36 protein-coding genes are annotated in these 41467 nt (G+C 49.3%); 12 read left to right on the top strand and 24 right to left on the bottom strand.

Annotation, left to right across the window (positions count from 1 at the left end; translation table 11 throughout):
- Window positions 1-227 precede the first annotated feature (227 nt).
- Window positions 228-3359, bottom strand: a complete 3132-nt coding sequence (locus ACO0LF_RS28925) for a PAS domain S-box protein (protein WP_423020446.1) — start codon at window positions 3357-3359, stop codon at window positions 228-230.
- 657 nt (window positions 3360-4016) lie between these two features.
- Here ACO0LF_RS28925 and ACO0LF_RS28920 point away from each other — a divergent pair.
- From ACO0LF_RS28920 to ACO0LF_RS28905, 4 genes are all read left to right on the top strand, one after another.
- Window positions 4017-4292, top strand: coding sequence for a metal/formaldehyde-sensitive transcriptional repressor (locus ACO0LF_RS28920; RefSeq protein ID WP_423020444.1), 276 nt, complete (start codon window positions 4017-4019; stop codon window positions 4290-4292).
- Between the two features lie 7 nt (window positions 4293-4299).
- Entirely contained in the window at window positions 4300-5580 is a 1281-nt protein-coding gene (dmeF, locus tag ACO0LF_RS28915; RefSeq protein ID WP_423020462.1) for a CDF family Co(II)/Ni(II) efflux transporter DmeF, read from the top strand.
- A complete protein-coding gene (locus tag ACO0LF_RS28910) occupies window positions 5577-5750 on the top strand; it encodes a DUF1289 domain-containing protein (protein WP_423020442.1) in 174 nt (57 codons plus the stop codon). Before dmeF ends, ACO0LF_RS28910 begins: the two co-directional genes overlap by 4 nt.
- A gap of 160 nt (window positions 5751-5910) precedes the next feature.
- A complete protein-coding gene (locus tag ACO0LF_RS28905) occupies window positions 5911-7161 on the top strand; it encodes a hypothetical protein (RefSeq protein ID WP_423020440.1) in 1251 nt (416 codons plus the stop codon).
- Between the two features lie 38 nt (window positions 7162-7199).
- Here ACO0LF_RS28905 and ACO0LF_RS28900 read toward each other — a convergent pair whose 3' ends face one another.
- From ACO0LF_RS28900 to ACO0LF_RS28815, 18 genes are all read right to left on the bottom strand, one after another.
- Window positions 7200-10322 (bottom strand): efflux RND transporter permease subunit, encoded by a 3123-nt coding sequence (locus ACO0LF_RS28900; RefSeq protein WP_423020438.1) that lies wholly within the window; start codon window positions 10320-10322, stop codon window positions 7200-7202.
- Entirely contained in the window at window positions 10319-11899 is a 1581-nt protein-coding gene (locus ACO0LF_RS28895; protein ID WP_423020436.1) for an efflux RND transporter periplasmic adaptor subunit, read from the bottom strand. Before ACO0LF_RS28895 ends, ACO0LF_RS28900 begins: the two co-directional genes overlap by 4 nt.
- A complete protein-coding gene (locus ACO0LF_RS28890; protein WP_423020434.1) occupies window positions 11896-13242 on the bottom strand; it encodes a TolC family protein in 1347 nt (448 codons plus the stop codon). Before ACO0LF_RS28890 ends, ACO0LF_RS28895 begins: the two co-directional genes overlap by 4 nt.
- 73 nt (window positions 13243-13315) lie before the next feature.
- Window positions 13316-13747 (bottom strand): hypothetical protein, encoded by a 432-nt coding sequence (locus tag ACO0LF_RS28885; RefSeq protein WP_423020460.1) that lies wholly within the window; start codon window positions 13745-13747, stop codon window positions 13316-13318.
- A 99-nt stretch (window positions 13748-13846) separates the two neighbouring features.
- The gene (locus tag ACO0LF_RS28880) at window positions 13847-16105 is read right to left on the bottom strand and encodes a heavy metal translocating P-type ATPase (RefSeq protein WP_423020458.1); all 2259 of its coding nucleotides are present in this window, start codon (window positions 16103-16105) and stop codon (window positions 13847-13849) included.
- Window positions 16106-16217: 112 nt separating this feature from the next.
- On the bottom strand, window positions 16218-16868 hold the full coding sequence (locus ACO0LF_RS28875) for a methyltransferase family protein (RefSeq protein WP_423020432.1): 651 nt from the start codon (window positions 16866-16868) through the stop codon (window positions 16218-16220).
- Entirely contained in the window at window positions 16855-17142 is a 288-nt protein-coding gene (locus ACO0LF_RS28870) for a DUF2933 domain-containing protein (protein ID WP_423020430.1), read from the bottom strand. The genes ACO0LF_RS28875 and ACO0LF_RS28870 overlap by 14 nt, the downstream gene beginning before the upstream one ends.
- A gap of 252 nt (window positions 17143-17394) precedes the next feature.
- Window positions 17395-17982 (bottom strand): flagellar basal body rod protein FlgB, encoded by a 588-nt coding sequence (locus ACO0LF_RS28865; RefSeq protein WP_423020428.1) that lies wholly within the window; start codon window positions 17980-17982, stop codon window positions 17395-17397.
- A gap of 89 nt (window positions 17983-18071) precedes the next feature.
- Window positions 18072-18500, bottom strand: coding sequence for a nuclear transport factor 2 family protein (locus ACO0LF_RS28860; RefSeq protein ID WP_423020426.1), 429 nt, complete (start codon window positions 18498-18500; stop codon window positions 18072-18074).
- An 83-nt stretch (window positions 18501-18583) separates the two neighbouring features.
- Complete coding sequence (locus tag ACO0LF_RS28855) at window positions 18584-18934, bottom strand: copper-binding protein (RefSeq protein ID WP_423020424.1); 351 nt, start codon at window positions 18932-18934, stop codon at window positions 18584-18586.
- A gap of 69 nt (window positions 18935-19003) precedes the next feature.
- The gene (locus ACO0LF_RS28850) at window positions 19004-19537 is read right to left on the bottom strand and encodes a cupredoxin domain-containing protein (RefSeq protein ID WP_423020422.1); all 534 of its coding nucleotides are present in this window, start codon (window positions 19535-19537) and stop codon (window positions 19004-19006) included.
- 25 nt (window positions 19538-19562) lie between these two features.
- Complete coding sequence (locus tag ACO0LF_RS28845; protein WP_423020420.1) at window positions 19563-20975, bottom strand: multicopper oxidase family protein; 1413 nt, start codon at window positions 20973-20975, stop codon at window positions 19563-19565.
- A 34-nt stretch (window positions 20976-21009) separates the two neighbouring features.
- Window positions 21010-22443, bottom strand: a complete 1434-nt coding sequence (locus ACO0LF_RS28840) for a TolC family protein (protein ID WP_423020418.1) — start codon at window positions 22441-22443, stop codon at window positions 21010-21012.
- Window positions 22444-22454: 11 nt separating this feature from the next.
- The gene (locus ACO0LF_RS28835) at window positions 22455-22823 is read right to left on the bottom strand and encodes a hypothetical protein (protein WP_423020416.1); all 369 of its coding nucleotides are present in this window, start codon (window positions 22821-22823) and stop codon (window positions 22455-22457) included.
- Between the two features lie 156 nt (window positions 22824-22979).
- Window positions 22980-23378: a hypothetical protein gene (locus ACO0LF_RS28830; protein WP_423020414.1), complete on the bottom strand. Its 399-nt coding sequence runs from the start codon at window positions 23376-23378 to the stop codon at window positions 22980-22982.
- A gap of 77 nt (window positions 23379-23455) precedes the next feature.
- The gene (locus ACO0LF_RS28825; protein WP_423020412.1) at window positions 23456-23911 is read right to left on the bottom strand and encodes a DUF305 domain-containing protein; all 456 of its coding nucleotides are present in this window, start codon (window positions 23909-23911) and stop codon (window positions 23456-23458) included.
- Window positions 23912-24672: 761 nt separating this feature from the next.
- Window positions 24673-25596, bottom strand: a complete 924-nt coding sequence (locus ACO0LF_RS28820) for a sterol desaturase family protein (protein ID WP_423020410.1) — start codon at window positions 25594-25596, stop codon at window positions 24673-24675.
- Window positions 25597-25601: 5 nt separating this feature from the next.
- Complete coding sequence (locus tag ACO0LF_RS28815; RefSeq protein WP_423020409.1) at window positions 25602-26087, bottom strand: DUF2141 domain-containing protein; 486 nt, start codon at window positions 26085-26087, stop codon at window positions 25602-25604.
- Between the two features lie 123 nt (window positions 26088-26210).
- Here ACO0LF_RS28815 and ACO0LF_RS28810 point away from each other — a divergent pair, with 123 nt between their 5' ends.
- The 6 genes from ACO0LF_RS28810 (at window position 26211) to ACO0LF_RS28785 (ending at window position 33985) form a co-directional block, all read left to right on the top strand.
- A complete protein-coding gene (locus tag ACO0LF_RS28810) occupies window positions 26211-26774 on the top strand; it encodes a TetR/AcrR family transcriptional regulator (RefSeq protein ID WP_423020407.1) in 564 nt (187 codons plus the stop codon).
- 234 nt (window positions 26775-27008) lie between these two features.
- The gene (locus ACO0LF_RS28805; RefSeq protein WP_423020405.1) at window positions 27009-27404 is read left to right on the top strand and encodes a hypothetical protein; all 396 of its coding nucleotides are present in this window, start codon (window positions 27009-27011) and stop codon (window positions 27402-27404) included.
- A 100-nt stretch (window positions 27405-27504) separates the two neighbouring features.
- The gene (locus tag ACO0LF_RS28800) at window positions 27505-28785 is read left to right on the top strand and encodes a TolC family protein (protein WP_423020403.1); all 1281 of its coding nucleotides are present in this window, start codon (window positions 27505-27507) and stop codon (window positions 28783-28785) included.
- A complete protein-coding gene (locus ACO0LF_RS28795; protein ID WP_423020401.1) occupies window positions 28782-29975 on the top strand; it encodes an efflux RND transporter periplasmic adaptor subunit in 1194 nt (397 codons plus the stop codon). Before ACO0LF_RS28800 ends, ACO0LF_RS28795 begins: the two co-directional genes overlap by 4 nt.
- Window positions 29976-29977: 2 nt before the next feature.
- On the top strand, window positions 29978-33214 hold the full coding sequence (locus ACO0LF_RS28790) for a CusA/CzcA family heavy metal efflux RND transporter (RefSeq protein ID WP_423020456.1): 3237 nt from the start codon (window positions 29978-29980) through the stop codon (window positions 33212-33214).
- 69 nt (window positions 33215-33283) lie between these two features.
- A complete protein-coding gene (locus ACO0LF_RS28785) occupies window positions 33284-33985 on the top strand; it encodes a HupE/UreJ family protein (protein WP_423020399.1) in 702 nt (233 codons plus the stop codon).
- A 464-nt stretch (window positions 33986-34449) separates the two neighbouring features.
- On the opposite strand, the gene ACO0LF_RS28780 is transcribed toward ACO0LF_RS28785, so the two are convergent.
- From ACO0LF_RS28780 to ACO0LF_RS28760, 5 genes are all read right to left on the bottom strand, one after another.
- Window positions 34450-34899 (bottom strand): hypothetical protein, encoded by a 450-nt coding sequence (locus tag ACO0LF_RS28780; RefSeq protein WP_423020397.1) that lies wholly within the window; start codon window positions 34897-34899, stop codon window positions 34450-34452.
- Window positions 34900-34909: 10 nt separating this feature from the next.
- Window positions 34910-35089 carry a hypothetical protein gene (locus tag ACO0LF_RS28775; RefSeq protein WP_423020395.1) on the bottom strand — a complete coding sequence of 60 codons (180 nt, stop codon included), beginning with the start codon at window positions 35087-35089 and terminating at the stop codon, window positions 34910-34912.
- Between the two features lie 295 nt (window positions 35090-35384).
- Window positions 35385-35726 carry a hypothetical protein gene (locus ACO0LF_RS28770; protein WP_423020393.1) on the bottom strand — a complete coding sequence of 114 codons (342 nt, stop codon included), beginning with the start codon at window positions 35724-35726 and terminating at the stop codon, window positions 35385-35387.
- Between the two features lie 116 nt (window positions 35727-35842).
- Complete coding sequence (locus ACO0LF_RS28765; RefSeq protein ID WP_423020391.1) at window positions 35843-36877, bottom strand: tyrosine-type recombinase/integrase; 1035 nt, start codon at window positions 36875-36877, stop codon at window positions 35843-35845.
- A gap of 293 nt (window positions 36878-37170) precedes the next feature.
- A complete protein-coding gene (locus ACO0LF_RS28760) occupies window positions 37171-38406 on the bottom strand; it encodes a replication initiation protein (protein ID WP_423020454.1) in 1236 nt (411 codons plus the stop codon).
- A gap of 789 nt (window positions 38407-39195) precedes the next feature.
- Here ACO0LF_RS28760 and ACO0LF_RS28755 point away from each other — a divergent pair.
- Together ACO0LF_RS28755 and ACO0LF_RS28750 are read left to right on the top strand one after the other, a co-directional pair.
- Window positions 39196-40323, top strand: a complete 1128-nt coding sequence (locus ACO0LF_RS28755; RefSeq protein WP_423020389.1) for a ParA family protein — start codon at window positions 39196-39198, stop codon at window positions 40321-40323.
- A 14-nt stretch (window positions 40324-40337) separates the two neighbouring features.
- Entirely contained in the window at window positions 40338-41276 is a 939-nt protein-coding gene (locus ACO0LF_RS28750; protein WP_423020387.1) for a ParB/RepB/Spo0J family partition protein, read from the top strand.
- Window positions 41277-41467: the final 191 nt, after the last annotated feature.

The following is a 41467-nucleotide window of genomic DNA, read 5'->3' as shown; positions in this document are numbered from 1 at the left end:
CTTTTATAACCGTCAGCGACGTCACTCGCGTCTTGGCAATATATCGCCTGCTTTGTTTGCTGAAAATTTTAATCGGCAGTCACTGGCAGCTTAGAACATGAGTGTCCGCTATTGACAGTACACCTCAGGATTCATGGCCACTTTTATGAGAATACGCAACCGGTTCGCGCAGATGTGAGGAGTGTCGGTGCATCAACATAAGTTACGCTGACGACTGATTGCACATTTTAAACAGAATTCAGACTGCTTAAATCGTCAGGCCAAACGGCGAATTGATTCCGACCACGTTTTTTTGCGAGATATAGCGCCTGATCCGCATGCTCAAGTAATTGAGGTGCATCGGAAGCATTATTAGCAAAGGCAATTCCGATTGATGTCGAGATTTTTAGCAATCCTTTTTTTGAAGGAATTGAACGCACGACAGCCTTCAGCATTTTTTCGGCAACCGTGCTTGCTTCACTAGTATCGTTCAAACCTTCTAGTACGACGACAAACTCGTCCCCAGCCAAACGAGCCACCACATCTACCTTGCGAACGGAGTCCCTTAGTGCCTCACCAAATTGGAGTAACACAGCGTCGCCTGCCGCATGGCCAAGCTGATCGTTGATTGCTTTAAAGTGGTCGATATCAAGAAACATGAGCGCTAGCAGTTTTCCGTTGCGTGCGACCCTGGCGAGCGCTTCATCCAGCCGTTCTTCGAACTGCCGACGGTTCGGCAGACCGGTCAAAGAATCAACGCGCGCGAGTTGAAATAGTTGATTTTCGATCTTCTTTTGTGCCGTAACATCGGATGTAAGTGTATATACGCCCATTACTGTACCGTCAGTCGTTTCATGCGGAACATAAACGGTTTGTAGTTGGCGTTCAACTCCGTTGAATTCGCTTGCGATAACAAAGCGAACAGTTTCACCGGCAAATGCACGGTCAAGATATTCAAGCCGATCCAGATAGCGTTTTTCTCCTATGACCTCTTTCAATAGCTTTCCAACCATTGAAAGAGGGTCAACGTCAAGCCACTGCTTAAAGGTCGCATTGCCAAATTGAAGACGGCGGTTCTTGTCCATGTAAGATATCAAGACTGGCAGGTTGTCAGTAATCAGGCGCAGGCGTTGTTCGCTTTCTGCTTGCAGCATTTCCGCCTTCTTTCGCTGAGTGATGTCGAATGTCATCACATAGAAGCCATCATTTTCGCCGTCCTGATTGAAAGACGGTAAATAGTCTGCTTGATAGTAAAATTCCCCGCGGTCAATACCGGTAGCAATCCCTTCAAAGCTACCAGTCTCGCCTTTCAATGCCTGTTGAACAAAGGGGCCAATGCGAGCATAGACATCTTCTCCCCTAACCTCGCGCATGGTTTTTCCTAACATTACTGCTGGCGGCGTGCCAAAAGTGCGGGTAACGAACTCGTTGACAAAAACATAGCGTTCTTGACGATCAATTTGGGCGATCATGGATGGCAGATTATCCGTGATTGACTTCAGGCGTTGCTCGCTAATTGCTTGTCCGATTTCGGCATTTTTTCTTGCTGTTATATCTAGCACCAAAATGAAGAAACCATTTACCACGCCATTGTCCCCAATGTCAGGAATATAGTCCCCCATGAAGTGGAAGGATTTCCCGTTGATCTCCACAGCACGTTCAAAATGGGCAGAGCTCCCTTGTTTAACAGTCGTTATGTACGGTGCGACCTCCGCATAGGACATCTCGCCAAGGACATCTCGCATTGACTTGCCGATTACGGCTATTGGATCTACGCCGAGAAATTTCTGGTAACTGGCATTCGCGAATTGATAACGCTCATTAATATCTACATAGCCAATTAAGATTGGAAGATTGTCAGTAATTGTTCGCAAAAACTTTTCATTTTCAATCAACTTCCGCTCAGCAAACTTACGCGCCGTGATATCTCGAATAAAAGCTGAAGCAATGTAATTAATGCCGTCAAACGATGCTGCTATTGACAGTTCAGTGGCGATTCGATGACCGTCACGATGCAAAGCCATTAACTCGATACGCTTATTGATGGCCGGTCCGGTACCACTTACGACAAACCGCTTCATCCCGTCAACGTGTGCCTGGCGTGACTCTTCTGGGATGAGAATATGTTCTAGATGTTGACCCATGACTTCGTCACGCGTCCATCCAAAGGTTTCTTCCGCCTGCCGGTTCCATTCCGTGATTGCACCGTCAGCGTTGATTGCAACGAATGCGTCTCCGGCATGCGTTAAAATATCGCGCAAATGCTGTTCGCTTTTATGAAGTTGGACAGAAAAGGTATAAGTCGCCTGCCGGGACGCATTGTAAGCCTTCGCTATATCGCCCAGTTCATCATTTTTAAATTTGGCAAGCGGTATTTCTTGCAAGGGTGTTATCGCATCAGTGCTCATGCTTTGATGTAAAGAAGCAAGAGGACGTAGTTGTCGCAGCATCGCCGTCGCGGTAATCAATCCTGCCGCAAGCGCCAAAATGAGTCCGTACAAGACAGCACGACGTTGTAAATCATTAATGGATTCAAATGCTTCAGCAGTAGGATAAATGGCTCCGAGTATCCAGTCGGTTGATTGAATCCGTTTGTAAACATATAGACCAGGGACACCATAACTGCTTGTTGCTTCCATACTACCTTCGAATCCAGAGAGAGCTTTCTGCACGGGTGCGTTGTTATGTCCAGCACCATTCGCCAGGGTAAATATACGTGTTTTATCGGGATGATCAATGACCGTTCCGTCACTATTAATAATAAATAAATAACCAGTGCGTCCAAATTTCACATCAGAAAATTCGCCCAAGAAATTATCTTCATGGAGATTAATCGCTGCTGAGATGACGTATGCGAGTTGCCCGTCTGGACCGATAACCGGCTGGGTCAGCGATACCTGCGCAATGCCGCTGTACCGATTCCGAAACGGCTTTGATATCACGCCTGTACGGGTGGCTAAAGTCTGCCGAAAGTAATCGCGATCACTTACGTTGACCTTTCCTATAGCGGCAGATCCATTTAAATTAGCAACAAGATTCCCTGAAAGATCTAGAATCGAGACGTTATCGAACGCTGATTTCAAGGACGGCAACGAGGTCAGAAAGCCCTGCAACGAGGATGAGCTCACATATGACGATTTCGGTATTGATTCCGCAAGTATCCGCAATGTAATTCGGCGGCTGGAAAATTTCTCATCTATGCCTTGAGCAATGCTTTCGACACGCGCCCATTGCTCAGCTTGCAACTTAGATTGGAGAATACTTTTGATCAATAAAATAGACACCAAGCTAATAAATATGGTGGCGATGAGTACACTGGCTACACTGATTGCTGTGATACGAAACGAAATACCGAAGCGCAAACGTTTAATGTTGGTCATTACCATTAGGGTTATTTTTTGCAGTTAGGTTATCGAGCGATGCCTTTTGCGGCAAATGTAACATGATGTCATTGGAACAGGACAAAAGTTTCGCAAAACTACCTTTGGAAGACATTATTTTTATTCCAAAAATCTACTTTATTGAATTTCTTTTGCTTTCAAGGAGCGAATGTATGCTCGCTTCTATTCCATATAAGATGTAAATTATCCTGAAAAAAGCGCTGACCAGTTTGCGAGCGCCAACGAACATATCGCACATTTAGGCAAGGCCCAAGGCACTATGATCGTCTAGCAGCAGTCTACATATAGTGTGTAGGGTAGGCGCGACTTCCTTGGTCGAATTACATAGCGCCGGACAGTGTTGCGAGAGATGCCCACTCGCCTGGCGATCTCTGCAAGAAAATCTGGTCACGACGAGCCGCCATCGAATAATACATAGTAATGCCATAGCAATCACTCCTGCCCTGCTTGCCTATCAAGATTAGGATTTGTTGCTAAAGGTAGTGCGCAATCGATGCAAATTATACAATAAAGTTAGTGAAACTCCAGAACTGATCTCCGTTAAGTTATCAGGTAGAAACTCTCATCCATAGTTTTGATATTCGTTGGCTAATTCATTTTATGGTATAGTCCCCCTCCCTATATTTGGAGATCGTCATGGGACACACCATCCGCGATAAGCAAAAACTATTAAACCGGGTACGTCGTATTCGTGGACAAGTAGATGCCATAGAACGTGCTTTAACAGAAGAAAGTGACTGTATCCAGGTGCTACAACAAATTACCAGTTGTCGAGGTGCGATGACAGGCTTGCTGGCTGTTGTGCTCGAAGATCATATTCGCACCCATCTAGTCGATGCTGATGCGCATAGCGGTGAACATAGTGATGCCAAAGAGCAGTTGATCGATGTTGTCCGTAGTTATTTTAAGTGAGTTAGTGATGAATGAGCTATATGAAAAACCCTTCGCGGTCGATCACGATCACGTCTTCCTGGGCGAAGGTCATGCAAAGAATGAACGCAAAACCTGGGTGGTAATTGCCCTTTGCAGTGCGATGATGATCGCCGAGATTATCGGCGGAAGTTTGTTTGGCTCCCTGGCGCTGGTAGCCGATGGATTGCATATGTCCACGCATGCTGGCGCTATGCTGATTGCGGCACTTGCTTACACCTACGCACGCAAACACGCTAATGACCGGCGTTTTGTGTTTGGCACAGGCAAACTGGGTGACTTGGCAGGCTTCACCAGTGCCATCGTCCTGGCGATGATCGCCTTACTGATTGGTTATGAGGCCATTGCTCGTCTTATGGCACCAGAGCCCATCCACTTTGCCGAGGCGATTCCCATTGCTGTAGTCGGCCTACTCGTCAATATTGTCAGTGCGTGGCTGCTGAGTGGTGACGATCATCATGGGCACAGCCATGGTCATAGCCACGGACACGACACACATATGGAGCACGACCACGATGAAGAGGTGCGGCATATAGAAACACCTGATGGCCGATTCGCGCTGTCTATTTATGAAGATGGCATTCCTCCTGTGTTTCGCATTCATACAGAAAAGGATGGGGCAACCTTAACGCCTCAGGACTTTACCGTAACGACGATTCGACCTGACGGCACACGCCAGGAATTCATCTTTTTGCGCAAAGCTGACTTCTTGCAGTCAACTACGGATATTCCTGAACCACATTCCTTTAAGGTAGAGGTCTCGCTGCACAACGACATCCACGTTACCGAGTTTGCCGAACATGCGCACGGGCATGACGACCATGACGTAGATCACCGTGATCACAACATGCGGGCAGCCTATGTCCACGTAATTGCAGATGCTGCGGTCTCTGTACTAGCGATCATTGGCCTGTTGCTGGCAAAGTCATTTGGTTGGCTATGGATGGATCCATTAGCCGGTATTGTCGGGGCGTTTGTCATTGCCAACTGGTCTTACGGTCTGATTCGTGACACGGGGAAGATATTGATGGATGTCAGTACTGACGATAAGATGGAGAATAAGGTTCGAGCGGTCGTGGATGCGGCTGGCGATAGATTACTCGATTTGCATGTTTGGCGACTTGGCCCTGGCCATTTTGGTGCTGTGCTATCCGTGGATGCTTCTGAAATACAACGTGGGCCAGCGTATTACCATTCAGAACTACGACGCCTCAAAGGTTTATCGCACATTACTGTCGAAGTTCATTCGCCAATTGCAGCTAAAGTATGAGTGTCAAGTCACCCTGTATTGAAATATGCAAATTTGAGGGCAAAACCGGTTTTTGCGTCGCCTGTTTGCGTACACGTGAGGAATGCCGTGAATGGAAAAAGATGAAAGACAACCGCCGACATCAGATTTTGAATGACAGACCGAGACGTGAGAGCAAACTCTCAGGCTAAGATCGTAAGTTAAATGTAGGCAACATTCACTAAGCGTCAGGAAAGAATCGACTATATGCTGACTTGTCGAAATTGCCTGTCCCGCCGTTACCCTATACACTTTCGCAACGCTCGGCCGATCTGATATTAGATTGGCTTAATACTCTTTTTGGGATTTCTTGTGACTGCAAACCTGATCGCTCGCTATAAAACCGACCCCGAATCGGTTTACAACACCTGGTTCATTGGCGGCGTACAAAGGATGAAGGCGTTCCGGGCAATACGCCGGGGTGTGAAAGATACTGTTGACGCCATTGCAGCCGGTAGCTTTGGCAATGATTTTAAGGGATCTCCTTTAGAAATCGTCCTGGCCGCCATTACCGAGCAAAAACAGGTATTTGAAGGAGCAGCCCATCCTTTTTACTGGAAACCCAAGCTGCGCATCCCGGATATTTACGAAAATACGCAGAATCAACAGAAGTTTGGCGCTTTTTTGAATGCATGTCTGAATGCTACGCGGGAAGATCAGGTCTTGGATGAGATGAGTCGCCTGGCAGATGCCAATATTAAAGGATTAGGTCCGTCGGTAGCGACCATTGTTTATTTTTTACATCCGACACTGGTGCCGCCGTTCAATACAGCCATCGTGAATGGGTTTAATGCATTGTTCAACGCCAAACAGAAATTAGGTTCCTGGCCAAGTTACTTATCGATGCGTGAAGCAATAGTGCAAGCCAATACAACACACCGGAGCTTGCTATCCAAAGACTTGGGTGCTTTTGCCGGATTGCTGTTCGAACTTGGTAGCGGTAGATTGATAATTCAAAACAATGCTGACGACGTTATGAAAGATCTAAAGAAAAAAGCGGAGAAAGCTGCGGCACGCCGCCATAGCCAGGTTGTAGAGGAACACAAGGAAGAATCCGAGCATACGCAAGTGCAGCCTATTTTGATCAAAATAGGCCGGGCTTTGAAATACCAGGTATTTGTGGCGCGTAATGATCGTCATCGTTCTTGTCATGGCGAGGCATTTTCTCAACTTACGATTGAACAACTGCCTCCATTAGAGGTTCCATCCGAGGTGTTGGATACTATTAGCCTCATTGACGTTTTATGGATAGACCCCAAAACCTCCAAGATCGCATGTGCTTTTGAAGTGGAAAAAAGTACTTCCATTTATTCCGGTATTCTAAGGATGAAGGATTTGGCACGTTCAATTCCGTCGGACAGCTGCCACTACTACCTGGTGGCACCAAATAAGCGTCAGCATGAAGTGATGGCGCAAATCAGCCGCCCCGCCTTTCGAGGCGATTCGGCTGACTTGTCTTTGGGGTATTTGCCGTTTGATATTTTGAGACAACATTGTGATGCGTTGTGCATGCTGGGCGAAAATCATTCCGTTCTCAAGAAAATTGCCCAGTTCAGTGCTTAGCGGTAGAACAAGGCAAGGTTAATTCCGTTTTCATCGGTTCACAATTTCCTGCGACGCAAAAGCAAATACACTGCTGGCACAACAAACATCGATAGCAATGGTGCCGTGATCATACCGCCCACCATAGGTGCTGCGATGCGCTTCATGACTTCCGAACCAGTACCTGTACCAAGCATGATGGGAACCAGACCTGCAATGATGACAGCCACCGTCATTGCTTTTGGCCTCACACGCAGTACTGCACCTTCCCGAATAGCCTCCAGCAAATCTTTTTCATCGGCTTTTCCATTGGCGACACGCGCTTCCCAGGCATGTTTCAGGTACAAAAGCATGATCACACCAAATTCAGCGGAAACACCCGCCAATGCGATAAAGCCCACACCACTGGCAACCGACAGATTATGGCCAAGCGCCCACAGCAGCCAAATACCACCAGCCAATGCAAACGGCAAGGTCGCCATGATCAGCGCTGCTTCGTCGACACGCTTGAAAGTCATGTATAACAGTACAAAGATGATTAGCAAGGTCGCCGGTACGACGATTTTCAATTTGGCTGTGGCGCGCTCTAGATATTCAAATTGTCCTGACCAGGCAATCGAATAACCTGCTGGCAGCTTCACTTCCCTGGTAACGACTTCCTGCATTTCACGTACTGTCGAGTTCAAGTCACGATCACGGATGTCAACGTATACCCACCCGGACAGGCGGGCATTTTCGCTCTTCAACATAGGTGGCCCGTCATTAATGCGAATTTCTGCGACATCACCCAGCCGGATTTGTGCGCCACGTTCAGTCAGCACTGGTAACTGCCGCAGCTTTTCGACGGAGTCACGTACTTCTCTCGGATATCGAACGTTGATCGGAAATCGCTGTAAGCCCTCAATGGTTTCGCCGATATTATCCCCGCCAATCGCTGCGGACACGATGTTTTGTACATCTGCGATATTAAGACCGTAGCGCGCCGCTGCATCCCGGTTGATATCGACATCGATATAACGTCCGCCATTGAGTCTTTCCGCCAGGGCTGAAGACACTCCAGGAAGGTTTTTGATAACGCGTTCAATATCGCTGGTAATCCGGTCTATTTCTTTCAGGCTGGTGCCTGCCACTTTCACTCCCACGGGGCTCTTGATACCGGTCGCCAGCATATCGATACGATTCCGGATAGGTGGCACCCAGATATTGGATAGCCCAGGGACTTTAACTATACGATCCAGTTCTTCTACCAGCTTATCGGTCGTCATGCCAGGCCGCCATTGATCTTTCGGCTTGAATTGTATCGTGGTCTCGAACATTTCCAGAGGAGCAGGATCAGTCGCACTTTCAGCACGCCCGGCTTTGCCAAATACACTTTTTACCTCTGGTACAGTTTTAATCAATCGATCGGTCTGCTGGAGTAACTCTGAAACCTTGCCAGCACCTATGCCTGGTAATGCAGACGGCATATAAAGCAAATCCCCCTCATCCAGTCGCGGCATGAACTCACCACCAAGCCGTGCCATCGGCCACACTGTTACTACAGCAATCAAACCAGCGACCAGCAAAGTGCTTTTAGGGAAACGTAATACCACATCCAGTAAAGGCCGGTATATCGCAATCAGGAAGCGGTTCAAGGGATTCTTTTGTTCATCAGGTATCTTGCCCCGGATCAGGTAACCCATCAGTACAGGTATCAAGGTCACCGCCAAGCCCGCAGCTGCCGCAATGGCATACGTTTTGGTAAATGCCAGCGGAGAAAATAAGCGTCCTTCCTGCGCCTCCAGGGTAAAGACCGGTATAAAGGACAAGACAATGATGAGCAATGAAAAAAACAGAGCTGGCCCGACTTCAGCTGCCGCATCGCCAATCACCCTCCAATGAGCTTCGCCCTGAAGTTTTTCACCGGGATGTGCATGGTTCCATGCTTCAATATGCTTGTGGGCATTCTCTATCATGACCACTGCAGCATCAACCACGGCACCGACTGCAATGGCAATCCCGCCCAGCGACATGATATTCGCATTCACGCCCTGGTAATACATGACGATGAAGGCCATCAGGATGCCAATTGGCAAAGTAACGATGGCGACCAACGCTGAGCGCAGATGAAACAGGAAGATGGCGCAGACAATAGCGACAACAATGAATTCTTCTATTAATTTCTCTTGCAGATTCTTGACTGCGCGAATGATTAAATTGGACCGGTCATAGGTAGTGACAATTTCCACGCCAGCAGGCAGACTGGCCTTGAGCTTTTGCAGTTTGACTTTGACTGCATCGATGGTTTCCAGTGCGTTTTTGCCGGACCGCATGACAATCACGCCACCAGCGACTTCACCTTCACCGTTCAAGTCGGCAATGCCGCGCCGCATTTCAGGCCCGATTTGTATACGGGCCACGTCGCCCAGACGCACTGATACACCTGCATCTGTGGTCATCAAAGGTATTTTACGGAAATCATCCAATGATTTCAGGTAGCCGGATGCACGCACCATATACTCGGCTTCCCCCAGTTCCAGTACTGAACCACCGGTTTCCTGATTGGCCTTCTGCACAGCTTCAATGATTTTTCCATGCGGGATGTTGTAGGCACGCATCTTGTCCGGATCTAGCTGTATCTGGTACTGGCGTACCATGCCGCCTATGCTCGCCACCTCAGACACATTCGGCACTGATTTCAGTTCGTACTTCAGGAACCAGTCCTGGAATGCTCGTAATTGCGATAAATCCATCTTGCCGCTGCGGTCCACCAAGGCATATTCATACACCCAACCTACACCTGTGGCATCCGGGCCGAGTGAAGCTTTTGCCTGGGGCGGCAAGCGAGACTGCACTTGGTTCAGGTATTCCAGTACGCGGGAACGTGCCCAGTACATATCGGTACCATCTTCAAACAATACATAGACGAAAGAATCCCCAAAGAATGAATAGCCGCGCACCGTCTTGGCACCCGGTACGGAGAGCATGGTCGTCGTCAAAGTATAGGTAATCTGGTTTTCGACAATTTGTGGTGCCTGGCCAGGGTAACTGGTGCGGATGATGACTTGCACATCCGACAGGTCAGGAATCGCATCGAGCGGTGTCCGCGACAAAGACCAGATTCCCCAAGCCGTCATCATCAGCGTAGCTAGCAACACTAGAAAGCGGTTGGCGATTGACCAGCGTATTAGTTTGGCCATCATTTTTTTGCTCCTGCAGATGAAGAAGGCATCTTCACCGTATCGTTCATCGCATTAGCAGACGGATTGGTCTTAGGTGTTTCAGCCGTTGGTGAAATAGAGGTAATCTGGTACATACCGTCCTTGGTTTGGCGTATGTCAAAAATCACGCTATCGCCAACGCTGACGTTCGCAGGCAAACCATTCGATGGTAGCTTGAAGCCCATCGTCATCGCCCCCCATTTCAGGGACGGTATAGGATCATGGGATAGTGTGATTTCGTTCTTATCTATGTTTTCGACTTTGCCACTACCATGGTGTGCCGCTGCGGCAGCTTTGTCGGTATTGACCGCTGGCGCATCCCCCATGCGCGTCACTGTGCCTTTCAGGCTAGCCTCGGAATCGATGAGAAATTGCCCGGATACTACGACTTTTTGTCCGGCTTCCAGACCTTTGCGGATTTCAGTTTGCCCATTTGCCTCTGTGCCGGTTTCGACATCCACGGGCATGAATTTACCATCGCCTTGTGCGACCATCACTACAGCGCGAGTGCCAGTCTGGATGACAGCCTCGGTAGGTACTTGCAAAATATCGTTGCGGGCCTCAGAACTGAAGCTCAAATTGGCAAACATGCCTGGTACCAGTTGACCGGACGGATTCGCCAACTCGATACGTGCTTTCAGAGTACGGGTAGCGACGTCGATCTGGGGAAGAATGGCACTGACCTTGCCTTTGAAAATAATGCCTGGCAAGGACGGAGTGCGCGCTTCAACGGCATTCCCTATGCTTACCTTGGCAGATTGATTTTCAGGGATGTCGGCATTGACCCAGATCGTACCCAGACCATTAATACGAAATAAGGGTGCACCGGTCATGACAGTCATCCCCTCACGTACAGACAATTCTGCGACTACGCCGCTGGCCGGGGCCGTGACAGTGATACGTGTGTGCACCTTGCCGCTAGCCTCTACTGCGCGTATTTGATCATCGCTCATCCCAACCAGGCGCATGCGTTGCTTTGCCCCATCCATTAATCCGGCAATACCGCTAGCCTGCATGCGCTTCGCCGTCAGGTATTCTTCCTGTGCAGCGACCCAATCCGGCACGTATAGCTCAGCCAGTACCTGGCCTTTCTTGACTGTATCTAGAGGTGCTCGAACGTAGAGTTTTTCGACAAAACCATTGCTACGTGCCTGTACCAGAGCGACATCACGCTCGTTATAAGCAACACTGCCAACCGCTATCACAGCCGATGCCAGACTACTGCGTGTCACTTCTGCAGTGCGGATACCAAGGTTTTGTTGTACACGGGGACTGATGTTGACCGAACCTTCATCACCACCATCGGCATAAACAGGTACCAATTGCATGTCCATGAAAGGCGATTTGCCAGGCTTATCAAATTTTTGACCGGGAACCATGGGATCATGCCAATACAGTACCTTTTTGGTGCCAGCAGCAGAGCTTGCCGCTGATGCACTAGAGTGTGACTCGTCAGCCTCTTGCATTCCGTGCTTGAGGCCGAGGCGATACAGACCATAACCACTACCAGCCAGAATGCCAGCACTAACCAGGGCGATGAGGATTTTTTTATTGTTCATGGCTTATCCTTGTTCATGGATTGGGTTGGATACGTCGCTTGCACATCGACAGGAAACAGGAAATTTAGTTGCGCCCATAAACGGGCAGTATCGGCTTGTAGTTGCAAGGCCTGTAGTCGCACATCGGTTTCGTTGCGGCGAGCCGCCAGCAAATCGCCGAGACTGGACTTGCCGCCGCGATAGGCACCCAAGATGGCTTGAGTACGCTCTTTTGCCAGCGGTATCAATTCGCGCTCGTAGCGAGCACTGCGCTCAAGGTCACTTTGCCACTCTTCTATCATCGCTTTCGTTTCCGCAACGTGTGCACGAAGTGTTTCGTCGCGTTCCGCCTTGGCCTGTTCGACCATTGCCAATTTGGAAGACAACTCACGATCTTGGCGATTCTTTTGATCCCACTGGAAAGGCAGTGATATGCCGACCGAAACCATATTGGAATAGGCTGAACCACGCTGCTGGAACGCGACTTCAACGCTCCAGTCGGGTTTTTTATTGGCTTCAGCCAATCTGGCATCTGTCTCAGCTATCTCTGTTTGCCTGGTCAGTACTGCAATCTGGGGATGATGAGCAAGTGACTTGTCCAGTACCGATAAATCCAGACGAATCTTCTCGATACTGGGCTCACCTGCCAATGGAAGTTCGGGGTCGCTCCCAGTCCAACGGCTTAACATCGTCTTGGCAGTACGCACTTTGCGTAAGACTTCACTTTGACGGTCATCGACCATGCTGAGTGCACTTCGGGCTGCGAAGATATCTGCCTGGTTACCACGGCCGGCGCGGTAGTTACTCTCGGCAGCTTCAATTTCAAGTTGGGCCTGGATGGATTGTTCTGTGACTACAGCAGCCATGCGTTCTGCGTAGTATCGATCAAGCCAGGCTACAGCGGTGTCGCGCTGGATAGCGGCAATCGCGCTGCTTTTCTCTGCCAGGGACTTTTCTGCCAGACGGTCATAGCGCTCTGCACGTAATTGGCGTTTGTCGTTTCTAGTCAATTCTTGCATGACGCCAATGCGACGCATGGTCATGAAATCGCTAGTCAAACTGCCACGGTCAGGGCCGCTGACTGGCAGGTTATCAATTCCCGCCTTCAAGATAGGATCGGGCAACTGACCGGCAGCGACTGCCATTTCGCGGGAAGCAGTGACCGCCATATCTTGCGCGATCAATTGACGGGAACGGATAACTGCAAGTTGTTGGGCACTGCCCAAAGTCAGTAAAGACTCTGTAGCAAGAACATTAAGCGGAGTGAGTCCAAAAGCAATTGCTAAAGGGATCAGCACCAGGCACTGAGAATAAAGATTTGTTTTTTGGTGCACAAACATAGGCGCACGGAATAAGAATGACATGAAACCTCCAGATAGCAAAAATGGCACTTCCGTCGATAAGACGTAGCAGTGACAGACTAGGCAATCTGGAAATTTAAATGCGGAAACAGCAGTTGCGTATAGCGATGGGCGGTGCGCTGGAACGTGCCAGATAGGAAAGCTGTGGTTGATGGCCTTGTGGAAGACCGGCAATATCAATCAGTTGTAAGGTCAGCGTCAGTCCAGCCAATACAAAGGATTGCACATCGGGTGTTTGCGGCTTATCCAATGATTGTTTTGCATAAGGATCCTCTGCATGTGCATGACACAATGCAGGTTGCTCTTTGTCCATGCCAGCGCAGTCAGCCATAGCGGCAGAGCTGATATCTCCGGATAACGCAGGGTTTTCATTACCCAACATATGGCCTGGGCAGACGTATGACGCCACAGCAAGCTGCATAAACAGCATGCTGAAGAGCACGATCAACGCAGTGAGCAGGCGATGTGGACGAGATAATTTCACGTATTTATTGTATTCAATTAACATTAAAAACAAAATGGATCAGGAAATCAGTGAACAGCATCAACTTCCTTACCCAGATTATAGTTACCTTTTCGAGATATTTCCTTGATCAGTCTCAAATAGTCAACTGTCTACACCATGTTTTCTCAACCGCAGCGCGTTGCCTATGACGGAAGCTGAGCTCAAACTCATCGCTAATGCAGCAATCAGTGGTGAGAGTAACCAGCCAGTCATCGGATACAAAACGCCAGCAGCGACTGGAATACCCAAACCGTTATACAAGAAAGCAAACAGCAGATTTTGTTTCATATTACCTACGGTGTCGTCCGACAATAAGCGTGCAACAGAGATGCCGCGCAGGTCACCTTTAACGAGGGTAACCTGGGCACTGTTCATGGCGACATCGGTGCCGGTACCCATGGCGATACCTACGTCGGCTTTTGCCAGTGCAGGTGCGTCATTGATCCCGTCACCTGCCATGGCAACGATGCGGCCTTCTTTTTGTAGACGTTCAACCAGTAAAAGTTTGTCTTGCGGCTTTACCTCCCCAAAGACTTCATCCAGGCCGAGCCTACTACCAACAGCTTTTGCTGTGGTCAGGCCATCACCCGTTGCCATAATGATGCGAATTCCTGATGCTTTAAGTGTGGCCAGGGCTTCCGGGGTGCTTTTCTTGATCGGGTCTGACACCGCAAGCAATCCTGCCAGTTGATTGTCTACAGCCAGGTACATGACGCTTGCGCCCTCAGCGCGAAGATCTTCTGCCTGCGGCATCAAGCCTTGCACTTCCACGCCTAATTGCTCCATGAGAGTCGTATTGCCCAGCGCGATCCCACGATGATTGATAGTGCCACGTACGCCAATTCCTGACCCTGATTCAAAGTTTTCTGGTTTGTCCAGAGTGAGTCCCCGTTCGCGAGCGGCTCGCACAATCGCATCGGCCAAGGGATGTTCGCTACCCTGATCGAGGCTGGCTGCCAGGCGCAGCACTTCTTCTTCCTGGTAGCCAGAGGACGGAATCGCTTTATTGAATGCAGGACGGCCTTCAGTTAAGGTACCGGTCTTGTCAACTATCAGGGTATCAACCTTGCGTAAATTTTCTATGGCAGCTGCATCGCGGAATAAAACACCTTGCGTGGCACCACGGCCAGTTGCCACCATGATGGACATAGGAGTAGCCAGGCCCAAGGCACAGGGGCAGGCAATGATCAATACCGAAACAGCATTGATCAGGCCAAAGACCCAGCGCGGTTCAGGCCCCCAAATGCCCCAGACAAAGAAAGTCAGGATGGCAATGCCGATCACCGTCATCACGAAATATCCGGCCACAAGGTCCGCCATTCTCTGCATCGGCGCCTTTGACCGCTGTGCCTGTGCAACCATCTGAACGATTTGTGCCAACATCGTGGCAGACCCTACGCGTTCAGAGCGCATGACCAAAGCACCATTCGTATTTAAAGTGGCACCGATGACTTTATCACCAACCCGTTTAGTCACAGGGACAGGTTCTCCAGTAAGCATGGATTCGTCAACGGCACTACTACCCTCAGTCACGCTACCGTCAACCGGTACTTTTTCTCCTGGGCGAATACGCAGTAGATCGCCGATATGGACATTGGTAAGCGGTATATCTTCTTCATTTCCATCCGCATTGATACGTCGTGCAGTCTTGGGAGAAAGACCCAGCAAGGATTTTATCGCTGCCGAAGTCTGGGAGCGTGCTTTCAGTTCCAGTACTTGCCCCAGTAAAGTCAACGAAATAATCACTGCTGCCGCTTCAAAATACACGGCAACACGTCCCATGGAGATAAACGACTCAGGAAATACTTGTGGTATCACTGTCGCGACCACACTATAGATGAAAGCAGCACCGGTTCCCAAGCCGATCAATGTCCACATGTTAGGACTACTGTGCAACACGGATTGCCACCCTCTGGTGAAGAAAGGCCAACCTGCCCATAACACGATGGGTGATGCAATGGCCATTTCCACCCAGCTCTGCGCAGACATCTGCATCAAGTGAAGTGATTCCCCAAACATGGCAAGAATAAAAACAACCACCGTCAGAGGTAAAGTCCACCAAAACCGATGCTGAAAATCCTTTAATTCAGGATTCTCATCTGCCTCCAGTTCCGGGATCAGTGGCTCCAGCGTCATGCCACACTTAGGACAATTGCCCGGATGATCTTGCCGTATTTCGGGGTGCATGGGACAAGTGTAGATAGTTCCGGGAGGCCGGTCTTCCACGGTGGCCGAAATGGCTTTAGGTAAAATATACTTTCCAGGCTCTGCATTAAATTTGCTATGGCACTTGCTACTGCAAAAATAATACATTTTGGCATCATGTAACTCTTTATGTTCTGACTGTTCGGTGACGGTCATGCCGCACACAGGATCTTTTAGTCCTGTGTCATTGGAAGATATAGGCGCAAGTGTAGGTGCTGGTGCAGTGACTGTATCGCTCATGGTTATTACCCTTTAATGTGATGCAGAATCAATGACAAGCGGGACTGACAGACAAGTGCGGAAAAAATCGTGGCGTCCGCTTTGCGTAACGGGCAAATTCATCACCAAATTGTGCCTGCATCTCTCTTTCTTCCGTGACAGCCAGGCGACCGTACATGATCAGTAATATCGGGAACATGACCAATGTTAATACTGTAGGCCATTGCAACAAGAATCCCAGAAGAATTAAGACAAAAGCGACATATTGTGGATGACGGATTTTGGCGTAGGGACCAGTAGTTGCCAGCGAGTGACTTTTCTGGGCATGGTAAAGCACATTCCAGGAACTGGATAAGAGGTAAAAGCCGAACCCCAAGAACACATAACTGGCGATGTGCAGTACGCCAAAATGCGGATCATCTTTTTCTCCCAACAAGGTGGACCATAAATGGCCTGCGTTGTGCGACAAAATATCCAGATTGGGATAGTGCGTCTGCAACCAGCCTGACATCAGGTAAATGGTGAGCGGGAAGCCATACATTTCTACGAACAGAGCGACGATGAATGCAGAAAATGCGCTAAAGCTACGCCAGTCACGTGCCGTTTGCGGTTTAAAGAAACTGAACGCAAACATGATAAAAATGGTCGAATTGAGTATCACCAGTGACCATAGTCCATAAGAGTTTTCACCGTGGTTCATGTCGGTTCTCCTTATTCGCGCTGGCATCCTTGTCTTGGGCGCTTGAGGACTCATCATCTTGATGCTGGCTATGTTGCCCATGTCCGTGATGCATGAAGACGTGCATCAACGGACATGCAAGTAACAGCAAAAATGGCAATGCGCCGATCACGTGCGCCAAATGTTCTGTCAATAGAAAGTAGGCGGCAACTGCACCAATGACGAGATATCCAAGGGCGTATCTGGAACGCCAGAAACCACCTGGTTCGGAATGACTTTCGTGTTCGTGTTTCATGACACACCTCCTTATTTAGCAACAGCTGTAGAGATGGACATGCTGTCCATCATCGTTTGCACCATGTCTTCAATCATGTCCTGCATGGTCATGTCTCTTAGAATAGGCGCTGTACCTGGGTACGGAGTCAATCATTATTCATGCGAATTGCAGTCTGTTTGATCTACGTCAAGCACCTGCCTCGTCAGTATCAAAACAGTCGATCAAAACTACAATAGAAGTGAGAGAATTCGTTTTATGCTCTCCCGATTTTTAGTAAGGTGTATTTTTGAGTAACTCTTCCATGTCTTTATAGTGCCCCCGTACCCGATCGACGTGATATTCGTACATCAGTGCATTCTGGGTAAACTTGACCCGCTCGACATCCATTTCTACTGTGTTGCCATCAATCGCCCCCTGGCTAGGCGTAACATAGTGAGGCGTTACCGTTTTTGAGGTCTTTCCGTCTCTCAGTGCCGCATCAATATCAATGTCCATGGCCTTATATCCAGGGGTGTCGGCATTGGCGATATTAGAGGCCAGCAATGTCTGGCGATAGACACGTAAATCCAGGGCGCGCTCGTTGAAACCATGTTCCAAGGCTTTACTGAACAACCCAGGCAAGGGGAAATGGACGGCGACGTTTGATAAAGTGAATGGTACTGGTCCTGCAGGCGCAAGTTGGGTGACGCCATCTGTCGATCTTTGTTCGGCATCGGTTGATGTCGCTTTATCTTTTATACGTGCCAAGGCTTCCGCAAAAGATCCCTGATTCAGAGGATTTGATTTTGCTTGTGCTGGTGTAGAAGACGTGACGTTGGAGGTGGTTAGCGGCACTAAAGATTCTGAGATACTTTTCATATAACTTCTCCACTAATCAGGTCTGCTACCGCGATGCTTAATCACAATTGCCGGGGGCTACCTGTACTAAGACTGGGATTTTCTCTTCACTATTTCGCTTTTCGGGAAGACCAGTGCACATGCACGATTTGCCAGTCTTCGCCGTTTTTTTGCAGTAAGGCAGTTTCTGTCCCAAAGATTTGTAAGTCCTTACCCTTGACCTTGGCTTTGGTCTCTGTTTCCGCCCAAATCACCGCCAGATTCCCGTCAATTCTTTGGCTTTGCTGCAATACTGTGCGTGTCGATGTCTTGGCAAAAGTTATATCTTCCGGTAGATGATGTCCGGCATACTCTGCCCGTGAACGTTCGACATAACCGGACTCATAGATCGTGATGTCCGGTGCGAGCAGTTCAGTGGCCTTCGCTTTATCACCTGCGGCCATGGCCGCATAGAAGGCTGCTAAGGCATCTTTGGGCTCACTGGCATAGGTAAGGCTTGTCAGCATACTCAATGCCAGAAGTGTCAGTAATTTGATCATCGTCGTGTTCTCCTTTTTTTATTTAATTGAGTACATATACCAGCCAGCCTAACGTGCTGGCTGGCACACGTAGCGCATTGCGTTTATTTTGCGACTTGTATTTCGGTGACCACGATTGCGCCATCCGCTTTTTCTGCTCTGAATTTCACCTTGTCCCCGGCCTTCAGTGTGTCAAGTACAGCAGGATCTTTGATCTTGAACACCATGGTCATGCCAGGCATATCCAGGTTTTTGATATCGCCGTGTTTCAGCGTGATCTTGTTGGTACTCTTATCAATTTTTTTGACTTCGCCATCCGTCATGTCGCTACTGGCACTATTGGCACTACTCATGGAAGCAGATGCTTTTGCAGACATGGAGTGATCTGAAGCAAAGGCTGTATGAAATGTGATGGCAGTAAGAACGCCCAGGGTCACAGATTTAATAATGGTCATGATGTTTCCTATTTTTTAAGTGAATAAATCAAATTACCGTGCAATCAGTTGCGTACACGGTCTGCATCATTAGTGTTTGTGTTCGTGAGCATCAGGTTCAGCACCGGCACTAGCTGTGGCAACAGTCTTGCCTTTTGCGACGGCGACCTTACCCTTCATGCCAGCGTCATAATGACCAGGTTGCAGGCATGCGAAATCAATCTTTCCAGCCTTGGTGAATTGCCAAACAACTTCACCTGTCTGGCCACCAGCTAGGGTGATCATGTTGGGATCGCTGTGTTCCATTTCCGGATTTTTCTTCATGACTTCGTAGTGTTCTTTCAGTTCCTTTTCTGTTCCCAGGACGAATTCATGCTTGATGCCGCCAGAATTCTTAATCACGAAACGAATGGTTTCACCTTGCTTGGCGACGATGTTGGAAGGTGTAAAACGCATGTTGTCAGTCATGTTGACATTGACGGTGCGGGTGGTTGCTGTGGCGGTGCCTGGCTTGCCGATGGCTTCGCTATCATGACCATGTGCGTGGTCGTCATGGGCGAAACTGGCTTGAGCGGCAAATGCGAGCGCTAAAGTGACTGTGATGGTAGTGAGACGAGTTTTCATAGGGTGATCCTTTCAGTATTAAAAATTAATGTTCCATCTTGCCGACAGGTTTGCGGACTTGTACTTCTACTTGTTGCTGATTTTTTTGTTTCAAGGGCATGGATTTACCGCCTACGGTCGTTGCCCGTGCAGGTTCGGCGATGTTGCCGGTCCATTCCTGAGCGACTGTTCCTGGCGGATGCTTGTACCATCCGTGATCCTTGTAGTCGCCTGGCTTTTGGTCTTTTCTGACTTTCAAGACACTGAACATACCGCCCATCTCGACCCCGCCGAATGGGCCTTCACCCGTCATCATTGGTAAGGTATTGTCAGGGAGCGGCATTTCCATTTCTCCCATATCAGCCATGCCACGTTCACCCATGGCCATGTATTCAGGGATAAGACTGGTAATTTTCTTGGCAACACCAGTGTGGTCAACACCTATCAGGTTAGGGGTGTCATGTCCCATCGCGTTCATGGTGTGGTGCGACTTGTGGCAATGGAAGGCCCAGTCACCTTCTTCATCTGCCAGAAATTCAATCTGGCGCATTTGACCTACCGCGATATCTGTCGTGACTTCTGGCCAGCGCGCAGAATGAGGAACCGGGCCGCCATCCGTGCCTGTGACCTGGAATTCATGACCATGAATATGAATAGGATGATTTGTCATCGTCAGATTACCGATACGGATACGAACCTTGTCATTTTTGCGGACGACAAATGGATCAATGCCGGGGAAGACGCGGCTATTCCAGCTCCATAAATTGAAGTCCAGCATGGTCGAAGTCTTGGGAGTGAAAGCACCAGGGTCAATATCGTAGGCATTGAGCAGGAATACGAAATCGCGATCCACTTCAGCAATCTGCGGATGTTTAGCTTTGGGATGCGTTACCCAAAAGCCCATCATGCCCATCGCCATTTGTGTCATTTCATCTGCATGCGGGTGATACATGAAGGTGCCAGGCCTGCGCGCGACAAACTCATACATGAATGTCTTACCAGGCTGTATCGACTTTTGGGTTAGGCCCGACACTCCATCCATGCCGTTCGGCAGGCGTTGCCCATGCCAGTGCACGCTGGTATGTTCTGGCAGCTTGTTAGTGACAAATATCCGCACGCGGTCGCCTTCCACCACTTCGATGGTAGGACCAGGTGACTGGCCGTTATAACCCCACAAGTGTGCTTTCATGCCTGGAGCCATTTCACGCACGACAGGTTCAGCCACCAAATGGAATTCCTTGACACCATTATTCATCCTCCATGGCAAGGTCCAGCCATTAAGGGTGACCACCGGGTTATACGGGCGTCCTGTATTTGGCACTAGCGGTGCCATGGTATCCGGCGAGGTCTGGGTGGCAGGGTCTGGCAATGCTGCCATGGCGACTTTGCTGACTGACGCAGCGGAGGCAGCAGCAGTGATCGCGCCCAGGCCGCTTAAAAAACTTCTTCTTGAACTCATTTTATTTCCTCTATTTTCAGAATGCGCGACGTCATCAATGTCCAGCAGCCGGTGCATCACTGCCACCCATACCAGACATCGGTGCGGCGCTCATGTTGGGGCGACCCAACAAGCTCATTTCCAGATCAGCTTGCGCAATCCAGAAATCACGACTTGCCTCAATCGCGCTGTTGACACTGGCGATTTGGGAGCGTGCATCGGCCAGCAGATCAAACACGCCGATCAGCATGCCGTTGTAGCGCAACTGGTTTTCGTCAGACACGCGCTTCTTCAAAGGCACGATTTCGTTTTGATAATGCATGGCAATGTCATAGCTGGAGCGATAGCCCAGATAGGCTTCCCTGACTTCAGATCGCGCATTGATGGCAATTTCCGCCGTGCGATTGATTGATTGCAAATACAGTGCTTCCGCTTTCGCTACCCTGGCACCACTCCAGTCAAACAGTGGCAACTCCAGTGTTACCGAGTAACCTTTCTGTATTGGTTGATCATTGAACGTATTACGAATAGCACCTACTTCCAGCACATTGATGAAACGGGTCGCTTTGCTCAGTCCCAGATTTTTAGCCAGTTGCTCTGTACCCAGGCGAGCGGCTTGGACATCCAGGCGTTGCGTCATCGCTAGTTGCTCGACATTCGCCATGTCATCTGGCTTTTTGGGTAGGTCGGGCAATCTAAGCGGCAAGGTAAAGGCTGTTTGAGGCCCCCATAACCCCATCAGACGCGTCAACTTCTCTTTGCTACGCGTTTGGGCCTGCTCTGCACGTGCCAGATTGAGGGCGGCTTCAGCAAAAAATCCTTGTTCTCGGGCCTGTTGCAGTTTGTTGTAGTTACCTGCCTGTGCCAGTCGTCCAGCCAACTCTGCACCTGCGTCAGCGGCTTTTTTGACCTGTTGCATGTACAGCATGGTCTGGTCTGCAGCCACAGCCATGTAGTAGGCTTTGCGCGTTTCCGCAGCCAAAGACAACATTTGCATAGTCACTTCACGCTTGGTTTGCTCGAAGCGACGTTGTTCCATCTGCCTGGTTAAAGGCATGGTCAACAGGTGGGCAATATTAAAAGTCAGGCTGCGGTCGATTTCAATTTCACTACCTTGCCGTGTACGGCTGAATGAAAACCCGGGATTAGGTAGGCGGCCGGCCTGCACAAAATCAGACTCGGAAATGCCCAGTTCATAGAATGAGGCCTGCAGCCCACGATTATTAAGCAAGGCGATTTGCACGGCATCATCGACAGTCAAGGGAGATGCAAGTAATTCTTTTACCCTTTGTGCTGCGGTGTCAGTCGCGTTATCAGAACGCTGCCAGGTAACTTCCTTGCCAAGGCGCTCTTTGGCCACTTGCTCTACCGTTGAAAATCCGCCATCAGTACTAAAACTGGCGCAGCCGCCCAGTATCAATGGGAGACTGATCAGGGCGGCGAGCTTGCTTGGCCGGTGGAAAAACTTGCCATTTGAGGTTGTTCGCATGGTGGTTTCCTTCATTTTGAATGACTGCTGTGATCCATCGACTTGGCCTTGTCCGTTGCGGGAGTTTCTTTTTCTTTCGCGGCAGGCTTGGTGTCTGTGGTGTCTGGCTCTCTCGCCTGTTTGGCATAAACTCGCCATCCGCCTATACGCGCAGTTGTGTCATTCAACTCCTTCCATGAACCAACTTCCTGATCGGTAAAGAGACGATAGTTTTGTAAAGTGGACAGATAGATCACCGGTGGCACAATGGCCTGGGCGTCTGCGGGATTTGGTCGTTGGCTGCGGTTTGCTTCCTGCGCAAGGACGTTCTGACCCATGGTAAGCATGGCGAGCATAGCCAGTACCAACCGTAGCCTTGACGGAAAAATAGATGGATTCATGAAATCCTCAGTGAGTAATAGGTAATGTAGCCAAGGCGAACCGTGCAGATATAGACGCGGCAATGCAATGGCGGATATCAACGCAGGGCTAAGCTGATTGAACAGACGATCAGCGCCTCTATAGCTTCAGATAGCTACTGGCGTTGCAGGTGAAAATTAAGCGCGGGGAGGTCGTTCGAGGCCATCACTGATATGGCCGAAAGGGGAAGAAAAAACCAGACTGATTTTTTCTGATGAAGGAGTGGAAACGGGAGGGACAGTAGAATTAGTGACCAAAGCCGCACCGACACAGCATGAAGCGCAAGCGCTACATTTGTCTTTCATAGACTTGGCGGTGGGAGACACTTTAGCTACTGTATTGTCTGAGACTTTATCCGCATCACTGTGCTGATGACCGTGTTGTCCGGCTTGCGCATCGTCATGATCATGCTGCTCGCCTGGGAATGCATGGTGATGTTCCGTGTTGCAGTCCACCATAGCTGCAGCAGCGAAGCCCTGAAAGGGTATCGCCACAAACATGATGCACAGCAGAAAGAGTCGGAACAGCTTTTTCATGAGTTGGATTATAGCGCGAATTTTTCTACATGCTACTCCCCAACAAAATGGGGAGCACATACCTGGGTTTGAATCGGTTATTTACCGGGCTGACTGGAACTCATGCTGGCCTCATGTTTTTTGAGCCAGTTATCGAATTCGGCCATTTCCTTCTTTTGCGCAGCAATGATTTTTGATGCCATTTTTTTCAACTGCGGATCTTTCCCTTGCTTGAGTTCAACTTCGGCCATATCAATCGCTCCTTGATGATGTTCTTTCATCATCATCGCGAAATCATGGTCGGTATCACCGGACATGCTCATGGAAGACATTTTTTGTTGCATTCCTTCCATCGATTTCTTAATCGCCATGTCTTTGTTTTCAGCCATGGCATTACTATGCATGGAGGCATTGCCTGCTGGTTTGGAATCTGAGGAATTCATCTGTGCGCTGGCGATCAAAGGCATACTGATGCTGGAAACGACGCAGGCCAAAATGAAACTACGTACATGAGATGATTTCTTAGCCGGAGCTGGTGGGTAAATTTTTATCATACTGTACTCCTATTACTGGTTGGCCATTACGCGACAACTGCTTGCGCAAACACGACAGATTTTTTCGCAATCGCCCATTTCGTCCAACGCGGCGCAACTATCAGCGCATGCTTCGCAAATTTCGGCACAAAGTGCACAATATTTTGCGCAAAATGCAGAACCTGACAATTGCAAATCAACTGAGGTTTGGCATATCTGGGCACAATTCATCATTAACCGGAAATGCGCAGGCTCGACGTGCTTCCCGCCTGTATCGAGGCAATGGCTCATGGCGGTCTGTAGGCAGGTTTGATAGCATTTGTTGCAGGCATCAATGCAGGATTGCATGTTGTTCATATTCATCGTTTTCTCCTGGCGGTACCCAACAACTTGCTCTCTCCTGAATGGATCGAATGGAAAGTTGCTGAAAATTTATCATAAAACGAAGGCTATGTTAATACCGTGCGGTAGTACACACAGTGTCCGCCGACTTTGTTATCGGCTGCCTCAGTTTGCATTTTGGTTTGAGCCATGCAAAGCACAAAAATCCGCAGCCTAGGCGTACCTCAGAACAGTTCGCATAAATTTTTCAAATGCAGGAAGGCATACTGAAGAAAGCCTGATTTTTGGGCTGACAACATTGTGGACTTCCTTGGCGTAATAAATTTAAGACTCCTCGTCTATTTTGTTCAGGGCGTAAAGCGCTTTCAGCGCCCTCCCCCGCATCTAATGCGGCCCTAGCGGGGAGCATGACGCATTCGTTGAAACACACTTATTACCTCTCACTTGAATGGAATCAGCAATACGTGGAGCATTTCGGCGCTCTCGGGATAAGCTTCTGGTTCATGGACACCAAGCGATTCAGGCATTGAACCATGGTGGTAGTCAAAACTACCAAAAAGCTGGTCCCAGATGGTGACAACGGCTGCATAGTTCTTCCCTTCACCCAGCGCTGCACTGTGATGGTAACGGTGGAGTTCGGTGCCCATGAAAATATAGTTAAAGTATCCCGCCCTGACATCGACGTTGAAATGTGAAACCAGCCCCTGAAAACCTGTTAGGACTGCGGCCGCAAAGATAGCTTCTGTTGAAAAACCAAGGAACACCGGTGGCAACATCAGTATTGCCCTGACATAAGCACCATTGATGGGGTGGCCAACTGCGTGCATGAGGACATATACCTGTTGCGGAAGATGGTGTGCAACGTGGGTTTTCCACAGCCATTGGCCGAAACGCCTTCGTCCCTCGTGGCTATAGCGATGCACCCAATACCACAGAAAATCAGAAATCAGAATCGCAGCGCAAGCTTGTCCCCACCATGGCAACCACAGGGTGTTACTGGCAGTGCCAATTCCAATCCACTGCGTCAGTGCGGTGAGGCCGAAGGTAGTGCCAGCCAGTGCCACGCCATTGACCAGCATCATCGGTACGTCCCTACGGAAGAAACTACGCCAGGTCATGGACCAGTCAGGCCTGGCTGGCATAGTCCATTCCAAAACGAGCATGCTGCCTATGACAACAATCAAATAAATCGTATAAGCCTGTTTAGGGTTTCCCAGCAACTTTTGTGTATTCAGATAAATGAATGCGAGTGTAAGCGCCAGGCCGATGGGGTAAAAACCAAATTTGATGAAGCGGATGAGGTATGCATGCATAGAGCTACTTTTAGATATGGGGCCATAGGTCTTGGCAGGTAAGGTTTGCATCGTATTCACTCCATGTTAAGCTGGATGGTTTGTGGGCTATTGCCATGTGCGAAGCGCAGTTTTTCAAAGTTGGGCATACCAGAGGTAAGGCTGACCCTGAACCCATTGGAGAAACCAAGTGCTTCCACTGGCAAGCCAAAGAAATTGTGATCAACAGTGCCGTTATCATTGGCGTCATGAAAAACCACGACCGCATACACGCCCGCAGGCAGAGCCGGAAAAACGAAGTTGCTTTTCCCATCGTGTATCGTGGCGCTGATTTCCTGCTGTCCCTTCTTGGTCACTTCATTCCCTGGCAGATAGAGCCTGGCAATAGCATGGCCTTGATTCGTTTTAAAACCACTTACCAACACGGTCAGGTCGCCCGACTGCCGTTGTGCGGTAGCTATGCCGCTGGTTGTGAGCAGGATAAGCAACGCGGCTCGTAGTACATGGCGGTATCCTCGCTGCAAGGAACTATGCAAAGGTTTATCAATGGTGTTTGTCATCATGGACTTGTCTGAAAATGGACAGGCATCCATAATCGCAAGCAAGTGAGCTTGCCAGAAGAACCAAATTCCTCTTCGCGACCATTTACAGACATTTTCCCAACTCTTGTTCAGGAAGTCCGCACGATGTCCGCAGAAACAGTACCTGACCGCCGTGTTCTCAAGACCAGATTGGCCTTGCGTGATGCTTTGCTGAGTTTGTTGACCGAACATGGCTGGGATGAACTTAGCATCCAGGAGATTTGTGAGCGAGCCAATGTCGGGCGCTCAACGTTTTATCTGCACTTCGATAGCAAAGATGATCTGCTGTCAGAAAGCCTGAATGACTTGCGCGATGCGCTGACCATCGCCACTGCAACTGATGGAGCACCACAGCAGCCATTTGCTTTCTTGTCTGGATTGCTGGCGCATATGGAAGAAAATCGCCGGGTATTCAGAAATGTCGTCGGTCGCCGCAGTGGTTATGGTGTCGAGCGACGGTTCCGAGAAATGGTTTTTCAACTGATAGAGCAAGATCTACTTAAGCAGAAGGTAACCGACAGTCAACGGCAAATGCAGGCGTGTTATCTGGCTGGAGGCATCGTTGACCTGATGGCGTGGTGGGTAGACGCCCCGGACGGACCATCTATAACCGTGTTAAGACAGTTCATTTTAACCAAATGCCGAGCGAGCATGGATCTGCATGCATGAGGATCTGAATTGGAAAGGTTCTTGCCCGGTTGTTGGCCTTTTCGTCAAAACACAAGTAAGTGAATGATTAATGTAGGAAGTTTGATAACTTCAATTTTACCGATACGTTATAGTAAATTTGATGTCTTCATTAACGGGATGTAAACCAGGCATTGACATTCCATCCTCTCGACGGGATATAATCGCGCAACTTGATAAAATGTCTGACGACAAACGCTCCAAGCTTTACCCAATATGACAAAAGCAATCCTGATTTTCCTGCTGATGGTGCTTCCGTGGCAAGCAATTGCTAGCGCGGAACGTAACTTCACGCATGTATTGGGTAGCGGCAAGAGTCATGATCAAGGATTTATCGTCAAGCACATTGCTGAGCATGCCAACCATATCTTGCATCATCATGACGACGATGCGGATGACAACGATGACGATGATACGCATGTCGATGATTCCTTGAAGTCTGTTCAGCATCTGGCTGACTATGACCAGGCTGGCAGTCTGAACGTCTTGTTTTTTGTACCCCGCCAACCAGACGGGGCATACATTTCGCCTACACCCTCGGTCATCTGGTCAGATAGCTTTTCTGACCGAACGACCATACCCTTATTGCGCCCGCCTCGTACACCCGCCTGAAACGCGGGTAATTCGCCCTATGTGACCACTTCATAATGGATGGTCACTACGTCTTGTCACCCGCCTTACTGCAATCCATTTAATCCTGCAGAGGCTATTCATGTACAAAATTCCTGTACGCTTGCGCGCTTTGTCGCGTGCGCGTCCAACTGTTAACGCTGCAATGCTCGCATTGCTGCTCGGTTCTGGCACTTCTCTGAGCCATGCCGCAGAAACGCCATCCTTTGCTGCCTTGCTTCAGCAAGCGCAATTGAAGGCACCATACTTACTAGAACAAGCTGCCAATGTCAGGGCAGCCAGTGCTGATGCACGCCAGGCCAGAGCCTTGTCAAATCCGTCGCTCAGCATTACCGCAGAAAATCTGGGCGCACCCTTGTCTGGTGGGCAGAGTCAGCGCCAGGACACTTATGCGATTACCCAGGTCTTTGAAGTGGGTGGCAAGCGGTCGGCGCGTATTGAGGCTGAACAGCTCAAGTCCGCTGCCGTTGGCACTCGCGAGCGCCAGGCCCGCATTTCCTTTGCCAATGAATTGGCCATCTCCTATGCGAGCGCCGAAGCCATGCAACAGCGTAAGACAGTGGCAGATGCCGAACTTGTCAGGGCAGAAGATGACCTGCGTGCCGCACAAGCGCTGGTTAAGGCCGGTCGGGAAGCGGACCTGCGGCTGGCACAGGCACGCGCCAGTGTCGCTGGTGCCCAAGCCGCCGTGCAGTCGGCATCCGCTGATGCGACCGAGGCAATGGAGCGATTGACCGCCATAGTTGGTGCCACCGAGTCTTTTACACGCATCGACCATCCTTTTCTGGCGACCGCAAGTGCAGTTCGTCCTGCAGGTGCATGGTCGACAGATACCACGCCTGCATTGGCGAGCGCAGTTGCCGAACGGGATGCAATCGCCGCACAAATACGCGTGGAAGAAAAACGCTGGTTGCCGGACATAGGTGTCAGTGTAGGCATGCGCAAGTTTGGCTGGAGTAACGAAAAAGCCGCAACTATTGGCTTAACGGCGAATATTCCCCTATTTGACCGCAACCAGAATGGCGTCAACGCTGCCAGGGAACGCGCTACCAGTGCGTCCATGCGTGTAGAAGCTGCCAGGCTCGAAGCCACAGCAGCTCACCGTTCTGCGCTAGCCCAAGTCCAGGCATCAGAGAAGCGCCTGCAAGCCGCGGTACAAGGTGAAGCAGCCTCAGGAGAAGCGTACCGGCTTGGTCGCGTTGGCTATGAGGCAGGCAAGACCCCGCTAGTCGAATTACTCGCTATCCGCCGTGCACTGTCAGAAGCCATGGCACTCACTATTGATGCCCGTCTGGCCCGTGTGCGCGCACTAGCCACCCTTTCAACGGCTGAAGGCCGCATCGCATTTGGAGAAACACCATGATGGAACAAGAACGCCGCTCCATGAACTGGCCTGTCACTGTTGGTCTGGTCGCAGTCGCCGCCGCATTGGGTTTTGGTGCTTCGCACTGGATGGCCACAAAGAAAACGCCCACAACTGTACCTGTTGCCGCCAGCGCTGCTGCGTCCGCCCAGGCTGAGAGTGGTACGCCAGAAATCAAGATACCAGCCGAATATCTGAAGATCGCCAAGATCGCCGTAGAGCCTGTGCTCAATGGTGGTCTGGAAGCGGAGATTCTGGCATCAGGTACAGTAACTGCACCACCTCATAGTGAAGCCATCATCGTGGCACGGGCATCAGGAAATCTTTCGCGTATCTATCGCCAACTGGGCGACACGGTACGTGCCGGTGAAGCCCTGGCGCTGGTAGACAGCATGGAGGCGACTTCCATGTCCGCTGACAGAGCCGTCGCCAGCGCCAAGGTGGAGCTTGCACGTAAGGCCTTTGCCCGAGAAGCCACGCTGTTCCAGCAAGGGGTGACACCGCGTCAGGAAATGGAGGCCGCACAGTCTGCATTGGCAGTGGCAGAGAGTGAAGCGCAACGTGCCGTCACAATAGCCCGCACCGCACAGGTAACGGGTGATGGTAAATCAGTGGCGGTTGTCAGTCCTATAGCAGGCAAGATCACCGCGCAAATGGGAACGCTGGGTGGCTTTGTGCAGCCACAGACTGAATTGTTCCGGGTAGCCGGATTCGGCCCAGTGCAGGTTGAAGCATCGGTATCTGCTGCCGACATAGTCCGCATTGCCTCTGGGGATAAAGCCACAATCATTGCCAGCAATGGCGCACCGGTAGCAGCGACCGTTCGCTCGGTAACTTCCACTGTCAATGGCAGTACCCGCGCAGCAACCGTGGTCCTGACCCCGATACCAGTCACAAGCGCGGGGACAGGCTCACGTGCGCTGGTGGTGGGAGAAGGCGTGCAAGCCCGACTGCATGTCAAAGAAGGTTCGACTGCTATCTCAGTACCAGAAGACGCTGTACAAAACATCGATGGCCGTGACGTACTGTTTGTACGTACAAAAGAAGGTTTCAAAATTCAGCCCGTCATGGTTGGTACGCGTAGTGGTGGTGTTGCACAAATCGTGTCCGGCATCCGTGCTGGCGAGCAAGTCGCCACCCGAAATGCTTTCCTGATCAAGGCGGACATGATTAAGAGTGGCAAGGAATAATGATGATTGACTCTATACTTACCGGTTCAGTCCGGTCACGCTGGGTGATCCTGTTCCTGACCATCATTCTAGCGTTGGTCGGTGGCTGGCAATTGAACCTGCTGCCGATTGATGTCACCCCAGACATCACCAACAAACAGGTGCAGATCAATACGGTGGTGCCTACCCTGAGTCCGGTCGAAATCGAAAAACGCGTCACCTTCCCAATCGAGACAGCCCTGGCTGGCTTGAATGGCGTAGAAAGCGTACGCTCGTTCTCACGCAATGGTTTTAGCCAGGTAACTGCGATTTTCAAGGAAAGCGCTGATCTTTACTTCATGCGCCAGCAAGTCGCAGAACGCCTGGCGCGTGCCAGACCTGACTTACCTGAGGGAGCAACGCCCCAACTGGGGCCGGTGTCCACCGGGCTTGGCGAGGTATTCCACTATAGTGTCGAATACGCTCATCCGTATGGTAAAGGTGCAAACCGCAACGATGGCAAGCCAGGTTGGCAAACTGATGGCAGTTTCCTGACCGAGCAAGGCGAACACCTGAAAACCGAGGTTGCCAAACTGGCTTACCTGCGTACGGTGCAGGACTGGATCATACGACCTCAGTTGCGTACCACGCCCGGTGTGGCCGATGTTGACTCCCTGGGTGGTTATGTCAAGGAGTATGTGGTCGAACCTGATGCCGCCAAACTGGCAGCGCAAGGAATCTCGTTTGCCGAGTTGGCCAAAGCTCTAGAAGACAATAATGTCTCTGTCGGCGCGAACTATATACGCCGCTCTGGTGAATCCTATCTGGTGCGCGCCGATGGCAGGATACGGACAGCGGATGAAATCAGCCGTACGGTAGTGGCAACGCGTAAAGGTGTCCCTGTTACCGTTGCCCAGGTCGCCGTTGTCAATATAGGCGGCGAGTTGCGCTCTGGGGCGGCTAGCCGCAATGGCTATGAAACCGTGGTTGGTAGCGCATTGATGCTGGTAGGTGCCAATAGCCGTACTGTTGCCCGCGGCGTCGGCCATAAATTGCAAGAGGTTGGCAAAACACTGCCAGAAGGGATAGTTGTGGTGCCCACGCTGGACCGTTCGCAACTAGTGGTAGCAACCATCTCTACAGTTGCCAAAAACTTGGCCGAAGGGGCCTTGCTGGTTATCGTCATCCTGTTCGCCTTGCTGGGTAACTGGCGGGCTGCCCTGATTGCGGCCTTGGTCATCCCATTATCGCTGTTAATGAGCGCTATAGGCATGAACTCGCTCGGTATTTCAGGCAACCTGATGAGTCTGGGCGCACTGGATTTCGGGCTGATCATCGATGGTGCAGTCATCATTGTGGAGAATACGCTGCGCCGCCTGGCAGAACGCCAGCACAGTGAGGGCCGCTTGCTGGTACTCAAGGAAAGGCTGGAGGAAGTCATTGCTTCGTCCCGCGAAATGCTGCGTCCTACCATTTATGGTCAGTTGGTGATCTTCCTGGTGTTCTTGCCATGCCTGACCTTTCAGGGCGTGGAAGGCAAGATGTTCTCACCTATGGTCATTACGCTGATGCTGGCATTGGGTTCTGCCTTCGTATTGTCATTGACCTTTGTGCCAGCGCTGATTGCGGTGCTGATGAACAAACCAGTGCCTGAAAAAGAAGTCAGGGTCATCATTGCCACAAAGAACCGCTATGAACCGTGGCTGCGTCGTGCCGTGGCACATCCGCTGCCTTTTATTGGTACTGGCCTGGGAGTACTGGCCTTGGCAGCGATTGCCTTCAGCTTCGTCGGACGGGAGTTCATGCCTACGCTGGATGAACAAAACCTTAACTTATCTTCGGTGCGTATTCCCTCCACTTCGATTGATCAGTCGGTAGCGATAGATTTACCACTGGAACTCGCCGTCATGGAGTTGCCGGAAGTCAAAACGGTCTATTCCAAAGCGGGTACTGCAAGTCTGGCCGCTGATCCCATGCCACCCAATGCCTCGGACAATTACATCATCCTCAAGCCCAAGAATGAATGGCCGCAAGGTGTGACGACCAAGGAACAGGTGATTGAGCGCATCCGCGCCAAGACAGCGTCACTGGTGGGCAACAACTATGATGTTACCCAGCCTATCGAGATGCGTTTCAATGAGCTGATAGGTGGGGTACGTAGCGACGTGGCCGTCAAGATTTTCGGGGACGATCTGGATCAACTGGCGGATACGGCCAAGAAAGTTGCAGCAGTACTGCGCAAGACATCAGGTGCTGCGGATGTACGTGTCGCACAGACAGAGGGTTTCCCGACCTTTGATATCGTCTTTGAGCGTGCGGCGATTGCGCGCTATGGACTGACCGTCAAAGAGGTGGCTGATACTGCCTCGATAGCGCTTGCTGGTCGCCCGGCCGGTCAGATTTTTGAAGGGGACCGCCGCTTTGATATCGTAGTTCGCTTGCCTGGTGCGCTGCGTAACAATCTTGATGAGTTGGGCGCGCTGCCTGTCATGCTAACAGCGACTGGCGAGCAAAGCCGTGCTTCAGTGCCTCTGAATCAGCTGGTACAGTTCCGGTTTACCCAAGGCTTGAACGAAGTCAGCCGCGACAATGGCAAACGAAGGATTTATGTAGAAGCCAATGTCGTTGGTCGTGATCTTGGGAGTTATGTGGATGAGGCACAAGCCAGCTTAAGCAAGGAAATCAAACTGCCATCTGGCTCGTGGATAGAATGGGGTGGACAATTCCAGAACTTGCGCGCGGCTACAGAAAGGCTGATGATCATCGTCCCCATATGCTTTGTCCTGATCTCTGTCGCCCTGTACATGGCCATCGGCAATGTCATGCTGACCGCGACCGTCCTGACGGCAGTGCCTTTGGCATTGGCAGGTGGAGTGTTCGCATTGGCTTTACGCGGTATGCCGTTTTCTATCTCGGCTGCGGTTGGATTTATTGCGGTATCGGGCGTGGCTGTTCTGAATGGGCTGGTACTGATCTCTGCGATCAACAAACGGCTGGCAGATGGTATTGATGCTGCGACAGCAGTGATTGACGGCGCGCTGGAACGCCTGCGGCCAGTATTGATGACCGCGCTGGTGGCGTCATTGGGCTTCGTTCCCATGGCGATTGCCACGGGAACAGGTGCGGAAGTCCAGAAACCGCTAGCTACCGTGGTGATAGGCGGGCTGTTCACGTCAACCATCCTGACCCTGTTTGTCTTGCCTGCCATTACCGGCATGGTATTGCGCCGCCGCCGAACTACGCAAATACCAGCGACAGTCAGCCAAGTGGAACCAGCATAAGCCAGATCTAGTGCAAGTCGATATTCATTCCTGGTGGATGTCGACCATTTCAAATTGAGGGAGTGAGTAATGAAATTTTTAAAACGCGGCCCCAACACCTGGCACTGGATGCTGGCAGTGATGCTAAGCATGCTGGCCGGGGTGGCGCTGGCACATGGTGTATCCGAGTCGGATAAAGGATTCCTGCAAGGCGCGGCTGGCATTCAGATCATGCCCTACCTGTATCTGGGTGCCAAGCACATGGTGACAGGCTATGACCATCTGCTGTTCTTGGTGGGTGTGATCTTTTTTTTGTACCGGATGAAGGATATCGGCTTGTATGTCACGCTGTTCGCAGTCGGCCACAGCACCACACTGTTACTGGGCGTCTTGAATGGCTGGCATATCGATGCCTATCTGGTGGATGCCATCATTGGTTTGTCCATCGTCTATCGTGCATTCGACAACCTGGACGGTTTCCAGACTTTCTTAAAGGTGCAGCCGAATAAGAAAGCCGCTGTATTGATTTTTGGTTTCTTCCACGGCCTGGGCCTGGCAACAAAACTGCAAGATTTTGCCTTGTCACCGGATGGCTTGATCCCCAACATGATTGCATTCAATGTCGGTGTTGAGATTGGTCAGTTGCTCGCGTTGAGCATGATACTCATCGCCATGCGTTACTGGCGCAGTTCAGAAAGCTTCGCCCGCCATGCCGTCAAAGGCAATTTTGCCCTCATGACAGCAGGATTTGTGCTGGCCGGTTTCCAGTTTGCCGGCTTCCTCATTCAATAGGAGTTCTATCCATGTCCGAAACAACACAAAACGGCGCAATCTCCGCCCTTAAAAAAGAGTTATTACGTGGTACTGAGCCAGATCCCCTGCTCTCCAGGAGGATGACATAAATGCGGTTACAAGCTCATTGCGGGCGGTCTTACGGAGATCAAATTCAAAAAACGATACGATGCTAAAAAATCGTACGCGCCATCAGTCTTTACCAAATCTCGATAGACTATAGAAAACAATACAGCGATCATCATCGATATTGGTTTGCTATGCACGCGTAGCAGCGCAGGTGTTAACCAGTTGGCTGCATCAATCGCAGATTTGTGCGCTGCTTTCTCCGCATCTAACATAAGCGAGGCGCATGCATTGTTTGCCTCTTCTGTCATATCGAAGGAACTTCTTTCATATAGGGCGCAGGAATATTGTCAATAGCACCAACTATGCGTTCGAAGTTCGGTACAGTCTTCGTCGTACTAGTTGATGGCAATTACCGCAGGTCGCCTTGGAAGATTGACCAAATACTCATGCAGCAAATCGAAATTGAAAGCCCGTATATTGGGAACTTGGGTAGGTTCTACCTGTGTGGTCAACCATTGCACAAGATCATCTGACGTGGTGTTGAATAGATTCAAAACCTTATTCAAGGCTACCAGCGAATTATGCTGCGGCACCATGGGCACATAGTTAATCCTTGAAAATATTTGACCAGACGGTTGTTTTGGGTCGTATTCATATTGCAAATAAAACAGCTTTAATAGTCGCAGGAACTGAGCATTGAGCGGGTCGAGTCCTGCACCACCTGCACCACCTGCACCACCATTACTGACATTGCCTATGACAGTTTCCCACGTTTGCAGAGGGGGCAAAGACTGATTCAGCAAATTGAGCAGTTCGTCACCTACACTATGTCCCGTATGGAACACAAAGATTGGTTCATTGCTTCTTTTTTTTTTGGCCAGTAAATTGATAAGCTTTGTCGGTGATCGTTTTATAAAGGCCGCTCACTGGCTTCTTGGGTAAGCATTGAAAACGGCGGACTGGCACAATGTTATAGAGCATCACCATTTGTGTGCGATCTGATTTGATTTGGTGAAATGCGCTGGGAATAGTCATGGCCGGATCTCAATCTGAGTAGTTGATGGTTGACGATTACATAGGAACGCCAGGATTACGGCTCTTCGCAGAAATGATGTTCACTGTTTGATTTGGTTGGGTTATTCTGAGTCATGCCAATTTTGCATTTTACTCTTTCGCTGCGCCCCTTGCATTTAGAGAAGAGCGCAAATCCCCAGAAGTGATTGAAAATGAAATCGCGGTGATGTCGATCATTGCGTCGTCGTTTTTCAATTCGCAAGAACGGCGGCGGGACTCGAACCCGCACCCTCTCTACCCGTATCGACGGTGTTGGTCACCGAATGTCGAAAACAGAGCGCTCTTTCCTTAGAGCTTGTTCAGAAGAATCAAAAAGGACTGATAAGATAGAGGCATACGCCAAGGCAGGGTATGCGACATGCTTGTCAATACAAGCACCATCAATTTTACGAACAAAGGTATTTGGAGATTTATTGGCAACCTCAGGCATGTGTCGACTTAGCCAACTGCTTGGAAAGCGCTCACGTATTAGATCGCTTACAACAGGGCGCTTACCGATTTCACCGATACGCAATCCTGCAACACGGCATTTGACACGGATGACATTCGCCCATGCTTGAAGTCCGATCGGGTATGAGCGTTGCAACCACCCGAACATGATTTCCTGAAGACGTATTAACATGATCAGGCCACATCAGCATTTGCATGGATATACGCCTGCTGAGGTGTAGACTGGTATTGATCCTTACAATTTATATAGCATTTTGCTATTACTCAGGATAAATCCTTTAATCGCTTGTCTTTCTCGACCAGGAACAAATACTTCTGTGCAGAAGCCTGTTTTTTAAGACCGAGAAACTGCCCTACCAGCTCGACCGAGGCATTTTTTTTCTGAAGTTCACGAAATGCAAAAGAGTTACGTAGCGTTCTGCCTCCGCTATGAGTGGTTTCAATACCGGCACGTTCGAACGTAGCAGTTACTTGCCTGTAGACCGTCGCTTTGTTCAAAGGCTTCAAGTCTGTCAAAGACGTAGGGAACAATAGTGTGGTAGCCAGGCCCATTTGTTTCCTCTCCATCACCCAGTCCATAACAATATCTACGGCAAAGGGGCGTAATTGTGTCCGATGGTTGGCACCGTTCCCGTCAACAGATGCCTGGGAGATACTGATTGGCACGGAGCCATTGATATCGATCTCCCCGATGTTCTCAATGTACAGCCCAACGACCTCCGACACCTTAAGACCCGCCCCAAGCATGATCGCCTGCATCGCCCTATCACGCCTCTTCTTCCAGCCTTCAAAGCTCCCTTGGCCCTTATACGGGCTTGCTAAGGGCAAATTCCGGATGAACAGCGCCTGCTGTTCCAGCGTGAGCGCAACTTTTGACTTATCCCTCCCGGTTGACGCGCTGTTGAACAGCTCGACTGTAGCAATAGTCGCCGGATTAGGCTGCATCTCTATATGGGCATATACCCGCTCCAATAGTCTCAAATATCGCACCCGGATAAGGCTCAATGGTTTTGTGTTCCCCTCCCCTTTTGCCGCCTCTCCCCTATCAAGAAACCGCACAATGTCATCTGAAGTTACAGCACGCAGCGGTTTTCCATCCAGGTGACGAACGAATTTACCAAACATGGCGATATAGACAGTCATAGCAGATGCACGCATAGGGCGTGCGCTTTCACCAGAACTCCCTTGCAGGCCCCTAGTGCGACGCCCCAAGGATACAAAAGCCTCTGTTCTGACGAAGGCTTGGAATGCCTCCAGGGGAGCTAAGTTCCAGTTTTCAGGGGTATCGAAAATGTCCATATGAATAAAATGCAATTAACGGAATAGTTAACACTAACAATAAAACCAGCATACAACGGAAAAGGTTTATTTGCCAGCTGATGTTTTGCTGGTAGATAGGCGCTTCAAAAGCTTGGTAGCTGTCTCGTTAATTGCGTTTTATAGGTGCCAACACGCGTCATAGAAAACAGGTGTTGAATGACTCGTTGAATTTGAACGCCCAGAAAGTATCCATACTTCGGAGAGCCCGTGCAGTGAAAATTCACGAACCCAATAAGGGCTAGGAGATTGCGAGAGAATGAACTGCTTCTAAACTAGGCAATTTCAAGTTCACTTAGAAACGCTTCGATCTCATCGACTGTAGGTTCACCCCAAAGATGTATTGCTAGCCATTCGAAAAACGCCTGGCGAAAAAGTGTGGATTTCAACCCCGATTTTTTGTAGCCAGTAACGACAGCACTTACATTGTTGTGAGCGAAGTAGTTATCGATAAAGCCCTGGCGACCTTTTTCTGGCAGAAGATTAAAATGCTCTTCGCTTCTAACACGCTGTCTGGCAGCATACTTCTCTGCTGGAGTACTTTCGGTTCGAACCTTTGCTAACTTGGCCGATTTATTTACAAGAGTAGTTTCCGTCTGCACCGATGCATATTTACCTAAGAGCGCATTCTTGAAGTAGCCAGCCTTTGACACAACTGGCGCCAGTGATTTGTTTTGCGCCCTCTTCTCGGTCAATTCGATAGTTTTCTCAATGTCGCCTTCCTCATTTTCTGAGAATATCTTTCTGGCATCTGACTCAGACATCCCAAAAGACATAAGTTTCTCTACCAAATTTCCGTTTATCAGCGGCGGAATATCGATGTCTAATTTCTTTTGTTGCAATGGATGAATTGCGAATTGAATCGATGTTATTTTCCTGCCACCATCATCGCGATGCTCCAAAAGCTCGAGTTCATAATCCGTCACCAGGGTGTTAATCTCTGCAATCGCTGGCCGTAAGACATCTCGTTTGAAGTACTTATATTCATAATTTTCCGACAAACTGCCGGTTATCCTGGGTACCCACCACTGCCATGGCTCTCTGTTTGTTTTTTTCGTGGGATTAGTCTTATATCTCTCGATTATTTCGAACAGCGCTACCGAAGCAGACGAGCGAAGAGAAAAATAAACGACACTGAAGCGCGTATAGAAATGAGGATCCAGCAACTTTTCACGCAGTTTCGGAGCAAACGACCACTCAACAAATACTTCGTGACCACGGCCCTTTCGTATTATTGATACCTCAGACACCAAATTTGAGGTTATTTCTGAATGCCAAACTTCGTTATCAGAATCGAATGAATCTGAATTCCACTCTACAGTTACGTGCTGAAGACTGTTTATCGTATCGACGAGCAACGAAATATCTTTGGATCCATATTCCATGCTTTTCATGAACTCACCGAGCGCCCTTCGGTAAATTTCTTTGTCACCATCTTGTTGAATGAAGAGGATCATCATATGGAAAACCCGCCTAGAAAGTAACGTGAGCTTTCCGCTAGTGGGCCGCATACCAATACTCTCATTAGCTCGCCTAACCGTCCTCTCGGAGTTCTTAACGGGCGTCGCTATTGGAAGGTCCTGTGAGTCTTTGGCTAACATACGATGGTGAATTCTTCCTTGGTGAATTTTCACCGCAGACTATATCACCATTAGAGACTTTAGCAAACAGACATGAGGAGAACCCTATATCCACTCACCTTAATGCAAAGTTCCCTAAATTTATTCACCTTGCGTACCTAAGTAACCTATATCCACTCACCAACATCCCTAAAATATTTCACCTTACCAGGGTCTTCTTCCCTATTTATTCTCCCTAGAACCCTAAAAAACCTCCTTGCATCCCTAAACTTCCTCACCAACATGGCTGGAGAGCCTTTAAATACAAAGGTTTAGCTTTGGTTAATGTAAACAAAGGATTTTAAGGTTTACATACATCAAAACACTCAATAGAAACTCGCTGTGTGTATTTTGCATAAAACTGACTCAAAACAAACCCGAAAATGCAAGCCACTGGGACTTTTAAAGTGCCAATTTACGGTATTATTTTTCTACTTCACACTATGTAGTGGTAGTAACTAAAATGTGGGTGAATATTTTAACGTTTTGAAAAACGAACCTATGGTGAGGTTAACTAGGGAACTGTTACGGAAATGAAAAGAATTAAAATCTTCTTCGAATAGAACACTGCATTTTTATTGGTAGGGTATTCGCCGTTTTTTTTACTTTTGCCTACCAATTTACTTGACAGTATTGATCTAACTTGCGAAACTTAAAATTCTTTTTGATTCAGGGAATTTTATGGAAATTCGTGACACTTATGCCGATACCTCGCAATTCACACATCGTTTGAAGGCGACCGCAGCACTTCTGAATATTGCCGAAAATTCTTTAAGGAGTCATTTAGTTGATAGCGGTATCGACGTGGAAAGACAGTCGGCCAAAAATCCTGCCGCCCCGGCCGTTCGAATATTCTCTATAGAGAATATCTTCAAAATTGCAGATTGGCGGAGAACTACAAATAAGGTAAAGGCGTTTACAAAGAAGCCTATAGTTATCGCAATTAATTTGATTAAAGGTGGAGTTGGGAAGAGCACTACGACCGCAGAACTTGCAGTACAGCTACAACTCAGAGGATACCGCGTACTTGTCCTGGATCTTGATTCTCAATCCAATCTCTCCTCTTTACTTGGATATGAACCTGATCTTGAGGAGCATGAGGCTGCTAGGTATGGTTTATCTTCAAAGGCAATAGTCAAATATACCTTTGATCATCTATGCACACCATTTATTGAGTTTAGAAAAAATAGAGAGCATGCGTGGGTTGACTCCAAAGATGTGATCAAGATGCCTTTTGGTGAATATGGACCACATCTCATTCCATCCGATGTCTATTTCAGTGACCTTGGAGAGAAGCTGGCCAGCGCGCCAGGTGACCGAGATCATATTTTCCGCAACTTCTTTAAAGCATCAAAAGAGGGAAAAATACCTGGATTCGATGTGTCTCATTACGATTTTATTCTCATGGACTGTGCGCCTTCGGTTAGTGTTATTTCTTTGAATGCTATGGCTGCAGCTGACTATGTAATAGCCCCAGTTAAGATGGATTTATTTGGCGCTAAGGGTATTTCGAGACTAAATACCGAAGTGAACGGTCTCAAGCAACGATCAAGTGATGTCGACTTGGAAGTTTTAATTCTGCCCACGCACTACTCGCCTAACTTTAGTAGAACAGCCAGAATGACCGAACAGTTGCAGTCTTACAGAGACCTGCTAACGACCTGCTCCATTCCACAAAGCGAAATGTTCCCGAGTTCACAGGGTTACTATATGCCACTGACATTACAGAGTCCGACGAGTCAGCCTGTGAACGCTTATAAAGAATTTGTAGATGTTCTGCTGATGAACATTTCGAAAAGATTTAATTAACACTGGGAGTGCATATGAAAAAAAGAAACCCTCCACCAATACCTTTAGAGCAGCTGAACCGAAATTCCCGCCTGCGTGAGACGGCAATAGAAGTGGCTAAAAGCGAAACAGTAAGCGGGCTGGTACCAGTTGAACCTACGATGACCCCATCGAAAAATAGCAATTCAATGGGTGGGCAGCTTATACCTATTGCGAGAATTCGCGAGAGTCGCTATCAGAATCGAATTTTCAACCAGGAAGCGGATGAATTCATTGCAGAACTTGCCGAGAACATCGACAGCGGTGAACTCAACAGCCCCATTCTTGTGCGTGCACTACCTGACGGATGGTATGAATTAATTGCAGGTGAACACCGGGTTGAAGCATTCAAGCTTAACGGTCAGGAATCTATTCCAGCTATTGTAAAAGAGATGGGGGATATCGAAGCGGCCAAAGCGACTGTGTTGGACAATGTGTTTCATAAACCAACATCTGCTTTTGAATTATTCAGGGGTTTCAAAACCCTTATGGATTTGGGCGCATATTCGAGCCAAGGCAAACTGGCTAAAGCAGTGAACCTCTCAAGTTCCGAGATTTCTCGTTTGTTCCAGTTTGCAAAGTTTCCGGATGTTGCGTTAGAAAAATTGATGGAAAAGCCTAGCGCAATAGGAAGTAACACGGCGGATCAACTGGCAGCATTTTGTGAAACAAATCCAGAGCTTGTAAATGAAGCTATCTCCAAAGTTGTTGACGGCGATCTGGATCAGTCTCGCGCTGTTGGGTGGGTAAGGTCGAAAATTGCTCCAAAGGTTGCCGCAGAGTCCAGAATAGTAACCAATGCTGCAGGTAAGACTGTCTTCTCTGTATCGAGCGAGAAGAACTCTGTGCAAGTGAAGATTCACAAACAAAATGTGTCAGCCGAAATAGAGCAATTAATTTTTGATCTTCTCGAATCAAAAAAAGACACTCTTTAGTAAGTACAGCAGGCAGGCGCCTTACGACCTGTCTACCGTCCCTACTAGGGACACTCAGCAAACCGTCCCTACTAGGGACACTCAGCAAACCGTCCCTACTAGGGACACTCAGCAAACCGTCCCTACTAGGGACACTCAGCAAACCGTCCCTACTAGGGACACTCAGCAAACCGTCCCTACTAGGGACACTC

The organism is Undibacterium sp. Di27W (assembly GCF_049340345.1).
Taxonomy (GTDB): Bacteria; Pseudomonadota; Gammaproteobacteria; order Burkholderiales; family Burkholderiaceae_D; genus Undibacterium.
Note: the sequence above shows the minus strand (reverse complement) of the source record. Positions and strands in the feature narration are given on the sequence as shown.

Excerpts from the sequence above, each read along its gene's own strand:
- ACO0LF_RS28925 (WP_423020446.1), bottom strand. The coding sequence starts at position 3,359 with ATGACCAACATTAAACGTTTGCGCTTCGGTATTTCGTTTCGTATCACA.
- ACO0LF_RS28920 (WP_423020444.1), top strand. The coding sequence starts at position 4,017 with ATGGGACACACCATCCGCGATAAGCAAAAACTATTAAACCGGGTACGT.
- dmeF (WP_423020462.1), top strand. The coding sequence starts at position 4,300 with ATGAATGAGCTATATGAAAAACCCTTCGCGGTCGATCACGATCACGTC.
- ACO0LF_RS28910 (WP_423020442.1), top strand. The coding sequence starts at position 5,577 with ATGAGTGTCAAGTCACCCTGTATTGAAATATGCAAATTTGAGGGCAAA.
- ACO0LF_RS28900 (WP_423020438.1), bottom strand. The coding sequence starts at position 10,322 with ATGATGGCCAAACTAATACGCTGGTCAATCGCCAACCGCTTTCTAGTG.
- ACO0LF_RS28895 (WP_423020436.1), bottom strand. The coding sequence starts at position 11,899 with ATGAACAATAAAAAAATCCTCATCGCCCTGGTTAGTGCTGGCATTCTG.
- ACO0LF_RS28890 (WP_423020434.1), bottom strand. The coding sequence starts at position 13,242 with ATGTCATTCTTATTCCGTGCGCCTATGTTTGTGCACCAAAAAACAAAT.
- ACO0LF_RS28885 (WP_423020460.1), bottom strand. The coding sequence starts at position 13,747 with ATGTTAATTGAATACAATAAATACGTGAAATTATCTCGTCCACATCGC.
- ACO0LF_RS28880 (WP_423020458.1), bottom strand. The coding sequence starts at position 16,105 with ATGACCGTCACCGAACAGTCAGAACATAAAGAGTTACATGATGCCAAA.
- ACO0LF_RS28875 (WP_423020432.1), bottom strand. The coding sequence starts at position 16,868 with ATGAACCACGGTGAAAACTCTTATGGACTATGGTCACTGGTGATACTC.
- ACO0LF_RS28870 (WP_423020430.1), bottom strand. The coding sequence starts at position 17,142 with ATGAAACACGAACACGAAAGTCATTCCGAACCAGGTGGTTTCTGGCGT.
- ACO0LF_RS28865 (WP_423020428.1), bottom strand. The coding sequence starts at position 17,982 with ATGAAAAGTATCTCAGAATCTTTAGTGCCGCTAACCACCTCCAACGTC.
- ACO0LF_RS28860 (WP_423020426.1), bottom strand. The coding sequence starts at position 18,500 with ATGATCAAATTACTGACACTTCTGGCATTGAGTATGCTGACAAGCCTT.
- ACO0LF_RS28855 (WP_423020424.1), bottom strand. The coding sequence starts at position 18,934 with ATGACCATTATTAAATCTGTGACCCTGGGCGTTCTTACTGCCATCACA.
- ACO0LF_RS28850 (WP_423020422.1), bottom strand. The coding sequence starts at position 19,537 with ATGAAAACTCGTCTCACTACCATCACAGTCACTTTAGCGCTCGCATTT.
- ACO0LF_RS28845 (WP_423020420.1), bottom strand. The coding sequence starts at position 20,975 with ATGAGTTCAAGAAGAAGTTTTTTAAGCGGCCTGGGCGCGATCACTGCT.
- ACO0LF_RS28840 (WP_423020418.1), bottom strand. The coding sequence starts at position 22,443 with ATGCGAACAACCTCAAATGGCAAGTTTTTCCACCGGCCAAGCAAGCTC.
- ACO0LF_RS28835 (WP_423020416.1), bottom strand. The coding sequence starts at position 22,823 with ATGAATCCATCTATTTTTCCGTCAAGGCTACGGTTGGTACTGGCTATG.
- ACO0LF_RS28830 (WP_423020414.1), bottom strand. The coding sequence starts at position 23,378 with ATGAAAAAGCTGTTCCGACTCTTTCTGCTGTGCATCATGTTTGTGGCG.
- ACO0LF_RS28825 (WP_423020412.1), bottom strand. The coding sequence starts at position 23,911 with ATGATAAAAATTTACCCACCAGCTCCGGCTAAGAAATCATCTCATGTA.
- ACO0LF_RS28820 (WP_423020410.1), bottom strand. The coding sequence starts at position 25,596 with ATGCAAACCTTACCTGCCAAGACCTATGGCCCCATATCTAAAAGTAGC.
- ACO0LF_RS28815 (WP_423020409.1), bottom strand. The coding sequence starts at position 26,087 with ATGATGACAAACACCATTGATAAACCTTTGCATAGTTCCTTGCAGCGA.
- ACO0LF_RS28810 (WP_423020407.1), top strand. The coding sequence starts at position 26,211 with ATGTCCGCAGAAACAGTACCTGACCGCCGTGTTCTCAAGACCAGATTG.
- ACO0LF_RS28805 (WP_423020405.1), top strand. The coding sequence starts at position 27,009 with ATGACAAAAGCAATCCTGATTTTCCTGCTGATGGTGCTTCCGTGGCAA.
- ACO0LF_RS28800 (WP_423020403.1), top strand. The coding sequence starts at position 27,505 with ATGTACAAAATTCCTGTACGCTTGCGCGCTTTGTCGCGTGCGCGTCCA.
- ACO0LF_RS28795 (WP_423020401.1), top strand. The coding sequence starts at position 28,782 with ATGATGGAACAAGAACGCCGCTCCATGAACTGGCCTGTCACTGTTGGT.
- ACO0LF_RS28790 (WP_423020456.1), top strand. The coding sequence starts at position 29,978 with ATGATTGACTCTATACTTACCGGTTCAGTCCGGTCACGCTGGGTGATC.
- ACO0LF_RS28785 (WP_423020399.1), top strand. The coding sequence starts at position 33,284 with ATGAAATTTTTAAAACGCGGCCCCAACACCTGGCACTGGATGCTGGCA.
- ACO0LF_RS28775 (WP_423020395.1), bottom strand. The coding sequence starts at position 35,089 with ATGACTATTCCCAGCGCATTTCACCAAATCAAATCAGATCGCACACAA.
- ACO0LF_RS28770 (WP_423020393.1), bottom strand. The coding sequence starts at position 35,726 with ATGTTCGGGTGGTTGCAACGCTCATACCCGATCGGACTTCAAGCATGG.
- ACO0LF_RS28765 (WP_423020391.1), bottom strand. The coding sequence starts at position 36,877 with ATGGACATTTTCGATACCCCTGAAAACTGGAACTTAGCTCCCCTGGAG.
- ACO0LF_RS28760 (WP_423020454.1), bottom strand. The coding sequence starts at position 38,406 with ATGCGGCCCACTAGCGGAAAGCTCACGTTACTTTCTAGGCGGGTTTTC.
- ACO0LF_RS28755 (WP_423020389.1), top strand. The coding sequence starts at position 39,196 with ATGGAAATTCGTGACACTTATGCCGATACCTCGCAATTCACACATCGT.
- ACO0LF_RS28750 (WP_423020387.1), top strand. The coding sequence starts at position 40,338 with ATGAAAAAAAGAAACCCTCCACCAATACCTTTAGAGCAGCTGAACCGA.